42 protein-coding genes and 2 pseudogenes (2 of these 44 cut by a window edge) are annotated in these 57,671 nt (G+C 62.4%); 23 read left to right on the forward strand and 21 right to left on the reverse strand.

Annotated elements, in window-relative coordinates; all coding sequences use genetic code 11:
- The 6 genes from ACOZJV_RS03630 to ACOZJV_RS03655 form a co-directional block, all read right to left on the reverse strand.
- Positions 1 to 918, reverse strand: the 5' portion of a protein-coding gene (locus tag ACOZJV_RS03630) for an acyl-CoA dehydrogenase family protein (RefSeq protein WP_421546863.1). The gene continues 732 nt to the left of window position 1, outside the view; the window shows 918 of its 1,650 coding nt (coding positions 1-918); its start codon is at positions 916 to 918; its stop codon lies beyond the left edge, outside the window.
- Positions 919 to 970: 52 nt separating this feature from the next.
- Entirely contained in the window at positions 971 to 2,197 is a 1,227-nt protein-coding gene (locus ACOZJV_RS03635; protein ID WP_421546864.1) for a CoA transferase, read from the reverse strand.
- Positions 2,198 to 2,252: 55 nt separating this feature from the next.
- Complete coding sequence (locus ACOZJV_RS03640) at positions 2,253 to 3,464, reverse strand: acetyl-CoA C-acetyltransferase (RefSeq protein WP_421546865.1); 1,212 nt, start codon at positions 3,462 to 3,464, stop codon at positions 2,253 to 2,255.
- 135 nt (positions 3,465 to 3,599) lie between these two features.
- Positions 3,600 to 4,430 carry an HpcH/HpaI aldolase/citrate lyase family protein gene (locus tag ACOZJV_RS03645; protein ID WP_421546866.1) on the reverse strand — a complete coding sequence of 277 codons (831 nt, stop codon included), beginning with the start codon at positions 4,428 to 4,430 and terminating at the stop codon, positions 3,600 to 3,602.
- Entirely contained in the window at positions 4,424 to 5,272 is an 849-nt protein-coding gene (locus ACOZJV_RS03650; RefSeq protein ID WP_421546867.1) for an FAS1-like dehydratase domain-containing protein, read from the reverse strand. Before ACOZJV_RS03650 ends, ACOZJV_RS03645 begins: the two co-directional genes overlap by 7 nt.
- A 94-nt stretch (positions 5,273 to 5,366) precedes the next feature.
- Positions 5,367 to 6,278 (reverse strand): SDR family NAD(P)-dependent oxidoreductase, encoded by a 912-nt coding sequence (locus ACOZJV_RS03655; RefSeq protein ID WP_421547577.1) that lies wholly within the window; start codon positions 6,276 to 6,278, stop codon positions 5,367 to 5,369.
- Between the two features lie 330 nt (positions 6,279 to 6,608).
- Between ACOZJV_RS03655 and ACOZJV_RS03660 the strand changes: the two genes are divergently transcribed.
- Complete coding sequence (locus ACOZJV_RS03660) at positions 6,609 to 7,868, forward strand: CaiB/BaiF CoA transferase family protein (RefSeq protein ID WP_421546868.1); 1,260 nt, start codon at positions 6,609 to 6,611, stop codon at positions 7,866 to 7,868.
- Between the two features lie 320 nt (positions 7,869 to 8,188).
- Positions 8,189 to 9,463, forward strand: coding sequence for an MFS transporter (locus tag ACOZJV_RS03665; RefSeq protein ID WP_421546869.1), 1,275 nt, complete (start codon positions 8,189 to 8,191; stop codon positions 9,461 to 9,463).
- 162 nt (positions 9,464 to 9,625) lie between these two features.
- On the opposite strand, the gene ACOZJV_RS03670 is transcribed toward ACOZJV_RS03665, so the two are convergent.
- Together ACOZJV_RS03670 and ACOZJV_RS03675 are read right to left on the reverse strand one after the other, a co-directional pair.
- Positions 9,626 to 13,252: a transporter substrate-binding domain-containing protein gene (locus ACOZJV_RS03670; protein ID WP_421546870.1), complete on the reverse strand. Its 3,627-nt coding sequence runs from the start codon at positions 13,250 to 13,252 to the stop codon at positions 9,626 to 9,628.
- 102 nt (positions 13,253 to 13,354) lie between these two features.
- Positions 13,355 to 14,566: an EAL domain-containing response regulator gene (locus ACOZJV_RS03675; RefSeq protein ID WP_078473476.1), complete on the reverse strand. Its 1,212-nt coding sequence runs from the start codon at positions 14,564 to 14,566 to the stop codon at positions 13,355 to 13,357.
- Between the two features lie 207 nt (positions 14,567 to 14,773).
- Here ACOZJV_RS03675 and ACOZJV_RS03680 point away from each other — a divergent pair, with 207 nt between their 5' ends.
- The 8 genes from ACOZJV_RS03680 to ACOZJV_RS03715 all read left to right on the forward strand — a co-directional run bounded on the left by ACOZJV_RS03680 (position 14,774) and on the right by ACOZJV_RS03715 (position 27,239).
- Entirely contained in the window at positions 14,774 to 15,400 is a 627-nt protein-coding gene (locus ACOZJV_RS03680; RefSeq protein ID WP_020297990.1) for a response regulator transcription factor, read from the forward strand.
- Between the two features lie 238 nt (positions 15,401 to 15,638).
- Entirely contained in the window at positions 15,639 to 16,895 is a 1,257-nt protein-coding gene (gene mexE, locus ACOZJV_RS03685; RefSeq protein WP_421546871.1) for a multidrug efflux RND transporter periplasmic adaptor subunit MexE, read from the forward strand.
- A gap of 15 nt (positions 16,896 to 16,910) precedes the next feature.
- On the forward strand, positions 16,911 to 20,090 hold the full coding sequence (locus ACOZJV_RS03690) for an efflux RND transporter permease subunit (RefSeq protein ID WP_078473478.1): 3,180 nt from the start codon (positions 16,911 to 16,913) through the stop codon (positions 20,088 to 20,090).
- A complete protein-coding gene (locus tag ACOZJV_RS03695) occupies positions 20,087 to 21,508 on the forward strand; it encodes an efflux transporter outer membrane subunit (protein WP_078473479.1) in 1,422 nt (473 codons plus the stop codon). Before ACOZJV_RS03690 ends, ACOZJV_RS03695 begins: the two co-directional genes overlap by 4 nt.
- A gap of 248 nt (positions 21,509 to 21,756) precedes the next feature.
- Positions 21,757 to 22,656, forward strand: coding sequence for a bestrophin family protein (locus tag ACOZJV_RS03700; protein ID WP_421546872.1), 900 nt, complete (start codon positions 21,757 to 21,759; stop codon positions 22,654 to 22,656).
- Positions 22,657 to 22,732: 76 nt separating this feature from the next.
- On the forward strand, positions 22,733 to 23,788 hold the full coding sequence (locus ACOZJV_RS03705) for a tetratricopeptide repeat protein (protein WP_201130899.1): 1,056 nt from the start codon (positions 22,733 to 22,735) through the stop codon (positions 23,786 to 23,788).
- Positions 23,789 to 24,072: 284 nt separating this feature from the next.
- Entirely contained in the window at positions 24,073 to 25,575 is a 1,503-nt protein-coding gene (locus tag ACOZJV_RS03710; RefSeq protein ID WP_078472280.1) for an ATPase domain-containing protein, read from the forward strand.
- Entirely contained in the window at positions 25,572 to 27,239 is a 1,668-nt protein-coding gene (locus ACOZJV_RS03715) for an ATP-binding protein (RefSeq protein ID WP_421546873.1), read from the forward strand. The genes ACOZJV_RS03710 and ACOZJV_RS03715 overlap by 4 nt, the downstream gene beginning before the upstream one ends.
- Positions 27,240 to 27,263: 24 nt before the next feature.
- Here ACOZJV_RS03715 and ACOZJV_RS03720 read toward each other — a convergent pair whose 3' ends face one another.
- From ACOZJV_RS03720 to ACOZJV_RS03745, 6 genes and pseudogenes are all read right to left on the reverse strand, one after another.
- Positions 27,264 to 27,641 (reverse strand): response regulator, encoded by a 378-nt coding sequence (locus tag ACOZJV_RS03720; RefSeq protein ID WP_020297998.1) that lies wholly within the window; start codon positions 27,639 to 27,641, stop codon positions 27,264 to 27,266.
- A 66-nt stretch (positions 27,642 to 27,707) separates the two neighbouring features.
- A complete protein-coding gene (locus tag ACOZJV_RS03725; protein ID WP_421546874.1) occupies positions 27,708 to 28,901 on the reverse strand; it encodes a hybrid sensor histidine kinase/response regulator in 1,194 nt (397 codons plus the stop codon).
- Positions 28,895 to 29,500 carry a chemotaxis protein CheB gene (locus ACOZJV_RS03730; protein ID WP_201130897.1) on the reverse strand — a complete coding sequence of 202 codons (606 nt, stop codon included), beginning with the start codon at positions 29,498 to 29,500 and terminating at the stop codon, positions 28,895 to 28,897. The genes ACOZJV_RS03725 and ACOZJV_RS03730 overlap by 7 nt, the downstream gene beginning before the upstream one ends.
- Positions 29,497 to 30,312: a CheR family methyltransferase gene (locus tag ACOZJV_RS03735; RefSeq protein WP_020298001.1), complete on the reverse strand. Its 816-nt coding sequence runs from the start codon at positions 30,310 to 30,312 to the stop codon at positions 29,497 to 29,499. Before ACOZJV_RS03735 ends, ACOZJV_RS03730 begins: the two co-directional genes overlap by 4 nt.
- Positions 30,312 to 31,532 (reverse strand): annotated as a pseudogene (locus tag ACOZJV_RS03740) (response regulator); the annotation flags it as partial. The gene ACOZJV_RS03735 and the pseudogene ACOZJV_RS03740, both read right to left, overlap by 1 nt.
- A 113-nt stretch (positions 31,533 to 31,645) precedes the next feature.
- Positions 31,646 to 33,812 (reverse strand): annotated as a pseudogene (locus ACOZJV_RS03745) (CHASE3 domain-containing protein); the annotation flags it as partial.
- 264 nt (positions 33,813 to 34,076) lie between these two features.
- Between ACOZJV_RS03745 and ACOZJV_RS03750 the strand changes: the two are divergent.
- From ACOZJV_RS03750 to ACOZJV_RS03785, 8 genes are all read left to right on the forward strand, one after another.
- A complete protein-coding gene (locus ACOZJV_RS03750) occupies positions 34,077 to 34,436 on the forward strand; it encodes a response regulator (protein ID WP_078472275.1) in 360 nt (119 codons plus the stop codon).
- A gap of 142 nt (positions 34,437 to 34,578) precedes the next feature.
- Positions 34,579 to 35,877 (forward strand): glycosyltransferase, encoded by a 1,299-nt coding sequence (locus ACOZJV_RS03755; protein WP_421546875.1) that lies wholly within the window; start codon positions 34,579 to 34,581, stop codon positions 35,875 to 35,877.
- Between the two features lie 78 nt (positions 35,878 to 35,955).
- Positions 35,956 to 36,861, forward strand: coding sequence for an AraC family transcriptional regulator (locus ACOZJV_RS03760; RefSeq protein WP_078472273.1), 906 nt, complete (start codon positions 35,956 to 35,958; stop codon positions 36,859 to 36,861).
- Between the two features lie 267 nt (positions 36,862 to 37,128).
- Positions 37,129 to 37,977, forward strand: a complete 849-nt coding sequence (gene efeU / locus ACOZJV_RS03765) for an iron uptake transporter permease EfeU (protein ID WP_078472272.1) — start codon at positions 37,129 to 37,131, stop codon at positions 37,975 to 37,977.
- Between the two features lie 8 nt (positions 37,978 to 37,985).
- Entirely contained in the window at positions 37,986 to 39,191 is a 1,206-nt protein-coding gene (gene efeO, locus ACOZJV_RS03770; RefSeq protein WP_421546876.1) for an iron uptake system protein EfeO, read from the forward strand.
- Positions 39,192 to 39,208: 17 nt separating this feature from the next.
- Positions 39,209 to 40,522 (forward strand): iron uptake transporter deferrochelatase/peroxidase subunit, encoded by a 1,314-nt coding sequence (gene efeB, locus ACOZJV_RS03775; protein WP_078472270.1) that lies wholly within the window; start codon positions 39,209 to 39,211, stop codon positions 40,520 to 40,522.
- Positions 40,523 to 40,550: 28 nt separating this feature from the next.
- Entirely contained in the window at positions 40,551 to 41,375 is an 825-nt protein-coding gene (gene efeO / locus ACOZJV_RS03780; protein WP_078472269.1) for an iron uptake system protein EfeO, read from the forward strand.
- Between the two features lie 230 nt (positions 41,376 to 41,605).
- Positions 41,606 to 42,820 (forward strand): MFS transporter, encoded by a 1,215-nt coding sequence (locus tag ACOZJV_RS03785; RefSeq protein WP_201130891.1) that lies wholly within the window; start codon positions 41,606 to 41,608, stop codon positions 42,818 to 42,820.
- Between the two features lie 54 nt (positions 42,821 to 42,874).
- On the opposite strand, the gene pssA is transcribed toward ACOZJV_RS03785, so the two are convergent.
- Positions 42,875 to 44,218, reverse strand: a complete 1,344-nt coding sequence (gene pssA, locus ACOZJV_RS03790) for a CDP-diacylglycerol--serine O-phosphatidyltransferase (RefSeq protein WP_078472267.1) — start codon at positions 44,216 to 44,218, stop codon at positions 42,875 to 42,877.
- A 186-nt stretch (positions 44,219 to 44,404) separates the two neighbouring features.
- Here pssA and ACOZJV_RS03795 point away from each other — a divergent pair, with 186 nt between their 5' ends.
- Positions 44,405 to 44,884, forward strand: coding sequence for a DUF1348 family protein (locus ACOZJV_RS03795; RefSeq protein WP_421546877.1), 480 nt, complete (start codon positions 44,405 to 44,407; stop codon positions 44,882 to 44,884).
- A 40-nt stretch (positions 44,885 to 44,924) separates the two neighbouring features.
- Here the strand turns inward: ACOZJV_RS03795 and sfnG are convergent, their stop codons facing one another.
- The gene (sfnG, locus tag ACOZJV_RS03800; RefSeq protein WP_078472265.1) at positions 44,925 to 46,016 is read right to left on the reverse strand and encodes a dimethylsulfone monooxygenase SfnG; all 1,092 of its coding nucleotides are present in this window, start codon (positions 46,014 to 46,016) and stop codon (positions 44,925 to 44,927) included.
- Between the two features lie 345 nt (positions 46,017 to 46,361).
- Here sfnG and ACOZJV_RS03805 point away from each other — a divergent pair, with 345 nt between their 5' ends.
- Both ACOZJV_RS03805 and ACOZJV_RS03810 read left to right on the forward strand, forming a co-directional pair.
- Positions 46,362 to 47,600: an acyl-CoA dehydrogenase family protein gene (locus ACOZJV_RS03805; protein WP_421546878.1), complete on the forward strand. Its 1,239-nt coding sequence runs from the start codon at positions 46,362 to 46,364 to the stop codon at positions 47,598 to 47,600.
- A gap of 153 nt (positions 47,601 to 47,753) precedes the next feature.
- Positions 47,754 to 48,533, forward strand: coding sequence for a TSUP family transporter (locus tag ACOZJV_RS03810; RefSeq protein WP_078472263.1), 780 nt, complete (start codon positions 47,754 to 47,756; stop codon positions 48,531 to 48,533).
- Positions 48,534 to 48,702: 169 nt separating this feature from the next.
- On the opposite strand, the gene nudC is transcribed toward ACOZJV_RS03810, so the two are convergent.
- The 5 genes from nudC to ACOZJV_RS03835 all read right to left on the reverse strand — a co-directional run bounded on the left by nudC (position 48,703) and on the right by ACOZJV_RS03835 (position 53,390).
- Positions 48,703 to 49,533, reverse strand: a complete 831-nt coding sequence (gene nudC / locus ACOZJV_RS03815) for an NAD(+) diphosphatase (protein ID WP_201130888.1) — start codon at positions 49,531 to 49,533, stop codon at positions 48,703 to 48,705.
- Between the two features lie 6 nt (positions 49,534 to 49,539).
- Positions 49,540 to 50,352 (reverse strand): crotonase/enoyl-CoA hydratase family protein, encoded by an 813-nt coding sequence (locus ACOZJV_RS03820; RefSeq protein ID WP_201130887.1) that lies wholly within the window; start codon positions 50,350 to 50,352, stop codon positions 49,540 to 49,542.
- 141 nt (positions 50,353 to 50,493) lie between these two features.
- A complete protein-coding gene (locus ACOZJV_RS03825) occupies positions 50,494 to 51,273 on the reverse strand; it encodes a class I SAM-dependent methyltransferase (protein WP_078472260.1) in 780 nt (259 codons plus the stop codon).
- A 112-nt stretch (positions 51,274 to 51,385) separates the two neighbouring features.
- A complete protein-coding gene (locus ACOZJV_RS03830) occupies positions 51,386 to 52,684 on the reverse strand; it encodes an ATP-binding protein (RefSeq protein ID WP_421546879.1) in 1,299 nt (432 codons plus the stop codon).
- 4 nt (positions 52,685 to 52,688) lie between these two features.
- A complete protein-coding gene (locus tag ACOZJV_RS03835; RefSeq protein ID WP_020298020.1) occupies positions 52,689 to 53,390 on the reverse strand; it encodes a response regulator transcription factor in 702 nt (233 codons plus the stop codon).
- Positions 53,391 to 53,570: 180 nt separating this feature from the next.
- Between ACOZJV_RS03835 and ACOZJV_RS03840 the strand changes: the two genes are divergently transcribed.
- Together ACOZJV_RS03840 and ACOZJV_RS03845 are read left to right on the forward strand one after the other, a co-directional pair.
- Complete coding sequence (locus ACOZJV_RS03840; protein ID WP_201130885.1) at positions 53,571 to 54,725, forward strand: efflux RND transporter periplasmic adaptor subunit; 1,155 nt, start codon at positions 53,571 to 53,573, stop codon at positions 54,723 to 54,725.
- Positions 54,726 to 54,737: 12 nt separating this feature from the next.
- Positions 54,738 to 57,671: the 5' portion of a multidrug efflux RND transporter permease subunit gene (locus tag ACOZJV_RS03845; protein ID WP_421546880.1), read on the forward strand. It continues 165 nt past the right edge of the window; the window shows 2,934 of its 3,099 coding nt (coding positions 1-2,934); the start codon lies at positions 54,738 to 54,740; its stop codon lies off the right edge, out of view.

The following is a 57,671-nucleotide window of genomic DNA, read 5'->3' on the forward strand; positions in this document are numbered from 1 at the left end:
GCGCCATCCGCCATCGACCGTGCGACTGGCGCGGGTACGCAGCGAGGCGAGGTCGGAGCCACTGTTGGGCTCGGTGAACACCGCCGTTGGCAAGATGTCTCCCGAGGCAATCCCCGGCAGCCAACGGGCCTTTTGTTCAGCAGTGCCGACCGAGTCGATAAGGTCCCCGGCGATTTCCGAGCGTGTGCCCAGCGAGCCGGCCGCGATCCAGCCGCGACTGAGCTCCTCGGTGACGATGCACATCGCTCGCTTGCCCAGCCCCATGCCGCCGTATTCAGTGGGGATGCAGATGCCAAACACCCCAAGCTCCGCCAACTGGGCAATCAACGCATCGGGGATCAACTCATCGTTGAGGTGCCACTGATGGGCATAGGGGGTGATTTCGTTGGCGGTAAAGCGCCGAAACTGATCGCGAATCAGGTCCAGATCCTGATCGAACAGGGTTTCGCTGACCCTGTCGCCCTCACGCCAGGCCTGCACCAGGGCCAAGCGCCCCGCCGCCCCACCGGCGGCTTGCAGAGCGCGAACATCCGGGTGTTCGGCAAGCCGCCGGGCGGCAGGCTCCAGATCCAGCTCCCCAGGGCGAAATATCTCGTTCTGCCCCATCGGGATGCCGCCAGAGAGCTGAGCCAAGTATTCGGCGATGCCTACGGCCAGGGCCATTTCATCCACCTTGCCCAGGTGCCCCTTGGCCGCCAATTGCCGGCCCCACTCGGCAGATCGAACAATCGCCTCCACCGTTGTCGCCACCCAGGCCAAACCATGGAGCAGGCGCTGATGCTGCTTGAGCGCAGCCGAAGCTGGCGGGCCGTCACTGCAGAAAAACTCACGGGCCGCCCCGTGAAGGGTGTGTCCATAGTGTTGCGCCGCCTGCGCAGCGCCCTGCAAATGAGCGGTAAAAGAAGTTGTTGTTGTCATAACCGTCTCAATCAATGAATGCATTCATGAAGTTGCCAACCAGGCGCCGCCATTACCCATGCCGGCTGCTCGCCACCAACCCGCTGTCATGCAGTTGGGCGATCTGCGCCGAGGTCAGTGACAGCACCTGCTCCAGGACCTGATCGGTGTTTTCCCCGAGATAAGGCGCCCGCACACCGGCATCGCGCGAGGTGCCGACAAAGGTCGCGGCCGCCCCGGGGGCTGGATACGTCAGCCCGCTGGGGTGGGTCAGTTGCGTATAGAGCGGCGAAGAAAGCGCCAGGCGCGGGTCGACCTGCATTGCCTCGCCCAAGGTGCGATAAGGGCTCCAGCACAGGTCATTGGCAGCAAAGCGGGCCGTCACCTGTTCCAGGGTGAGCTCGGCAATGCAGCGCTCGAAGATCGGGAACAAGGCATCGCGATGGATAAAGCGCTGCCCTTCATCACGCTCAAAAGAAACGCCAAGCACGCCTTCCAGTTGCTCGATCCGCTGTTTGAGCTGCAAAGCGTTCAGCAGCCCTTTCCACTGCTTGGCGGTAATGGCAACCACCATCAGGTATTGGTCATCAGCCGTAACGAAGTCCCGCCCAAAAGCGCCAAACAGCGCATTCCCCTGACGAGCACGATCTCCACTGTGCAGGGCTTCGGCGATCTGCCCGGTATTGCCCAATGCCGCCATGGCCACGTCAGACAGCGGGATTCGAACCTCCTGCCCTTGCCCGGTCAGGTTCCGCTGACGCTCTGCCGCCAGCGTCGCAAAAGCCGCGTAGGCTCCGGTCAGCAGATCCCAAGCCGGCAGCACATGGTTCACCGGGCGCTCTGCATTGACCTCATCGCCCGTCATGTAGGGCACGCCAATCGCAGCATTGACGGTGTAGTCGACCGCCGACGTACCGTCCCCCCAGCCCATGACCCGCACCGTAATCAAATCCGCGCGCTGCTTGCACAAGACTTCATGGGCAAGAAAACCGCCCACCGGGAAGTTGGTGACGAAAATTCCCGCATTCGCCCCGGGCGCGGTGATCAGGTCGATGGCCAACTGCCGACCTTCGGCGCGTGACAGGTCTAACGCCACGGATTGCTTGCCTTTATTCAAGCCCTCCCAATACAAGCTCGCGCCTGAACTGGATACCGGCCAACGCTTAAAGTCGGGGCCGCCGCCGATGGGGTCGATGCGAATCACTTCGGCGCCCAACTGTTGCAAATGCAGGGCACAGGAAGGCGCGGCGATAAAAGACGCACATTCGATGACACGTAAACCTTTCAAGAACGGGTACATGGGACCTGGCTCCTGCCGCTGAATCTATCGAGGGGTTGGCTCTTGCGTACAGCGCTCAACTCACCCGCTCAAAGATCGCCGCCAGCCCTTGGCCGCCACCGATACACATAGTCTCCAGGCCGTAGCGGCCATTACGCCGCCCCAGTTCGCGCAGCATGGTCGCCAGAATCCGGGTCCCTGTAGCCCCAACCGGATGGCCCAGGGAAATCCCCGAACCATTGACGTTCAGGCGCTCATAATCGCCCGCGCTGAAAGACAAGGCGCTGGTGCATGCCAGGACTTGCGCGGCGAACGCTTCGTTGATTTCAATCAGGTCCATGTCCTTGAGCGTCAGCCCGGCACGGCGCAGTACCAACTCGGTGGCCGGCACCGGACCGATGCCCATGCGCTCAGGCTCAACTCCCGTCACCGCCCAGTTGACCAGCCGGCCAAAAGGCCGCAATCCAAGCGCCTCAGCCTTTTCACGGGTTGTGACAATGCACACGGCGGCGCCGTCGTTCTGGCCGCTGGCGTTGCCCGCAGTCACCGTGGCTTCGGGGTCGGCGCCCAGGCGCACGGCCTTGAGTGCAGCCAGGCTTTCAATCGACACATCGGCCCGTGGATGCTCGTCGACGCTGACCTGCATCACCCCGTTGCGAGTCTTGACTGCGACCGGAACGATCTCCTCCTCAAAACTGCCATTAGCCTGCGCGGCAATCGCCCGCTGGTGAGAGCGCAGCGCCATTTCATCCTGCGCATGCCGACTGATGGCGTATTCACGACGAAGGTTTTCTGCGGTCTCCAGCATGCCGCCCGCCACCGGGTAGTGCTTGCCACCCGAAGTAATACGCCCCCGTGCAATGCGGTCCCACAATGGGCTGCAATCCCCCCGCAAGCCCCAGCGATTGCCCAGCACGTAGTGTTCAGCCTGGCTCATGCTTTCCGCACCGCCAGCAATGACCAGATCACAAGCCCCGGTCTGCACTCGCATTGCGGCATCGATCACCGCTTGCAGGCCGGAACCACAGCGCCGATCCAGTTGCAAACCAGGGACTTGAACCCCCAGCCCGGCGTCCAGCGCCGCGACCCGCCCAATAGCAGGGGCTTCGCCGTTGGGGTAGCACTGGCCAAGGATAACGTCGTCAATCACCTCGGGAGGTAGTCCGGTGCGCTTGACCAACTCACCGATCAGTTGTGCTGCCAGCTCGACAGCGGGAACGTCACGAAAGATGCCGCCATAGCGACCTACCGCAGTACGCATCGGCTCACAAATAACTGCTTCACGCATAGTGTTCACTCACTTTGTAGAGAAATGATTTCGAGGGGCCGCACAGCAGGAGATGCCCCCCGTTCAGGACGCTTGAACAGGCGCACTCGACCGTGGGCTTGGAAGCGGCTTTCCGGGCAGCGCCGAACCAGGCGTTCATACTGCGCAGTCCCCGGTGTTGATCGCTCTGGCAAGAATGCGTCGTGCGCGCTCGATCAGCGGCCGGTCGATCATCTCGCCATCAAGCTGCACCGCGGCGCCGCTGTCACAGGCCTTCAGCGCAGCGCGCGCCCAGGCAATCGCTTGGTCATCCGGCACGAACGCCTGCTTGATCGGCAACACCTGGCGCGGGTGAATCGCCAGCTTGCCGCCAAAGCCAAGGCCGGCGGCCATCAATGCCTCGTGGTGCACCGCCTCCGGGTCGTCAAAACGTGTGGCAATACCGTCCAACGGCGGCGGCAAGCCTGCCAGCCGCGACTGCAATACCAGCACCCCGCGGCAGTAAGCCAGCGCCCCCCAGCTCGGCTGGCAGCCCAGGTCCAGGGCAAGATCCAGCGCACCCAGGGCGGCTTGAACCACACCCGGGGCCTGAAGCAGGCCGGCGAGGTCAATAAAGGCGTTGGCGGTTTCCACGAGTGCAATCACCGGCACCTGGTACCCCAGCAGATCGTGCACGCGCTGGATATCGGCGGCCGTTTCGGCCTTGGCCAGCATCAGCCCATCAAAACGCGCAGCGCGCAGCGCGATGAGATCGCCTTCGAAGGCCTCGCTGGCGGCGGCATTGATCCGAATAATGACCGGCACCGATTGAATCCCATGCAGAACCACGGAGCGCCGAGCTACGTCGCGTGCTGCCGGCGCCACGCCGTCTTCCAGATCCAGAACGACGGTATCGGCCCCACTGGCGGCAGCCTTGGCAAAACGCTCGGGGCGATCGCCCGGCACAAACAAGGCCGCAATCGGCGCCCGAAAAGAGCTGCTTAACATGTCGCACTGGCCTCCATGTTCACCTGGTTATCCGCATCCTGGGTCCACCCCTCAAGGCTGGCTCCCTGCTGCTGCCAATTCACCGCAGCACGAAATGCCCGTCCGCCAATCAAGGGGGCTAGACCACGGTAGGCAAAGCGTTGCGGCACCCGCCCGGCATGGCTGGCCATCAGGTTGAAGAGCACGCTGGCCTGCAGCGGCCCATGGACCACCAGCCCGGGGTAACCCTCTTCACCGGTGGCGTAGGGCAAGTCGTAGTGGATGCGGTGGGCATTGAAGGTCAGTGCGCTGTAACGCAGCAGCAGCGTTGGCGGAGTCTGTACCCAGCATTGCCGCTGGCCCCGTCGCGGCGGTGCTGCCTCGGCTGGGCCCGCAGTGCAGGTCGCGGCGCCTCGATAGACGATGTCCTGGCGCTCGCGAATGGCCAACCTTCCAGCGCAGGACAACTCATGTTCGACCGTGACGAAACACAACTGGCCGCTGCGCCCGGTCTTGAAGCGGATATCGGCAATGGTCGACACCCGCTGGATACGCTGGCCAAGTGGCAGCGGTGCCAGAGTGTGCACTTCACCCCCCGCCCACATTCGCCGAGGCAGAGGCACCGGCGGTAAAAAACCGCCACGTTGCGGATGCCCATCAATCCCCAGCTCATCCATGCCGGCCTGTGCCGTGGACGGAGCAAGGCACCAGTGCAAACCCGGCGGCGCATGACTTTCGGTTTGCCAAAGATGCGGACCCAGGGTGGCACGATAGGCCTCGAGCATCTGCTCGGTGAGCAGCGCCTCGCACACTTCGCGGCGCCCCAGCCAGGCCTGGATTGCCTCAGGTTGCTGAGTGCTCATCGCCAAGCCTCCGGTAAGCGGGCAAGGCAGCGTTGTTGCGGACCCTTGAAGCTCATGGCTCTATCTCCTTATTGAGTGGCTGCTGACTGAGCGGTCAGACCGGATCCCAACAGAACACATCGGCGCTCACCTGCAAGGGCGTGAAGCCATCGGCCAACGCCGGCATGGCATGTTCGGCGATGCTCAGCGGGCTCCAACCTTCACTCTGTTGCACCGAGCGCAGCGGGCGGCTCTGACTCATCAGCATCACTTCGTTGCGACGTACGGTGAACACCTGCCCGTTCACATCCTTGGCCCGATCGGACAGCAAGTACGCGGCGAGTGGCGTGTTCTTTTCCGGGGTCATCTGCTTGAGGCGCCCAACCCGCGCCGTCTCCTGCGGGCTCGTTTGCGCAATAGCGCTGGTCATGCGGCTCCAGGCAAATGGGGCGATGCAGTTGGAACGCACGTTGAAGCGCTGCATGTCGAGGGCGATGGATTTGGAGAGCGCGACAATGCCCAGCTTGGCCGCCGAATAGTTGGCCTGGCCGACGTTGCCGATTAGCCCGGAGGCGCTGACCATGTGCACGAAGGCGCCACTTTCCTGCTGGCGAAAGTGCTCGGCCGCCGCACGGCTGACGAAGAAACTGCCGTTGAGGTGAACCTGGATCACCGACAACCAGTCTTGCGGGCTCATTTTGTGAAAAATCACGTCACGAATAATCCCCGCGTTGTTCACCACGCCGTCGATCCGACCGAAGCTGTCCAGCGCGCAAGCGATGATGTGTTGCGCGCCACTCCACTCGGCAACGCTGTCGGTATTGATGACTGCGCGCCCGCCTTCGGCCTCGATCAGTTTCAGGGTTTCCTCAGCCGGCGAGGAGGAACCGCCCTCGCCTCCCAGTGACACGCCGACGTCGTTTATGACCACCGCCGCACCGGCGCGCGCCATCTCCAGCGCCATGGCCCGCCCGATACCGCCACCGGCGCCCGTCACCACAATCACTTTGCTTTCTAAAATCACTATTCTGAACCTCAATCAGCAATCGGAAATTTAGCAAAACGAGAAACCTTCTATCCCTGGCCATCTTGCTCTGCACGACGAAGCTTAAAAGCAACGAAAAATCCTACAAACAATAAGGATAAGTCGACATTCAGCCTTAACAGTCCACGGAAATCACGGCCTACTCCTGATTATCCATAGAACTGAAACACCTTGTTTTAATCATCATGCTGAATAGCATTCTCCATATTGAAAACAAAATCAACTTGAAGTAGCTTCGACATCCACAACACGACTCACACCGCCGACAACGACGGAGGCCTGTTTTTTCTAGAGATGAGGAATGACTGACAAATGAACACGAACACCAGCAAGCGCCCCTTGGAGGGCGTGCGTGTACTGGACCTCTCCCGCGTACTGGCAGGCCCGTGGTGCACGCAGATATTGGGAGATTTCGGCGCCGACGTGGCCAAGATCGAAATGGTCGGGGTGGGTGATGACACCCGCAGATGGGGACCTCCATTCCTTCCCGAGGACAGCGAGGGCGGGCCAGGTGAAAGCGCCTATTACCTTGGCTGCAACAGGAACAAGCGCTCCGCGGCGATCGATATCGCTGACCCGGCAGGCGCCGACCTGATCCGGCGCCTTGCGGCACAGGCCGATATCCTGGTTGAAAATTTCCGGGTCGGCGGGCTGAAAAAATACCAGCTCGACTACGAGAGCCTGCGAGCCATCAACCCTAAATTGGTCTATTGCTCCATCACCGGCTTCGGCCAGGACGGCCCGTACGCAGACCGCGGCGGTTATGACTTCATCGCCCAGGGCATGGGCGGCCTCATGAGTATCACCGGCGATCGGGATGCCGCTCCCACCAAGGTCGGGGTCGCCATCACCGACCTGACTACCGGTATCTACGCCAACGTCTCGGTGCTGATCGCCCTGCGTCACGCAGAGAAAACCGGCATCGGCCAGCACATCGACTGTTCGCTGCTCGATACCCAGATTGCCATGCTCGCCAATCAGGCCATGAGCTGGCTGGTGGGCGCCACAGTGCCGGGGCGCATGGGTAATGCGCACCCGACAGTGGTTCCGTATCGCACGTTCGAAAGCCTGGATGGCGACCTGATCATCGCAGTGGGCAACGACCACCAGTTCAAAGCACTGGTCCATGTGCTGGGGCGCCCCGACCTCGCGCTTGACGAGCGATTCATGGAGAACTCAGGACGCGTCATTCACCGTGATGCACTGGAAGCCGAACTTGAAGAGATCGTAGGAACATGGCGCAGTCACCAACTGATAGCGCAACTGGTCGCTGCCAAGGTTCCGGCAGGCCCCGTCAACACCATCGACCAGGTCTTTGCCGACCCGTTTATCGAAGCAAGAAAATCGGTCCACCATTTCGTGCGAGACGATAACGTAGACATCCCCACCCTGGCCTATCCTGGCAAGCTCTCCGAGACACCTGCCGACTATCGTCGCGAGCCGCCAAGGCTTGGACAGCACACCGAAGAAATTCTTAGCCAGTGGATCAACCTCTCGACTGATGAGTTACGACACTTGGCAGCTGCCGGCGTGATCTGGAATCGCCCAGGGCAACAAAGCCCTACATCGTGAGCGCTGCAAATCCACTGGAGACCTACACGCCTCAGCATGAGAGCAAGGTTAAAAGTGCAGATTTGAAGGTCACGACCACCATTTCAAATCGCTCTTTTAAACCAAAAACCGTGGATCCAGGCGAAATACAAATAACACGCAACACAAACGGGCCTGACAAACCTCCTTAATTACAAACCGCATAAAGCGATCCTGAGCAACGCCAACAGAACGACTAACGATAGCCGCGTGATGGCGAGTCACAACCTCGCACTGTACCGATATATTTTTACCCTACAAAAAGTCAAACCCTTATAAAAATAATAAACACAGGCATACACATGAACAATATTGCTCAGACACAAGCACTGACACTTAATAAAGATCGAACTTGGATTGTAGTTTTCTTTTTTTGCTTTATCTGCCTAGTCGCTGACGGCACCGACCTGATGCTCCTTTCCTATAGTTTAAGCAGCCTGAAATCGGAGTTTGGGCTGACCAGCCTTGAGGCGGGGACTTTAGGCAGTTTGACATTGGCCGGCATGGCCATAGGTGGCATTTACGGTGGATGGTTGTGTGACCGCTTCGGCAGGGTCAAGACCATCATCTGGAGCATTGTGTTATTCAGTCTGGCCAGCGGTGCCCTAGGGCTGGCGAATAGCTACAGCCAATTTGCAGTTATACGTTTTATCGCATCCCTGGGCTTGGGCGCGGTTTATGTGGCCTGTACGACCCTTATGGCGGAATACGTGCCCACACGGTACAGAACCACGGTCCTTGGCACCCTGCAGGCGGGCTACTCGGTAGGCTATATAGTCGCGACCTTGCTTGCGGGGTGGATCTTGCCCGAGCACGGTTGGCGCTGGTTATTTTATGTTTCCGCGATTCCCGTGGTGCTCGCGGTATTCATGCAGATCTTTGTTCCTGAATCAGACATTTGGTTAAAAGCACGCGCCGATCGCTTGAAAACCAAAGGAACTCAACCGCGAACATGGACCCGCAGCAAAGGCGCTGGCACCTTCAGACAGATCTGGAATGACCCGGCCGCCAACCGCATGTTTATATTCTGGGCGCTCACTGCCTGCTTCCTGCAGTTTGGTTACTTTGGCGTGAACAACTGGATGCCTTCATATCTCGAAGGTGAACTGGGGATCAAGTTCAAGTCCATGACCACCTATATGGTTGGAACTTACACCGCCATGATAGTAGGCAAAATATTAGCCGGCATCGCCGCGGATAAATTCGGCCGCCGAGCCACCTTTGCATTTGGGACACTATCAACTGCCGCTTTCCTGCCCATCATCGTGTTGTTTCAAACACCGGAAACCATCTTGCCGCTGATGGTGACCTTTGGTTTTCTGTATGGAATACCCTATGCCGTCAACGCCACCTACATGACAGAAAGCTTTGAGGCAAAGTTTCGAGGAACGGCCGTGGGCGGTGCTTATAATATCGGGCGTATTGGCGCAGCCATTGCTCCGGCAACCATAGGTTTTCTGGCCACGTATGCGTCCATTGGTACCGGCTTCTTGATTATGGGGGCGGCCTATTTCATTTGCGGAGTTATTCCCGCGCTGTTTATCAAAGAAAAGCAATTCGACCCCATCAAGCAATAAACCTCTAAACATTGACCCGTTATAAATCCCCCCTTGTTTAACTGAAGAACACACACGGTCCTTGAGCTCTGTACCCTGGACAAAGGCGCCGGCTTTGGCACTGATGCCGAGACACTACGGTCTTGGGATGAGTAGGTGCATAGCGCCATCTGATACAGCCCCTCAGCGCTGCTGGAGATTCAGCAGCGCCCGCTCCAGCGCATTGATAGCCGTTTCGACCTCCTCCACCGCCGGCCTGAGCTGCGCCGATGTCACTTGCGAGTCTTCGCATGCCGCTTCGAGGCGCCGACAGCACTCCACCAACTGCTCGCCTGTCACCACCCGCGCAGCACCTTTGATGCGATGCGCCAGCTCCGAAAGTTTGTCGATCTCGCCTTCTTGCAACAACGTGAACATCCGTTGGCAGTCCTTGCGATTGCTGTTGATCAGTTCATCCAGGATCTGGCGGAATTTCACCGGTTCGCTGCTGATCAACAACTCCAGCGGGCCAAGATCGACCAGTTGCGCCACCCCGTGTGTCGCGTCCAGTGGCTGCAAGGAGGAATGTTCGAGCTGATCGGCCTGGTGCAGCGCCAGCAGGCGAGCGTCCAGGTCATCAATCCCGATGGGCTTGATCAGGCAATCGTTCATGCCCGCCAGGATGCACAGTTCAAGCTCTTCGGGTTGGGCGTCTGCGGTAAGGCCGAGAATCACGGTGGGCTCCAACGCCCGCTCCTGCTCCATACGGCGGATTGCACGAGTCAGCTCGACACCGTTCATGACCGGCATGTGGCAGTCGGTAATGACAATATCGAAAGGCTGTTCACTCCAGTATTCAAAGGCCTTCTGGCCGTTTTCCGCCTCGCCGACATCGTGGCCGAGGAACTCCAGTTGCTGGCACAGCACTTGGCGATTGACCTGATGATCATCCACCACCAGCACCTGCAGGCGATAACGCTGGGGGGACGTTGGTAGCGCCGAGAGCTGCGTGACGCTGATGGGCTCAAGCACTTGCACCCGCAGCTCAATCTCGACCTGCGTACCCCGACCCAAGGTGCTGCTGATGTTCAGCCGGCCCCCCATCATTTCGCACAGCGAGCGACAGATCACCAGGCCCAGGCCCGTACCTTCAGAGTGCTGCATCGTGCGCTGCACCTGGAAAAACGGTAGGAACAGGCGCTGCTGATCGACCGAGCTGATACCGATGCCGCTGTCTTCGACACGGATACTCACATTGAGCAGGCTGCTGTCGCTCAAGCTGCCCACGATACTGATCTTGACTATGCCCTCTTCAGTGAACTTGATCGCATTGCTGACCAGGTTGGAGAGAATCTGCTTGAACCGCAGGGCGTCGACCAGAACATCGCAATTGATGCACGAGTCGATCTCCAGCACCAGGTTCAGGCGTTTCTGTCGCGCCAGCCCCTCAAATACCCGCGCGACCGATTCAACCAGTTCGCGCAGGTTGGCGCGCTTGGGCGAAAGGCTCAGGCGGCCCGATTCGATACGGGCGATATCGAGGATATCGCCGATTAATTCCAGCAGGCTTCTGGCCGAAGTGTGGGCAATTTCGATGCTCGCACGGTCGATGGGCTCGCTGTCGGCGCGCTTGAGCGCCAGCTCCAGGATGCCGATGACCGCGTTCATGGGCGTGCGAATTTCATGACTCATGGTTGCCAGGAAGCTGGTCTTGGCCCGACTGGCGTCGTCCGCGTGGTTTTTCGCCTCCTGCAACTGCTGCACCAGGTGACGGTGTTCGGTGATGTCGACCCAACCGCAGATCACACCCTTAAGAACGCCCTGGGCGCTCTGAAACGGATGTGCCCAGTGGCTGATCCAGACTTCCCGGCCTTGCAGTTGAACGGCATGCACCGACTCGACCGTTTGCCCCTCGTCCAGGGCTCGTTGGTAGTCACGATGGAAATCAGGCGGGCCTTCGAAGTTTTCCGCAGGCAACTGCTGCACTGCTTTGTTCAGCACCTGTTCTCTGCCCAGACCGACGCTTTTCAGGTAGCTGCGGTTGCACGACAGCACGCGGCCCGCGGTGTCACAGACGTACAGCGGCGGCGGCATGCAGTCGGTCAAGGTTTCGACAAACCGCAACTGATCGTTGAGCATCCGCTCGGCGGTGCGCCGCGCCTTGATTTGTCGACGCAGGTAAATCACCCAAACCAGGGACAACAGCACCAGAAGCGCAGCACCGGCGATTACCTCGCTGATCACCCGCTGATAATCGACCCAAGTCTGCCCGCTCATGCCTGGCGGGGAGCGCCAGCGATTGGAGATCGCGTTCAATTCATCCGGCGCAATGTTCTGCAAAACCGTGTCGATGATCGACTGCAGCTCCGCATCGCTGCGGCGCAAGGCAAAGTTGATCGTACTCGGCCCGAGATCGATTACATGGTTGATGACCAACTTGTCGCGAAACAGTCGCTCGGTGTAATAGCGTGCTGCGGGCAGCGCGATAACGGCGGCATCGGCCTTGCCCTCGTAGAGCAGATTCATCGAATCCAGGGTGCTGCCGGCTTCGATCACTTGCGCTTGCGGATAGCTTTGACGCAGCCGCTGCAGAGCGACGTGACCGGAAGGAATGGCCACCCGCTTATTCACCAGATCGCCCAGCTTGCCTTGCTGCTCGATATCGCTGAGCAACACAAAAGGGCCGGCAATCAGCGGCCTGGAAAAGCGCAGGTAGTCTTCCCGCTCGGGGCTCGCCGTCATCAGCGCCAGATCGGCCTCGCCCTGTTGCAGGGCTTGGATGATCTGCGGGTAACCGCCGCTGCGCGAGACCACTTGAAAGTCCAGGCCGGTACTCAGGGTGATCACTTCCAGAAGATCGATCACACTGCCGGAAAAGACCCCATTGGCATCAAAATAGGCACCGGGGGCCAGGTCGTCATTGATCACTAGTCGCGCCACCGGGTGCCGCTCGATCCAGCGCAACTGTTCCGGGGTCAGGTGGATCGGCTCTTCGCCGGGAATAAAGCTGTTACCGACCCAGCGTTTGGCCAGAATGTTCAACTGATCATGACCAATGGTCTCGATGGCCACATCCACCAGGTGCTGCAAGCGAGTGTTGTCGCCCCGCAGCGCATATCTGTAGCCACCGAGGGGCAAATCGGCAAAACGCTCGAAGCGCACGTAGCCGTAGAACGAACGATTTATCTGGTAATAGGCGCTGTACAGGTCATCGAGGTAAGCATCGGCCTGGCCAAAGGCAGCGGCGGCAATCGCCTGCTCATGGCTGGCAAAAACCCTGAAATCGGCACCCGGATAGCGCTGCTGCAACTCCGTCAGGTGCTCACCCGTGACGGCCACGCGCACGCCGGCCAGTTCAAGGGGCGAATGCTGTGGCTCGGCGTTGCGTTTGAACAACGCGAGCCGGTCCCGAGCATAGGGCATGCTGAAAATAAGGTCTTGGCGTGGCAACGAACTGCCGTGGCGACTGACCATATCGATGCTGCCCGCTTGCAGGGCCTGCTCGGCATCCTGATCGTTGGCGAAGGCCACGATTTTCACCTGGACGCCGAGCAACTGCGCAACCAGGTGGGTGGCATCAGCGCTGATGCCCTCGTATTGGTTGTCCTGGGCATTGACCGAGAATGGCGGCGACTCGCTGGGCGACACACCGACCCTGAGTTCGGCCTTGTGCCGCAGCCAGCGCCAGTCGTCAGGCGAAATCGCCATATCGTGACGGTCGATGCGCAATTGACTGGAGAGCGCCTTGGGCACTAGACCCGGCGAAGCAGCGACCACTGAGGCGCTGATGGAAAGCAGGCACAAGCACAGCCAGAAAGAACGTAAATACATGGGAGTTCAGAGACCGAAAATGCCTGGGAATACGGGAGCCGGTTGTGGGTAAACGCAGCCGTCGCGGCTCGCGCAATAATAGATCAAAGCCGTTGGCCAGGCTTAATCATCGTTACCCGGCCCATTCTGGTTTGCCGCCCGGCCCAGGCAGTAGTCGATAAAGTGATTTTCCGGCATGGGGCGGGCGAACAGGAAGCCCTGGCCGATGCTGCAACCCAACTCGATCAGGCGAGCCTGTTGCTCGACGGTTTCCACACCTTCAATGACCAGCGAAATGTTCAGTGCCCGCGCCAGTGCCACCGAGCAACTGACGATCGCGGCACTCCGGGGCTGGCTTTGCATTTTGTGCACGAACGCCCGGTCGAGCTTGATCTGGCTGAATGGCAGCTCGCTGAGCCGATCCAGGGACGAATAGCCGGCGCCAAAATCATCCATGGCCAGGCCACAGCCAAGAATCCGCAGCCGTACCAGGTTCTCCAGGCTGCTGGCCGGAGCACCGATAAGCGCGGACTCGGTGATCTCGAACATCACGCTGGCCGGCGGCACCTTGGCACGCTTGAGCAGCATCGGAATGCGCTCGGTCAACACGGCGTTGGCCAACTGCGCCGGGTGCAGATTGAACGCCAGGTTGATCCCCCGGCCCTGGGCCGCCAGCCGCTGGTGCAGGGCCAGGCCCTGTTCGAACAGATGCCAGAACATCCTGTCGATCAGATTGTGCTGCTCCATCACCGGTAAAAAGTGCGCGGGGGCCAAGATCCCCAACTGCGGGTGCGCCCAGCGCGCGAGCACTTCGGCACCGACCAGGACCTGCCCATGCAGGGTGACTTTGGGTTGGTAATAGGCCTCGAATTGGTGGTCGTCCAGGCCCTGTCGCACGTCGCCCAGCGTTGGCATCTCGGCCGGCGACAGCAAAATGGGCGCAGCATTGCAACGCGCCTGGTAGCGTTTGACCAGCAGGCAGAAGCCCTCCATGTTGAAGGGCTTGCCCAAATCACCGAGGAACGGCAGGCCCAGGCAGTGGATCATCGACACCGTGGCCTGGCGCAGGATAGGTTCAAGCTCGCTGCACAGCACTACCCCCCGCACCTTGCCGCTGTTGCTGGCATGACGCAGAAAGGCCAGGCCATCCATCCCAGCCATTTTCAGATCACAGAGCACAATATCCACGTGGCTGCACTCGGCCAGGATAGCCACCGCTTTATCGCCGTCCGCTGCTTGCAGCACGCGGCCCGGCAGCAGCTTTTCCAGCGCGGTCACGGTGACCAGACGCTGGAAGGGTTCATCCTCGAGCACCAAAACAATCAAGTCTTGCATCGCAGGTCTACACACAAAAGGGGGGGATGATCAGTGTGCGAGGCTGCATCTGAGGCCTAAATGGGAAATTTCCTATGTCATCCAAGAATTTTCCGAAGCTAAACTAGGAGCAAGTACTCCGCTGTCCGACTCGGCTAATAATGGCGTCAGCATTTTCCCAATAAGACGTCCCATGACCGACGTGTTTTCGAGAGGTTAAACAACACCATGCATAGTGTTCTGATAGTTGACGATCATCCGGTGATTCGATTCGCCGTCAGGGCTCTGTTGGAAAAAAACGGTATGCGTGTGGTCGGTGAAGCCGACAACGGTATCGATGCAGTTCAGTTGGTACGTGAGCTGACACCGCAGGTGGTGATTCTCGATATCGGCATTCCAAAACTGGATGGTTTCAACGTTATTACCCGAATCAAGACACTCAACGTGCGCAGCGAAATATTGATATTGACCTCGCAACCTGCCGACTCGGTGTGCCGACGCTGTATCCAGCTCGGTGCCCGTGGCTTCGTCAATAAAGAAGAAGGCATGGACAATCTGATTACCGCGATCAAGGCGGTGGACAGCGGGTATACCTTCTTTCCTCCACTGGCCTCGGACACGGTCAATCCGGCGGAGCAACTCACCGAACTGATGCAGATTCAGTCCCTGACTGATCGCGAGTTGACGGTCTTGCAGCACTTAGCCCAGGGCTACTCGAACAAGCAGATCAGCGAAATGCTGTTCCTCAGCAACAAGACCATCAGTACCTACAAGACCCGTCTGCTGCAGAAACTGAATGCCACGTCCCTGGTGGACCTGGCCGAGTTCGCCAAACGTAATGCCTTGACGGCTTGAAATGACCAGCATCTGCATAGGGTTGGTGCCGCCCTGCCCTGCAGCATCGTTGCACGAATGGAAACACTGAATTGCGCAGCCTGTAATTGATAGCCCCCTAACGAAAGGCGCATGCTAGGGGGCTCGCATGGGGCTCTCTATCATTCCCGATGATAGTTACCTTCGCTTCATTCGATTCGTGCGATACCAGCCTGCCGCTCATCATCCGCCCATCTTAAATTACCTTGGCGGATGAACCATGGACCAGTCACTCAAACTCTTGCGCTATCCACTCGCGGCCCTGGCCGTGCTGGTGATGAGTGCTTGCGGTAAAGCCCCGGAAACCGCCGCCAGCATGCCCGCTGCCAAAGTCAGCGTGGCCAAGGTGCTGGAACAGCCGGTCAATGAATGGGACGAATTCACCGGGCGCCTCGAAGCCCCGGAAACCGTTGAAATCCGCCCACGGGTTTCCGGCCAGATCGATCAAGTGGCCTTCACCGAAGGCGCCCTGGTGAAAAAGGGCGATTTGTTGTTCCAGATCGATCCACGTCCATTCCAGGCTGAGGTACGCCGTCTGGAGGCCCTGGTCGCCCAAGGCCGTGCCAACGCCACCCGCAGTGAAAACGAAGCCCAGCGCGGCGAACGCCTGCGCGCCAGCAACGCCATCTCCGCCGAATTGGCCGACTCGCGCACCAGCGCCTCCCAGGAAGCCCGGGCTGCTGTCGGCGCGATCCAGGCGCAACTGGATCTGGCCAAGCTGAACCTGAGCTTCACCCGCGTGACCTCGCCTATCAGCGGTCGCGTCAGCCGCGCGGAAATCACCGCCGGCAACCTGGTCACCGCCGATACCACTGCGCTTACCAGCGTGGTCTCCACCGACAAGGTCTACGCCTATTTCGATGCCGATGAGCGCGTGTTCCTCAAGTACACCCAGCTCGCACGCCAGGGTCAGCGCGGTGCAACCACCCCGGTGTACCTGGGCCTGTCCAACGAAGACGGCAACCCGCACCTGGGCCAGATGAACTTCGTCGACAACCAGGTCAACCCGAAAACCGGCACCATCCGCGGCCGGGCCGTGTTCGACAACAGCGACGGCACCTACACCCCGGGCCTCTATGCACGCCTGAAACTGGTGGGCAGCGGCACCTACTCCGCCGTGCTGATCAACGACGAAGCGGTGGGTACCGACCTGGGCAAGAAGTTCGTTCTGGTGATGGATGGCGACAACAAGTCCGCCTACCGCGCCGTCGAGCTGGGGCCGAAGATCGAAGGCCTGCGCATCGTGCGCAGCGGCCTGAACAAGGACGACACCATCATCGTCAAGGGCTTGCAGCGGGTGCGTCCGGGTTCGCCGGTCACGCCTGAAGTGATCCCCATGGCCACCAAGGAAACCCTCGCCGCTCTGGCGCAACAACGACAAGCACTGGAAGCCAGCAACCTGCCCCCAGTCACGCCCGCCAAAAGCGCGCCTGGCTCGGCAGTGAAACTGGCCAGCGCTGCGACTCCACGCGGTTAAGGGACGACAACTCCGATGAATTTTTCCCAATTCTTCATTTCACGGCCGATCTTCGCTGCGGTGCTTTCGCTGCTGATCCTGATCGCCGGCGCGATCTCGCTGTTCCAGTTGCCGATCAGCGAATACCCGGAAGTGGTGCCGCCGACCGTGGTGGTACGCGCCAACTTCCCGGGGGCCAACCCCAAGGTCATCGGTGAAACCGTGGCCGCTCCCCTGGAGCAGGCCATCACCGGCGTCGAGAACATGCTCTACATGTCCTCGCAGTCGACCGCCGACGGCAAAATCACCCTGACCATCACCTTCGCCCTGGGCACCGACCTGGACAACGCGCAGGTGCAGGTGCAAAACCGCGTGACCCGCACCGAGCCCAAGCTGCCCGAAGAAGTGACGCGTATCGGTATCACCGTCGACAAGGCTTCGCCCGACCTGACCATGGTTGTGCACTTGACCTCGCCGGACAAACGCTACGACATGCTCTACCTGTCCAACTACGCCCTGCTCAATATCAAGGACGAGCTGGCGCGCCTGGGCGGTGTCGGTGACGTGCAACTGTTCGGCATGGGCGACTACTCACTGCGGGTCTGGCTCGATCCGAACAAGACCGCTTCACGCAACCTGACCGCGACCGACGTGGTAACCGCCATTCGCGAGCAGAACCGCCAGGTCGCCGCCGGTGCCCTGGGTGCGCCGCCCGCCCCCAACGCCACCAGCTTCCAGCTGTCGGTCAACACCCAGGGGCGTCTGGTTTCCGAGGAAGAGTTCGAGAACATCATCATCCGCTCCGGCGACAACGGTGAAATCACTCGACTCAAGGACATTGCACGGGTCGAGCTCGGCTCCAGCCAATATGCCCTGCGCTCCCTGCTGAACAATCAGCCGGCGGTGGCGATCCCGATCTTCCAGCGCCCAGGCTCGAACGCGATCCAGATCTCCAATGAAGTTCGGGACAAGATGGCCGAGCTGAAGAAGAACTTCCCCGAAGGCATGGACTTCAGCATCGTTTATGACCCGACGATCTTCGTTCGTGGCTCGATCGAGGCGGTGGTGCATACCCTGTTCGAAGCACTGATTCTTGTGGTGCTGGTGGTGATCCTGTTCCTGCAGACCTGGCGCGCCTCGATCATTCCCCTGGTGGCGGTACCGGTCTCGCTGATCGGCACCTTCGCCGTGATGCACCTGTTCGGTTTCTCGCTCAACGCCCTGTCACTGTTCGGCCTGGTACTGGCCATCGGGATCGTGGTGGACGACGCCATCGTGGTGGTGGAGAACGTCGAACGTAACATCGGACTCGGCTTGAACCCGGTGGACGCCACCAAGCGCGCCATGCGTGAAGTCACCGGCCCGATCATCGCCACGGCCCTGGTGCTGTGTGCGGTGTTTATCCCGGCGGCATTTATTTCCGGGCTGACCGGGCAGTTCTACAAACAGTTCGCCTTGACCATCGCCATCTCGACCGTGATCTCGGCCTTCAACTCCCTGACCCTGTCGCCGGCCCTGGCAGCGGTGTTGCTGAAAAGCCACGACGCGCCCAAGGACCGTTTCTCCAAGGTGCTGGACAAGATTTTCGGTGGCTGGCTGTTCCGTCCCTTCAACCGTTTCTTCGACCGCGCCAGTCATGGCTACGTCGGCACCGTGGGCCGGGTCATCCGCAGCAGCGGCATCGCCCTGTTGCTCTACGCCGGGTTGATGGTCCTGACCTTCTTCGGTTTCTCCAGCACCCCGACCGGCTTCGTACCCGGCCAGGACAAGCAATACCTGGTGGCCTTCGCGCAACTGCCGGATGCGGCGAGCCTGGACCGTACCGAGGAAGTGATCAAACGCATGTCCGACCTGGCGCTGAAACAGCCTGGGGTCGAGGCGGCCGTGGCCTTCCCTGGCCTGTCGATCAACGGTTTCACCAACAGCACCAACGCCGGCATCGTGTTCGTCACCCTCAAGCCGTTTGACGAGCGCAAGGACCCGAGCCAGTCGGCCGGCGCCATTGCCGGTGCCTTGAACGGCCAGTTCGCCGGGATCGAAGAAGCCTACATGGCGATCTTCCCGCCGCCGCCGGTACAGGGCCTGGGCACCATCGGTGGGTTCCGCCTGCAGATCGAGGACCGGGGCAACCTGGGCTATGACGAGCTGTACAAAGAAACCATGAACATCATCAACAAGAGCCACAACGTGCCGGAACTGGCCGGGTTGTTCACCAGCTACACGGTGAACGTGCCCCAGGTCGATGCCGCCATCGACCGGGAAAAAGCCAAGACCCACGGCGTCGCCGTCAGTGACATCTTCGACACCCTGCAGATCTACCTGGGTTCGCTGTATGCCAACGACTTCAACCGCTTTGGCCGCACCTACCAGGTCAACGTCCAGGCCGAGCAGCAGTTCCGCCTCGAACCGGACCAGATCGGCCAGCTCAAGGTGCGCAACAACAAAGGCGAGATGATCCCCCTGGCGACCTTTATCAAGGTCAGCGACACCTCGGGCCCGGACCGCGTGATGCACTACAACGGCTTTATCACCGCTGAAATCAACGGTGCGGCGGCCCCAGGCTACAGCTCCGGCCAGGCCGAGAAAGCCATCGAGAAACTGCTCAAGGAAGAACTGCCCAACGGCATGACCTACGAGTGGACTGACCTGACCTACCAGCAGATCCTCTCGGGCAACACCGCGCTGTTTGTGTTCCCGCTCTGTGTATTGCTGGCGTTCCTGGTGCTCGCCGCCCAGTACGAAAGCTGGAGCCTGCCACTGGCGGTGATCCTGATCGTGCCGATGACCCTGCTCTCGGCCATTACCGGGGTGATCCTGTCGGGGGGTGACAACAACATCTTCACCCAGATCGGCTTGATCGTACTGGTGGGCCTGGCGTGCAAGAACGCGATTCTGATCGTCGAGTTCGCCAAGGATAAGCAAGAGGAAGGCCTGGACCCGCTGGCTGCGGTGCTGGAAGCCTGCCGCCTGCGTCTGCGGCCGATCCTGATGACCTCGTTCGCCTTCATCATGGGTGTGGTGCCCCTGGTGTTCTCCAGCGGTGCCGGCGCGGAAATGCGTCACGCCATGGGTGTCGCGGTGTTCTCCGGGATGCTCGGGGTGACCTTCTTCGGCCTGCTGCTGACGCCGGTGTTCTACGTCCTGATCCGCAACTATGTGGAGCGCAGCGAGGCCCGCAAAGCCGCCCGCGCCCTGAAACTGGAGGCGCAACAATGAGCCTGAAAGTCTTCCTGCCAAGCCTCCTGGTACTGGCGCTGAGCGCCTGTGCCGTAGGTCCGGACTACAAGACCGAGAACCTGGAGGCGGCCCATATCACGGCCGCCACCGATGGCGCCGCCGGACAGAAGAATTTTGACCGTGCACGCTTCGAAGGTATCTGGTGGCAGCAGTTCGAGGACCCGATCCTCAACCAGCTGGTGACCCAGTCGTTGCAAGGCAACCGCGAACTGCGGGTAGCCTTTGCCCGGCTGCGTGCGGCCCGGGCGATTCGGGACGACGCCAGCAATGACGCCATGCCGACCATCACCAGCCGTGCCAGCAGTGACCTGGCCAAGGGGCAGATCCCTGGCCAGACCACCAAGCGCGTCAACAGCGAGCGCTACGACCTGGGCCTGGACATGGCCTGGGAGCTGGACCTGTTTGGCCGCATCCAGCGCAACCTGGAAGCCAGCGACGCTGACCAGCAGGCCGCCGAGGCTGACTTGTACCAGCTGCAAGTGACCATGATCGCCGAGCTGGTGGACGCCTACGGCCAACTGCGCGGCGCCCAGCTGCGGGAAAAAATCGCCCTGGCCAACCTGAACAACCAGCAGGAGTCGCGCAAGATCACCGAGAGCCTGCGCGATGCCGGGGTCGGCGATCAGCTCGACGTGGTGCGCGCCGATGCGCGCCTGGCGTCGGTCGAAGCCAGCGTGCCGCAACTGCAAGCGGAACAGGTACGCCAGCGCAATCGCATTGCCACCCTGCTCGGTGAGCGCCCGGACAAGCTCACCGTGGACCTGAGCCCGGCGCAATTGCCGGCAATCGCCAAGGCGCTGCCGATCGGCGACCCGGGTGAACTGCTGCAACGCCGTCCGGATATTCTCAGCGCCGAACGCAAACTGGCAGCGGCGACGGCACGGATCGGCGTGGCCAAGGCCGACCTGTTCCCACGGGTCAGCCTCAGCGGCTTCCTCGGCTTTACGGCCGGGCGCGGTTCGCAGATCGGTTCCTCGGCCGCCAATGCCTGGGCCCTGGGTCCTAGCATTACCTGGGCTGCGTTCGACCTGGGCAGTGTGCGGGCCCGCCTGCGCGGTGCCGACGCCAATGCCGATGGCGCCCTGGCGACCTATGAGCAGCAAGTCCTGCTGGCCCTGGAAGAGTCGGAAAACGCCTTCAGCGACTACGGCAAGCGCCAGCAACGGCTGATCTCGCTGATTCGCCAGAGTGAATCGAGTCGCGCGGCGGCCGACCTGGCGCAGATCCGCTATCGCGAGGGCACGGTGGACTTCCTGGTCCTGCTCGACGCCCAGCGTGAACGCCTGGCCGCCGAAGACTCCCAGGCCCAGGCCGAAGTCGACCTGTATCGCGGCATCGTTGCCATCTACAAGGCCCTGGGTGGCGGCTGGCAGCCCGAGACGGTGGCCAGCAAGTAACAGACAGAGCTCCTTTGGTTGGCCGCAACCAACCAATTTTTTGCCCCGCGCCCCATTCGGTCGCGGGGCTTTTTTTGGCCTCGCTTTTAACGCCGAGGACCTTTTGACTTATGAAGAGGCGATCATTGATAGATGGTATTGATCAACCTGTCAGCCATAGCAATTGGACAACCCACAGCTCGGGTTCTAGCCTTAACCCGCCGTGCAAGCCCTGCGGCACCGTGTCCGCCATTGGTCGTAGTCCCTCGATGATTGTCCGTCCCAAGCCGAACCTGATCGGCATCCTGTTCTCCCTCAAAGGGTCGATTGCCAAGCGGATCGCCCTGCGCAGCATCCTGGTGACCCTGCTGGCATCGGTGATTGTGCTGGTGGAAACCCTGCACCCGGCGTACTTCTCCAAGGTCAATGCCACGCCCTTCACCTTGCTCGGCCTGTCACTGTCGATTTTCATGAGTTTTCGTAACAACGCCTGCTATGACCGCTGGTGGGAAGGCCGCAAACAGTTGGGCCAGTTGATCATCGAGGTGCGCTCGCTGATCCGCGAAACCCTGATCATCCAATACAGCCCGCAGCGCGACAGTCTGCTGCGCGAGCTTTGCGGTTTCGCCCACAGCCTGATCGCCCGCCTGCGCCTGGAAGACGAAGTCAGCGCGGGCCAGCCCTGGGTCAGCGAACCCCTCGACCGCAGTCACCCGAATATCACCGACAACCTGCTGCAGAGCCTGGGGCGGCGCTGCTCGGCCCTGGCCGAACAGGGCCTGATCAGCGAGTGGCGTTATACCCAGCTGGAAACACGCCTGGTGAGCCTGAGCCAGGTCCAGGCCAGTTGCGAGCGGATCAAGAGCACGCCGCTGCCCTTTCCCTACACCCTGCTGCTGCATCGCACCATTTACCTGTTCTGCATCCTGCTGCCGTTTGCCATGGCCGAACCCTTGGGCTGGCTGACGCCGATCTTTACCGCGATCGTCAGCTACACCTTTTTCGGCCTCGACGAAATCGGTGACGATCTGGAGGATCCGTTCGGCTTTGACGAGAACGATCTGCCGTGCAACGCGATCCTGCGCACCCTCGAACGCGAAGTCCTGGCAGCATTGGGGCAAAGCCCGCTGCCGCCGCCGCTGGAGCCGGTGGAGTACGTGTTGACCTGAGTCCGGGTTTGACTCCAGCCGGTTCCTGACCGAAGCTTGCGCCTCTAGAAAAAGTCGCTCTGCTCCGGAATCCTGCATGTCCCCTCCCCGTCGCTATCTGCTGATCAGTCTGCTTATTGCCCTGGCCCTGAGCCTGGGCTGGTTCATGCTGCGCAGCAGCCCGCCGCAAGTGCCGGAGGCGATCAAGCATGGCTATGCCAAGGCTCTGGAGCAGGCACGCAACGGCCAGGGGGGCGCGGCTCGGGTGCTTTATCAGCAATTGGCGCGCCCTGACCTGACCGATGCCCGACGCATCCGGCTGTTGAATGAGCTGCCCAACTACCCCAGCCCGCAAGCCCTGAAACTGGCCGACGCCGACCTCTACCACCCCAGCGCCGAAGTGCGCCAGGCGGCCATTCAAAGTGTGCTGGGGCTGGTGCCCAACGGTCAGCGCAGCCTGCTGCTGGGTCCGCTGCTGGAAGACCGGGAGCAGGAGGTGCGGTTTGCCGCCGCCACCGCGTTGCTCGGGCTGTCGCCGGACGACCAGGGGCTGTATTTCGGCCCCCTGCAACAGGTGATCGACGAATACACCCAGGTCCTCAAGACCCGGGAGGACGATGTCGAAGCCCAGTACCAACTGGCGCGCCTGTACCTGCACAACGCCGACCTGGTCAAAGCCCAGCAGGCCCTTGAGCAGGCCCTGCGCCTGCAACCGGATAACCTGCAGGCCGTGGTGCTGCAAATAGAAGTGCTGGATAAACAGGGGCGCAGCGACGCCGCGCGCCAGCTGTTGGCCAAGCAGCTGCAGGCGCAGCAGGACTCGGCCTATCTGCAACACGCCCTGGGCCTGTGGCTGCTGCATCACCAACAGGGCGAATTTGCCTTGCTCGGCTTGTCGCGCGCGGTGGAGCTGGAGCCGAACAACGCGGACTACCGCTACGACCTCGCCACCACCCTGCACAGTGAGCAAGAGTTGGAAGCGGCACAGAAACAACTGGAAGAAATCGTCCAGCGCCAGCCGGCCAACCGCAAGGCACGGGTGTTGCTGATCAGCTACTGGAAAGAAAGCGGCCAGTTGCAAAACGTCCAGGTGCTGCTGGCCCAACTCGAACAACAAAACCCCGACGACCCGGCACTGCAGCAAGGCCTGTAGCCGCTGCCGCCAGGTTGCGCTGGCCAGTCGCCCCTGCGCATGTACACCTGACACACTTCAGCGCACTGAAGGGCCAGCGCAACCATCGGCAGCGGCTACAGAACTGGTCGGGCGCTGAACATCCGCACTACCTCATAAATCCCCGACAGCCCCCGCCCCCGGCCCCTACAGAACAATAAATGTTGAACCGCCATCATCGGCGACGGTCAAGTATTGAGGCAGTGCTTTGAAGGGCGTTCGCGCGCCACTGCCTATTACGATCAGTCGCCACGCGAGGGCATTTCTTGACGATATCCACCGAGTTGATCAGCGCCAAAGCCGCCACCGGCATCGAAGGTCTGGACGATATTCTTTCCGGCGGCTTATCCCGCGGGCATGTGTTTCTGCTTGAGGGCGAGCCTGGCACCGGCAAGACCACCGTGGCCTTGCATTTTCTATTGGCTGGCGCCCGCGCCGGCGAACGTTCGCTGTACATCACTCTCTCGGAAACCGAACGTGAACTGCGCCAGGGTGCGCTGTCCCACGGTTGGGAGCTGGACGAAAACATCCATATCTTCGAACTCACCCCGCCGGAAAGCCTGCTCAACGCCGAGCACCAGCAAAGCCTGCTGTACTCCTCGGACCTTGAGCTGGGCGAAGCCACCAAGCAGATTTTCGAAGTGGTCGAGCGGGTCAAGCCAACCCGCGTGGTGCTCGACAGCCTGTCGGAGATCCGCCTGCTGGCGCAAAGCTCATTGCGTTATCGCCGCCAGATCCTGGCCATCAAGCATTACTTCGTACGTTACGACGCCACCGTCCTGCTGCTGGACGACCTGACCACCGAATCCCTGGACAAGACCGTCCACAGCGTCGCCCACGGCGTGGTGCGGCTGGAAGAGCTGACCCCCAACTATGGCGCCGAACGGCGACGGATCCGCGTGGTGAAGTACCGCGGACAGAAATACCGCGGCGGTTTCCATGACTTCACCATCATGGGCGATGGCGTCCATGTGTTCCCACGGCTGGTGGCCGCCGAGCACCGTGGGCGTTACGTGCGTCAACAGTTGACCAGCGGCATCCGGGAAATGGACGCCCTGCTCGGCGGCGGTATCGAGACTGGCTCCAGCACCCTGATCCTCGGCCCGGCCGGTACCGGCAAATCCCTGATCTCCATGGTCTTCGCCGCCGCTGCTGTGGCCCGTGGCGAAAAAGCCGCGCTGTTTATCTTCGACGAAGAACTCGGCCTGCTGTTTGAACGCATGAAAAACATGGGCATCGATCTCGAGGCCCTGCAAGCCACCGGCAACCTGATGATCGAGCAGGTCGACGCCGCCGAATTGTCACCGGGCGAACTGTCGCACCGGGTCCGGCGCTGCGTCGACAAAGGCAATATCAAGACCGTGGTCATCGACAGTATCAACGGCTACCAGGCCGCCATGCCTGAAGAGAACGCCCTGGTGCTGCACATGCACGAGCTGCTGCTGTACCTCAACCGCCAGGGCGCCGCGACCTTCATGACCGTGGCCCAGCACGGCCTGGTCGGCGACATGCAGGCGCCGGTGGACATCACCTACCTGGCCGACACGGTGATCCTGCTGCGTTACTTCGAGGCCCTGGGCAAGGTGCGCCGGGCCATTTCCATTATCAAGAAGCGTACCGGCAGCCATGAATCGACCATCCGCGAATACCGTATCGGCAGCCAGGGCATGACCATCGGCGAGCCCCTGGCCGCATTCCAGGGCGTGTTGCGCGGCGTGCCCACCTACCTCGGCGAGAGCAATCCGCTGCTCGAGGATGAGCAGCCGTGACCGTTATCGAACCGCTCTCCGAACGCGCCCTGGTGCTCACGCCACTGGGGCGTGATAGCCAACTGGCGCAACTGATGCTCAAGGAAGCGGGCTTTCAGGGGGTGATTACCCCCCATCTGGCGGCGCTGTGCGAGGAACTGGAGCACGGCGCCGGCCTGCTGATTATTTCCGCCGAAGCCCTGCGCGGGGCCGATATCGAACCCTTGCTGCAGCACTTAGAGCAGCAACCTGCGTGGTCCGATCTGCCGATTGTGCTGCTGACTCACCATGGCGGGCCGGAGCAGAACCCGTCCTCGGGCCTGGGCAACCTGGGTAATGTGACCTTTCTCGAACGCCCATTTCACCCGGCCACCCTGATCAGCCTGGTCAGCACCGCCCTGCGCGGACGGCGGCGCCAGTATGAAGCGCGGGATCGGCTGATCGACCTCAGCCAGAGCGAACTGCGCCTGCAAAGCACCCTGGAAACCCTGGAGCAGCAGGTCGAGGAGCGCACCGCGCAGCTGCGGCACAACGAAGAGGCCCTGCGGCAATCCCAGAAAATGGAAGCGGTCGGGCAACTGACCGGGGGCATTGCCCATGACTTCAACAACATGCTGACCGGCATCATCGGCAGCCTGGAGCTGCTGCGACGGCGCCTGGCCCGGGGCCGCACCGAAGACCTGGACAGCCTGATCGACCTCGGCGTGACCTCCGCCAACCGCGCCGCGGGCCTGACTCACCGGCTGCTGGCCTTTTCGCGGCGCCAGTCCCTGGACTCCAAACCGGTGGAGATGAACACCCTGGTGACGTCCATGGGTGAGCTGCTGCACCGCAGCCTGAGTGAAAGCACGCAGTTGGAGATGCAGCTCAACCCCACGCTGTGGGTCGCCGAAGCCGACCCCAATCAACTGGAAAGCGCCCTGCTCAACCTGGTGCTCAACGCCCGCGATGCCATGCCCAATGGCGGGCGGCTCTTGGTCGAGACGTTCAACCAGCATCTGGACCACGACTTCACCCAGGCCCATGACAACCTGGAACCCGGCGACTACGTGGTCCTGCGCGTCAGCGACAACGGCTGCGGCATGCCGGAAAGCATCATCAACCGGGTGTTCGATCCATTTTTCACCACCAAGCCGATCGGCCAGGGCACTGGCCTGGGCCTGTCGATGATCTACGGCTTCAGCAAGCAGTCCCACGGCCATGTCAGCATCACCAGCGCCCTGGGCCGGGGCACCGAAGTCAGCCTGTTCCTGCCGCGTTTCAGTGGCGACGTGCAACAGGACGAACACCTGGCACCACAACTATTGCCCTATGCGCAGAACGGCGAGACGGTGCTGATTGTCGAAGACGACACGGCCGTCCGGGTGCTGGTCAGCGCGGTATTGAGCGAGTTGGGTTACAACTTTGTCGAAGCCGGCGATGCCGTCGGGGCGATGCCGATTCTCGACTCGGGCCAACGCATCGATCTGCTGATCAGTGACGTGGGCCTGCCCGGCATGAACGGCCGGCAACTGGCGGAGATCGGGCGGCAGATCCGCCCGGAGCTCAAGGTTCTGTTCATCACCGGTTATGCCGAACACGCGGCGGTGCGTGGCGGCTTCCTCGACCCGGGGATGCAGATGATCACCAAACCCTTCACTTTCGACCTGCTGACCGCCAAGGTCCGGGAAATGATCAAGGCCTGATGCCCAAAGGCATCAGGCCGGCGCTCAGGCGAGCAGTTCCTGGATCTGTTCCTGCAAGCTGTTGAGGTCGAACGGCTTGGCAAGGATCGGCGCGGTCTTGGCGATCGGGCTGCCGGATTCAAGAATCTCGGTCGGATAGCCGCTGATAAAAATCACCTTCAGGTCCGGGCGCAGCTTGACTGCCGGCTCGGCAATCATCACCCCGGTAATCCCGCCAGGCAGACGGTAATCCGTGATCATCACGTCCAGGTGCGGTTTGCTGGCAAGGATCTCGAACGCCTGTTCGCCGTTTTCTGCCTGCAGGACCCGGTAACCCAGGCCGGACAGGTAGTCAGCGAGCAACATCAAAATCACCGGTTCATCTTCGACGATCAATACGACGTCTTGTGCATCTTCACTCATGGGGCGCCTTTGTTCGGTCAATTGCTGCTGATACGACCACTGGGTCACGCAGAGGTTGCGTCGAGTTTAGTGGTTTTCCCCAAGCGGCAGGCTCACGCGAAACAGCGCGCCTTCGCCGATCTGGCTCTGGACGGTGATGGAGCCGCCGTGAGCGGCGACGATCTGCTCTGAAATGAACAATCCCAGGCCCAGGCCGGCGGCCACCGGGCTGCCGGAAACCCGCTCGAACTGCTGGAAAATCCGCTTCTGGTTGTCTTCGCTGATGCCAATCCCGTGATCACGCACCTCCACCCGCGCCTCGCCGTCCTGGCGGTAGACCCGCACTTCGATCGGGCTCTTGGCGCCGTAGCGCAGGGCATTGGTCAGCAGGTTGGAAATGACTTGCTCGATGCGGAACTCATCCCACTCGCCTTCAACGCTGTCCTCGGCGCTCAGGCTCACCGACGACTCGGCGGCATGGACCTGGGGCGCGAAGTTTTCCAGCAGGCCCCGGACCAATTGGCACAGATCAAAGCGGCTGGGGCGGATCGACAGCTTACCGGTGCGGATGCGCGAGATGTCGAGCATGTCTTCGATCAGGCGAATCAGGCTTTTGATCTGGCGCTCATCTCGGTCGACCATGGCGTGCATCTTGTCCAGGGTGAACGCGGCGGCGTTGTCCCGGGCCAGGTGCATCTTGCGCAGTTGGGTTTCGAGAATCAGGCCGTTGAGGGGCGTGCGCACTTCATGGGCCACGATCGACATGAAGTCATCGCGCATGCGCACCGCCTGCTCCAGTTCGTTCTGGGTCGCCTGCAACTTCTTGAGCAGCACTTCCTGCTCGCGCCGGCTCTGTTCCAGGGCCTCGACCTGCTGCTTCATGGCCTTGCTCTGGCGATACAGGTCGACGAACACATTGACCTTGCTCTTCACCGCATGGATATCCAGCGGCTTGTGCAGAAAGTCCACGGCCCCGCTCTCATAGCCCTTGAAGGCGTAATTGAGCTCGCGCCCAGCGGCGCTGACAAACACGATAGGGATGTTCTTGGTCTTTTCGGTGCCGCGCATCAATTCGGCCAGTTCAAATCCGTTCATCCCGGGCATCTGCACGTCGAGGATGGCCATGGCGAACTCATGCTGCAGCAGCAGCGACAGCGCTTCGTCAGCCGACAGCGCCTTGTACACGGTGCGGTCTTCGCGCTTGATCAGCGCTTCGAGGGCCAGCAGGTTCTCCGGCAGATCGTCGACGATCAGCAGCTTGGCTTGAAGGGTACTTAACATGCGATTCGTTCCAGCTCGACTAGCAGACGGCTGATGCCGCGCAAAGGGAGAATATAGTCCGGTTGGTGCAGGGCCAGCGCCGCGTCCGGCATGGTCGCGACCTGGGCTTCCTGCGGGTCCTGGACCACGGTCAGGCCGCCGCGCCGCTTGACCTGGGCCAGGCCCCGGGCGCCATCCTGATTGGCCCCGGTCAGGAGCATTGCCGCAAGCCTGGGCCCATAGGCATCGGCCGCGGACTCGAACAGATAATCGATGGCCGGGCGCGAGTAATGCAGGCGCGCCTCCAGGCTCAGGGACAGGCTGCGATCCTGCTCCACCGACAGGTGATAACCGGGCGCGGCGAAGTACAGGGTGCCGGGGGTCACCGACTCCTTGTCCTCGGCCTCCTTGACCGGCAGCGCGACGCGCTTGGCAAAGACCTCGGCCAACTGGCTGCGGCGCTCGTCCGGCAGGTGCAGCACGACAATGATCGGCAGCTCAAAGCCCCGTGGCAGCTCGCCAAAGATGCTCAACAGCGCCTCGACGCCGCCCGCCGAGGCGCCGACGACTACAGCCTCGACCCGAGGCAGGGTTTCAGGTTCGATAACACCGTGGCTCATAACTTGCGGTAGATCCGTTCTTGTTTGACCAGGGGTTCGAAATGCTTGCCGTAGGCGGAGAAATCCAGGGTTTCCTTGCTGCCCAGTACCAGGAAGCCACGATGGCACAGGGACTCATGAAACAACCCAAACGCCCGATCCTGCAACTTTTTATTGAAGTAAATCAATACGTTACGACAAGAAATCAATTGCGTTTCGGAGAACACGCTGTCCGTGGCCAGGCTGTGGTCGGCAAAGGTCACGTTCTCGCGCAGGGTCTTGTCGAAAATCGCGTAGTCGTAGGCCGCCGTGTAGTAATCGGCAAACGAGCGCTGGCCACCGGCCTGCTGATAGTTGTGGGTGTAGGCGCGGATATTCTCCAGGGAGAAAATCCCCTGCTTGGCCTTTTCCAGCGAGCTGGGGTTGATGTCCGTGGCGTAGATGATGGTGCGTTCCAGCAAGCCTTCCTCGCGCAGCAGGATGGCCATGGAATACACCTCTTCACCGGTGCTGCAGCCGGCGATCCAGATCTTGATCGAGGGGTAGGTCTTGAGCAGCGGCACCACTTCCTGGCGGATCGCCAGAAAATGCGACGGGTCGCGGAACATCTCGCTGACCGGAATCGTCAGGAACTGCAGCAGTTGCATGAACGCCGTCGGGTCGTGCAGCACCCGTTCCTGCAGGGCCGATATGGTCTTGCATTCGAACTGGCGCAAGGCATGGTTGACCCGGCGCTTGATCGAAGCGCCGGAGTAGTCGCGAAAGTCGTAGCTGTATTTGAGATAAATAGCTTCGATCAACAAACGCAGTTCGATTTCGGTATTGCGCTCCACTAGATTCTTTCCATCTTGGGTAACCAGACTCGAATGAGCGAGAACAAGCGATCCAGGTCGATCGGCTTGGCCAGGTAGTCGTTGGAACCGGCCTGCAGGCAACGTTCCTGGTCGTCCTTCATGGCCTTGGCGGTCACTGCGATGATCGGCAGCTTGCGCCAGCGCGGGTCTTTGCGGATCTCGATCGTGGCTTCATAGCCATCCATCTCCGGCATCATCACGTCCATCAGCACCAGGTCGATGTCCTCGACTTCATTCAATTTAGCGATCGCTTCATGGCCGTTACGGCCAATCACCACGACCGCGCCTTTCTGCTCCAGGGCACTGGTGAGGGCGAAGATGTTGCGCACGTCATCGTCCACCAGCAGGATCTTGCGCCCCTCGAAGACCCGATCGCGGCTGCGGGCGGTCTTGAGCATCTTCTGTCGTTCATGGGACAGCTGGGATTCGACTTTGTGCAGAAAAAGCGTCACTTCATCCAGCAGGCGCTCCGGCGAGCGGGCGCCCTTGATGATGATCGAGCGCGAGTACTTGCGCAGTTCGGCCTCTTCGTCCCGGGTCAGGTTGCGACCGGTGTAGACGATCACCGGCGGGAACGAGCAGATGTCTTCGGTGGACATGCGCTTGAGCAGATCGTTGCCCAGCATGTCCGGCAGTTTCAGGTCGATGATCATGCAGTCGTAGATGTTCTGGCGCAGCAGGTCCAGGGCTTCCTGGGCCAGGCCGACGGCGGTGATTTCGATGTCGTCGTCACCGATCAGGCGGGCGATGCTGTCGCGTTGCAGGTCGTCGTCTTCCACCAGCAGCACGCGCTTGACCTTCTGCGTCAGCTTGGCTTCCAGGCGCGCGAACACGTCCTTGAGCTCTTCACGGGTGGTGGGCTTGACTGCATAGCCAACGGCGCCCATGTGCATGGCGGCCTCGACTCGATCTTCCACCGAAATCACGTGCACCGGGATGTGCCGGGTCTCGGCGTGCTCCTTGAGGCGCTGCAGCACCGTCAGCCCGGAATGGTCTGGCAGGCGCATGTCAAGCAGGATCGCGTCGGGGATGAACTGCGCCGCCAGGCTGTAGCCTTCATCGGCGCCGTGGGCCACCAGGCAGTGATAGCCCAGCTCATGGGCCAGGTCATAGAGGATGTGCGCAAAATTGGGCTCGTCTTCCACCACCAGGATGCAGCGCGTGGCAAAAGGAGCCTTGTCGCGGTCATCGGCAAAACGCGCGATCGGCACTTCAACCACCTCCGGCAGCGGCGCCGGGGCCGGCCGTGGCGTGAACGGCGTGGTGCTGACCACCACCGTCGGCGTCTCGGGCAATGGGCTGCCTTCGGCCTGCTCGATGTACTGCTCAGGCAATTCCAGGGTGAAGATACTGCCCTGCCCTGGCTCGCTGCTGACCGTGATCGAGCCGCCGAGCAAGGCCGCCAGATCGCGGGAAATCGACAGGCCCAGGCCGGTGCCGCCGTAACGCCGGTTAGTGGTGCCGTCGGCCTGGCGGAAGGCTTCGAAAATGCTCTGCTGCTGATCCTGGGCGATGCCGATCCCGGAATCACGCACGGTAAAGGCAATCCCGACACCCGGCTGGCGCGAGACCGTGAGGCTGACCTGGCCTTTTTCGGTGAATTTCACCGCGTTCGACAGCAGGTTCTTGAGAATCTGTTCGACGCGCTGGCGGTCGGTGAACAGCATCTGCGGCGTGCCGGGCTGCACCTCGACCTCGAACGCCAGGCCCTTGTCCAAGGTCAGCGGCTGGAACATTCCGCGCAGGCCTTCGACCAGGCGCGGCACGCTGACGTGTTCCGGGCGCATCTCCAATTTGCCGGCTTCGACCTTGGAAATATCCAGGATGTCGTTGATCAGGTTCAGCAAGTCGTTACCGGCCGAATAGATCGACTCGGCGAACTTGACCTGCTCGGCGCTGAGGTTTTCCTGGGGGTTCTCCGCCAGCAGCTTGGCCAGGATCAGCGAACTGTTGAGCGGCGTGCGCAGCTCGTGGGACATGTTGGCGAGGAATTCGGACTTGTACTTGCTGGAGCGCTGCAACTCGTCGGCACGCTCTTCGAGCTGGATCTGCACCTGGTTCAGCTCGTTGTTCTTGCGGTCCATGGCATCGCGCTGCTCGGCCAGGGTCTGCGCCTGTTCGGCCAACTGCTCGTTCGTCTGCTCCAGCTCCACTTGCTGGGTTTCCAGGTGGACCTGGGACTCCTTGAGGATCCGCGACTGCTCTTCCAGTTCCTCGTTGGCGGTTTTCAACTCTTCCTGCTGCACCTGCAGCTCTTCGTTGAGCTGCTGGGTTTCGGCCAGGACTTCCTGCAGGCGCTGGCGATAGCGCGCAGCCTCGATGGAGGTGCCGATGTTGTCGGCGATCAACTCGAGCAATTCGATATCGCGATCGGTCAAGGCCCGCAAGAAGCCCAGCTCGATCACACCGTTGACCCGCTCGTCGTTGCTGGTCGGCACCACCAGCACGCTGCGTGGCGCGCCGTCGCCGAGGCCGGAGCTGACTTTGAAGTAGTCCACCGGCACTTCGTCCAGGCGGATCAGGCGGTTTTCCTGGGCGGCCTGGCCAACGATGCCCTCGCCGCTGTAGATCGACTGCTCCTGCTGTTCCTGCTCCCGGGAAAAGCCGTAGCTCGCCACCCGTTTCAGGCCGCCGTGCTCTTCACGCACATAAAGAGCCGCCACCGGCGAGCCCAGGTATTGCGCGCAGAACTGCAGGATATTGCGCCCCAGCAGGTTCAGGGTCAGTTGCCCCAGGACCTGCTCGGCCAGCTCGGTCTGGCCATTGCGCAGCCAGGCCTGCTGCTCAAGGCGCCGGGCGCTTCTTTGCTGGGACTCGAGGTTGTCGCTGTAGCTTTTCGACAGGGCCATCAAGTCACGCCGGCCGATGTAGGCCAGCAACCCGCTCAGGCCCAGGACAAACACCAGGTACAGGGTCACGCTGAGAATGGTGGTGCGCCGCACATCTTCATTGCGCGCCATCCGCAGTTGCTGCTCCATGGCCACGGCTTCGTCGTATTCCTTGCGGATTTCATCGGTCAGGCGCTTGCCCCGTCCGGCCTTCACCGCACCGCGATAGTCACCGCTCTGACGCTGCAGGTCGATCATGCCCTGGGCGTAATTATTCCACTCGACCTGCAAGGCTTCCAGGCGGCGGAAGCGGTCGACTTGCTGCGGGTTGTCCGCCACCAGTTGCTGCAGGCTTTGCAGCTCATCGATGATCCGCGGCTTGGCCACCTCGTAGGGGTCGAGGAAACGCTCGTCACCGGTGATCAGGAACCCGCGCATGCCGGTTTCCAGGTCAACGGTCAGCTTCGAGGCCTCGTTGACGTTATTGATCACCCGGTCGGTGTGCTCGACCCACTGGATCACCGACAACAGGTAGGTAATCAGGGACACGAAAAAAACCGCGCTCAACACCCCGACGCCCAATGGCAGGGAGATGTTGCGACTCAGGAGTTTGCGAAAACTCTGTTCATCAACCGAAGACGGACGGATCATGATTTGGCCTTGGTGAAGTGTAAAAAAACACGGAGTTTGCCCCACAAAGGGCCCCTGGAGCTATTTTTCTGCGAGTTTTGCCCGGCAATTTTTCGTTGCGCACTGCCCTGCCGGCGCAAGAGCAGTTATTCTGGGCGCCGGTTGTACAGCAAAGGTTTTTTGTACAGCTTCGGGAACTTGTGATCAGTCGCGACTTACTGATGCAAGAGGCCGCGATTTTCCGGCCCCGGCCTACCGATTTCAATTTTCCGAGAGTGTCCTTTTATGTCCAGCATCGCTTCCACCATCCTTGTAGTCGAAGACGACACCATCGTGCGCATGCTGATCGTCGACGTGCTCGAAGAGCTTGAGTTCAAGGTACTGGAAGCCGACGGCAGCGAGGCCGCTCTGGTGCTGCTCGAAGACACCAGCCTGACCATCGACCTGCTGATGACCGACGTCGGCCTGCCCGGCATGGACGGCAAGCAATTGGCCGCACGCGCCCGGGAACTGCGCCCGAGCCTGCCGATTCTGTTTGCCAGCGGTTATGCCGAAAACATCGAAGTGCCGCCCGGCATGTCGGTTATCGGCAAGCCGTTCTCCATCGACCAATTGCGTGACAAGGTGCGTTCCATCCTCGCCTGATGGCTGCGCCTGCCGACCCAGGCTGACCCTGCCCTTCCCGCCCGAGCCAAGCTGACGGCGCTGCGTTGATCGCGGCGCTGACGCCCAGCTGTGGTTTAATTGCGCCCCGATTTCCCCCCACGCCTGCCAGGAATACCCGCTCATGAGTCCGACCGCCGCAACCAAAGTCCTGATCATTGGTTACGTCTGGCCTGAGCCCCGTTCCTCCGCTGCGGGTGGACACATGATGCAGATCCTCCAGACCTTCCTCGAACAGGGCTGGGACATCACCTTCAGCAGCCCGGCCAATGAAGGTGAACACAAGGAAAACCTGGCGGCCCTGGGCATTCGCGAATGCCCGATCGAGCTCAACAACAGCAGCTTCGACCGTTTTGTCGCCGAGCTGGCGCCGGATATCGTGCTGTTCGATCAGTTCATGATGGAGGAGCAGTTCGGCTGGCGCGTTGAGCAGCATTGCCCGAACGCCTTGCGCGTACTGGAGACCTCCGACCTGCAGAGCCTGCGCCACGCGCGCCACGACCGGCTCAAACAGCGCCTGAAAGACAGCACTGACAGCGACGATTTCAGCGCCCTGTTCGCCCCGGCGCTGCGGGAAGAATTCGAGAACATGGCCGAGACCGACCTGGCCAAGCGCGAGATTGCCGCGATCTATCGCTGCGACCTGAACCTGATGATTTCCGAGTTTGAGATTCAGTTGCTGGTCGAGCACTTCAAGTTGCCGCCAGCCCTGCTGCACTGGTGCCCGCTGATGCTGGAGCAGATGCCTGAGCGCTTTGTGCCTTATGAGGAGCGCGCGCACTTTCTCAGCATCGGCAACTTTCGCCACGCGCCGAACTGGGATGCGGTGCTGTGGATGAAGAACAGCCTGTGGCCGCTGATCCGCCAGCAATTGCCCGGCGCCCAGCTGCATCTATATGGCGCCTACACCCCGCCCAAGGCGGCGGCACTGCATAACCCGGGGCAAGGCTTTCACATCATGAACTGGGCCGAGGACGCGTTGCAGGTGATGAGTGCCGCGCGCATCTGCCTGGCGCCCCTGCGGTTCGGGGCCGGGATCAAGGGCAAGCTGGTGGATGCGATGCTCTGCGGTACGCCGAGCATTACCACCCCGGTCGGCGCCGAAGCCATGCACGCCGACGAACCCTGGCCGGGAGTCATCGCGCAATCGGCCACGGCCCTGGCAGCGGCGGCAGTCAGCCTGTACCAAGACCCGGCAGCCTGGCACCAGGCCCAGCAACGGGGCCAGCAACTGCTCGCCGCCCGCTACCGCCAGCCAGTGCACGGCCCGGCCCTGATCCAGCGCCTGGCCGAATGCCGGGCCAACCTGGCCCAACTGCGCCGCGACAACTTTACCGGCGCCATGCTGCGCCACCATCACCATAAAAGTACCCAGTACATGGCCCAGTGGATCGAAGCCAAAAATCGCATCCCGACTCAGTAGCCGCTGCCGCAGGCACTGGTGCCAGGAGATGGCAGAGGGCATTATCCGTCGAGCCAACAACAAGAAAAGCCCTGCGCCATGAGCCGATCCGCGAAAATCACCGACCCTTCCTACGAGTTGATGGACGACCACAACGGCCTGTCGGTCATCTATCGCCAGCACGGTTTTCCCTGCCCCCTGGTGCGCTGGCACTTTCACAAGGAATACGAGCTGCACCTGATCGTCGCCAGCTCGGGCAAGGTGTTCATCGGTGACTACATCGGCAACTTCTACCCCGAATCCCTGTTCCTTACCGGCCCCAACCTGCCCCATAACTGGATCAGCCAGGTGGCCGAGGATGAAGTGGTGCCCAAGCGCGACATGCTGGTGAACTTCACCGACGAGTTGTTCGAAAGCGGCTACCAGGTTTTCGCCGAGCTGAAAAACCTCGCACCGCTGCTGGAGCGCGCGCAATACGGCATCGAGTTCCGCTGCAAGCGCACCATTGCCCAGGCCATGAACCTGATGCAGCGCATCGCCGACTCCAGCGGTGTCACGCGCCTGGGGCACTTTTTCATTCTGCTGGAGCTGCTGGCGGCCAGTGACGACTTTCAGTTGCTGTCCGGCGCAACCAACGTGCAACTGGCCGACGAACACAATGTGGATCGCACCAACCGTGCGGTGGACTACATCTTTACTCACTACGCCCGGGAACTGCCGCTGGAAGAAGTCGCCGACTACCTGGGCATGAAACCCACCTATTTCTCCCGGGTGTTCAAGCAGGCCACCGGGCGTTGCTTCGTCGAGTTCGTCAATCGCCTGCGGATCAGCAAATCCTGCGAGTTGCTGGCCGACGGCGACAAGCCGGTGACCGATGTGTGTTTCGAATCCGGCTTCAACAACATCTCCAACTTCAATCGGCGTTTCCAGCAGCTCAAGGGCATGACCCCGTCCCACTACCGCCGCCTGGCGGTGCAACGCCTGACCGAGCAGAACCTCGGCTAGACCATTCCTGGCGCTCTAAACCGGCCTTCTGCATCCTCCCCCGCGATCAATCCACGCCTCGCCTGCCGCGCCCGGAACCCGGGCGCGTTGTGGGCGACGAACGGCAATTTCATTCAGATTCAACGCCACGCCGTCATAGGCAGGGCCTGGCTGTTTGTAAACGAGTCCCGTTCAGCCCATGTTCAGGAGATGGCAATAATAGTCATTCAGCAATGAGTATCATTATGTTACAAATTGAACCCCTGACTCCTTCCCCGCCGGTGCTGAATGCTCGTTCCCTTTTTGATCATGCTGCGCGAAGGCATTGAAGCCGCGCTTATCGTTGGCATCATCGCCAGCTACCTGAAGCAGACCGGCCGTGGCCAGTGGATGCCCGCAGTGTGGATCGGCGTCTTCCTCGCCGCGGCCCTGGCCCTGCTGGTCGGCGGCGGCCTGGAGTTGATGAGCGCGGAATTCCCGCAAAAGCAGCAGGAACTGTTCGAAGGCGTGGTCGGGCTGGTTGCGGTAGGCATCCTCAGTTCCATGGTGTTCTGGATGCGCAAGGTGGCGCGCTCCATCAAGCATTCGCTGCATGTGTCCCTGGACCACGCTCTGGCGGGCTCCAAGCACCAGGTCACCGCGCTGATCGCCATGGTGTTTTTCGCCGTGGCCCGCGAAGGCCTGGAGACTGTGTTCTTCCTGCTCGCAGTGTTCCAGCAGAGCGAAGGCCCTGCCGCCCCCATAGGCGCCCTGCTCGGCCTGATCCTGGCGATTATCGTCGGCTTCCTGATCTACACCGGCAGCATGCGCCTGAACCTCGGCGCGTTCTTCCGCTGGACCGGGCTGTTTATCCTGGTGGTCGCCGCCGGGATCCTCGCCAACTCGGTGCAGGCCCTGCATGAAGCAGGCGTCTGGAACCACCTGCAAACCGTGCTCTTCGACTTCAGCGCCAGCCTGCCGATGGATGGCCCGCTGGGCTCGGTCCTGGCCGGCATGTTCGGCTACCAGGATGCACCGACCATCAGCACCCTGGGCGCCTACCTGCTGTACCTGGTGGTGACCCTGGTGCTGTTCTTCCTGCCCAGCGCCCCGCCCGCCAAACCGGCCAGTTCCTCGTCTTCCGTTTCCAGTCAGTAAGGCTCTCCATGACCCAGCAAGCATCCCCACAGGTCTCGCCCCCCCGCGCTCTGCGTTGGGCGGTAGCCGGTTCGGTAATCGTGATGATCGCCGCCGGCGGGTTGTTCTACTACGCCTCGCAGCTCGCGGCCAGCAAGCGCCAGAGCAACCAGAACCAGGGTGAAATCACTGTCTCCATCCACCCCCACAGCTGCGAGCCCAACGCCCTGAGCGTGCCGGCCGGGCGAGCGAGCTTCCGGATCGTCAACCGCTCCGAACGTGCCGTGGAATGGGAAATCCTCGACGGCGTGCTGGTGGTCGAAGAGCGCGAGAACATCGCCCCGGGCCTGAGCCAGGTGATCAACGCCAACCTGCTGCCCGGCGACTACGCCATCACCTGCGGCCTGCTGAGCAACCCGCGCGGCACCCTGCACGTGACGCCGACGGCGGAGTCCGACGCCAATGCCAAGGCGCGCCCGTCGATGGTGGCCTTTATCGGCCCGCTCTCGGAGTTCCGGGTCTACCTCAGCAGCCAGAGCAGCGCCCTGATCAAGGCGGTCGCCGCCCTGCAGCAAGCCGTGGCCGCAGGCGACCTGCAACAGGCCCAGGCCTTGTACCTGCCGGCCCGTGCGGCCTACCAGCGCCTGGCCCCGGCTGCGCAACGCCTGGCCGAGTTGGACAACGCGATCAATGCCCGCGCCGACTACTTTGAAAAGCGCGAGCAGGACCCGCAATTCCAGGGCTTCCACCGCCTCGAATACGCCCTGTTCCAGCAACGCGGCCTGAGCGGCATGGCACCCGTGGCCCAGCGCCTGCTCGACGATGTCAGCAGCCTCAAGCAGCAACTGCTGGCCCAGTCATTGCCACCTGAGCAACTGGTCAGCGTGGTCGCCCGCAACGTGCGCAGCCTGGCTGAAGTGCGCGCGGTCAGCGGTGAAGAGGAACGCTACAGCCACAGCGACCTCAATGGCTTTGCCAGCAACCTGCAAACCACGCGCAAGGTCATCGACCTGTTGCGGCCCTTGTTGAGCAAGGCCGCCGCCGAGCTGTTGCCGCCAATCGACACCGCCATCAGCGGCCTGGAGGCTCAGTTCGCCGCCTTGCGCGCAGGCGACGGCTACCGCACCTACGACAGCGTCAATGCCACTCAGCGCCAGCAGATTGCCGACCAGGCCAAGCAACTGGCCGACGCACTGGATGCCATCGATCCCGCCCTTGGCCTGTCCGGCCTGTAAGCAGAAGACTTTGTGAAATGAACGATTCAGATCAGCAGCAACCGTCATTTTCCGCTCAGCGTCGCCGCGTGCTGCTGGGCATGGGCGCCGCCGGCGTCGCCCTGGCCGGCTCGGCCCTGAGCTGCCCGGCGATGGCCGCCAGCACACCGGCCCAGGTCACCGAGGCGCCGAGCAGCGACAAGACCCAGGACCGCCACGACTTCCACGGTCAGCACCAGAGCGGCATCGTCACCCCGCGCCCGGCAGCCGGCATGCTGGTGTCGTTCGACGTCCTGGCCAGCGACCGCGAAGACCTGGAGCGCCTGTTCCGTACTCTCAACGAACGCATCAGCTTCCTGATGCGTGGCGGCCCGGTGGCCGAGATCGACCCGAAACTGCCACCGCCCGACTCCGGCATCCTGGGCCCGGTGGTGACCCCGGACAACCTGACTATCACCGTCTCGGTCGGCGAGTCGTTGTTCGATGAGCGCTTCGGCCTGGGCGACGCCAAGCCCAAGCGCCTGATCCGCATGGTCGGCTTTCCCAACGACGCCCTGGAAGCCGACTGCTGCCATGGCGACTTGAGCCTGCAGTTCTGCTCCAACACCACCGACACCAACATTCACGCCCTGCGCGACATCGTGAAAAACCTGCCGGACCTGTTGCTGGTGCGCTGGAAACAGGAAGGCAGCGTGCCGCCCCAGGCCCCGGTCCGTGCCGGCGAACCGGCGCAGAGCGCCCGCAATTTCCTGGGCTTTCGCGACGGTTCGGCCAACCCCGATTCCAACGACCAGAGCGCCATGACGCGGCTGGTGTGGGTCCAGCCGGGCAGCGACGAGCCGGCCTGGGCCGCCCACGGCAGCTATCAGGCGGTGCGCATCATCCGCAACTTTGTCGAGCGCTGGGACCGCACGCCGCTGCAGGAGCAGGAAAGCATCATCGGCCGGATCAAGACCACCGGCGCGCCCATGGGCGGCCAGCACGAAACCCAGGTCCCCGACTACCAGCAGGACCCCCACGGCAAGTTGACCAAGCTCGATGCACACATTCGCCTGGCCAATCCGCGCACCGCGCAAACCGAAAAAAACCTGATCCTGCGCCGCCCGTTCAACTACTCCAACGGCGTCAACAAGAACGGTCAGCTGGATATGGGGCTGCTGTTCATCTGCTACCAGGCTGACCTGGAGCAAGGCTTCATTGCGGTCCAGACCCGGCTCAACGGCGAGCCCCTGGAGGAATACCTCAAGCCGGTCGGCGGCGGTTATTTCTTCACCCTGCCGGGTGTGACCGGCGACCAGGACTTTATCGGTCGCACATTGCTCAACGCCACCCAACCCAAAACCTCTGCTTGAAACAACCCACCCCCCACGGAAACGTCCCATGAAAAAGTCGCCTCTTGCTGTGTTGCTGACCCTTGGCTTGCTCCATGTTCCGCTTTCGGCTTTTGCCGCCACGTCGCCGCTGGAACTGGTGGGGCCGATTTCCGACTACAAGATCTACGTCACCGAGCAGCTCGACGAGCTCGCCAGCCACACCCAGCAATTCACCGACGCGGTGAAAAAAGGCGACCTGGCCACCGCCAAGAAGCTCTATGCCCCGACCCGCGTGTACTACGAGTCGATCGAGCCGATTGCCGAGCTGTTCAGTGACCTCGATGCGTCCATCGACTCCCGGGTCGACGACCACGAGAAAGGCGTCAAGGCCGAGGACTTCACCGGGTTCCACCGCCTGGAGTACTCACTGTTCTCGGAAAACAGCACCCAGGGCCTGGATGAGCTGGCCGACGGCCTGAACAAGGACGTCAAGGACCTGCAGACCCGCGTCGCCGGCCTGACCTTCCCTCCGGAAAAAGTCGTGGGTGGCGCCGCCGCCCTGCTTGAAGAAGTGGCCGCGACCAAGATCTCGGGTGAAGAAGACCGCTACAGCCACACCGACCTGTATGACTTCCAGGGCAACATCGACGGCGCGAAAAAAATCGTCGACCTGTTCCGTCCGCAGATAGAGAAGCAGGACAAGGCCTTCGTGGCCAAGGTCGACAAGAACTTCGCCACGGTGAACAAGATCCTGGCCAAGTACAAAACCGCCGACGGTGGCTTCCAGACCTATGACAAGGTCAAGGAAAACGATCGCAAGGCGCTGGTCGGCCCGGTCAACACCCTGGCTGAAGACCTGTCGACCCTGCGCGGCAAACTGGGCCTGAACTGACCCCGGCTGTCGCTGCCGCAGGCCCTGCCCCGGGCTCTGCGGCCCCTGTCGCGCAGGCAGCCCATGCCTGCGGCGGCAGCTTTGCCCGCGCCATTGCCAAGCATCTGCACACACTCGCCTGTACCCGCCCGCGCCCTGTCGGGCTACCATCAGCCGCGCCAATAACCCTGAGCCTTCGCCCGCTGCTTGTATAAGGCCGCGAAACGCCCGCCCCTCATGGATGATTTTTTATGCCCAGTTCAACGGCCACCACCACTCAGCCGCTGACCGCCACCCCGTTCAAACTGTTCCCACTGATGATCGCGTACATGGCCTGCACCATGTCGATGATGGCGTTCGTTTCCCTGATTGGCCCGCTGTCGCGCGAGCTGGCACTGGCCACCTGGCAGGCCGGCGCCGCCGTGACCGTGTCCGGGGTGATCTGGGTGCTTCTGGCCCGGCCCTGGGGCGCGGCCAGCGATCGCTTTGGCCGGCGTCGGGTGCTGTTGGTCGGCACGGCCGGCTTCACCCTCGCCTACTGGGCCTTGTGCCTGTTTATCGACGTCTCCCTGCGGGTGCTGCCAAGCATGTGGCTGGCCTTTCTCGGGCTGATGCTCGGGCGTGGCCTGGTCGGGGTGTTTTATGCCGCGGTGCCGGTGGGCGGTTTCGCCCTGATCGCCGATAACGTCGAACCCGAGCACCGTGCCCGCGCCATGGCCACCCTGGGTGCCGCCAATGCCGTGGGCCTGGTCCTGGGGCCGGCGTTTGCCGCGATGCTGGCCAGGGTCAGCCTGAGCCTGCCGCTGTATGCCATGGCCCTGTTGCCGCTGATTGCCTTCCTGGTGCTGCTGTTCAAGCTGCCGCGCCAGGAGCTGCACCTCAAGCAGCCGCCACGTTCGGTGCGCCTGTCCGATCCACGCCTGCGCCAGCCAATGGCGGTGGCGTTCGTGGCGATGCTGTGTGTGTCGGTGTCGCAGATCACCGTCAGCTTTTATGCCCTTGACCGTCTCGGCCTGAACCCGGCCGACGCCGCGCAAGCCGCCGGCATCGCCCTGGCCATGGTCGGCGTGGCGCTGATTTGCGCGCAATTGGTGGTGCGCAAGCTGGAATGGCCGCCGTTACGGATGATCCGAGTCGGCGCCCTGATCGCCGCCTGCGGTTATGCCGGGAGCATGCTGGTGGACAGCGCCTGGGGCCTGTGGCTGGCGTATTTTGTAGCGGCGGCGGGCATGGGCGGCATCTTCCCCTCGTTCTCGGCCCTCGCCGCCAATGCCGTGGAGGCGTCGGAGCAAGGGGCTACTGCCGGCTCGATTGGCGCGGCGCAAGGTTTCGGGGCGGTGATCGGACCGCTGACGGGCGCCCTGATCTATGCCGTCGAGCCACGGCTGCCGTACCTGATGGCAGCGCTGCTGTTGATCCTGGTGGCCCTGTGGCCGGACAGCAAGACCCCGCCCCGGCCCGCTTGACCGGGCAGCGCCCATGACCGCAGCCCAAGGCTGTGGTCACGGGCGCCGGCCGGATCAGAGGATGCGATAGAGCAGGCGTTCGATCCGTACCCGGCTGACCCGGCGCAGGAACTTGCCCACCGCCGCCGGGTAGTCGACCAGGCTTTCCAGGTTCTGGAAGTGCTCGATGCGCCGGGTGTGACGGAAGATTTCCTCCAGTTCGACTCGGCGCGGTTCCAGCAGCTCGCCTTTGGGGTCGTCCAGCAGCAAGGCGTTTTCCAGGTCAAGACGGAAGGCCCGCGGATTGAGGTTGTTGCCAGTCAGCAAGGTGTAGCGCTGGTCGATCCACATGCCCTTGAGGTGGTAGGTGTTATCGCCGTCGCGCCACAGGTGCAGGTTGAGCTGGCCGCTGTCGATCGCGCGCTGATGACGCTTGGCAAAGCGGCGCAGGCTGATCTCGTAGAGGTACGGCAGCGCGGCGATGACCTTGAACGGCTCGCTCGGCGGGATGTAGAAGTCGTTGGCGGTCTTGTCGCCGACGATGATGTCTATCTTCACCCCACGGGCCAGGGCCCGGTTGATCTCGCGGGTGACCGCCAACGGCAGGTTGAAATACGGGGTGCAGATGGTCAGCTGCTGCTGGGCGCTGGCAATCAGTTCGCAGATCACCCGGCTCAGCGGGTTGTTTTTGCCCACGCCGAGCAACGGGCTGACCGACAATTCACCCTTGGTCACGCTCCCGGCGCTGGTGTCATAGGCCGCGTGCTTGAGGCGGCTGCGCAGGTCGCCGATGTCGTTGCGCAGGCTGCGGGTGGTCGGCAGGCCGGGCAGGTCCAGGCGATGCACCGCACGCGAGGCCACCAGGCCGTGCTGCACCAGGTGCTGCATGGAGTCGGCCAGGGCCTGGTTGCGCAACAGGTGGTAACGGTCGAAACGGTATTTGTCGAATTTGTGCAGGTAGACGTTGTTCAGGCTCGCGCCGCTGTAGATCACGCAGTCGTCGATCACAAAGCCCTTGAGGTGCAACACGCCGAACAGCTCTCGGGTTTGCACCGGCACCCCGTACACCGGCACTTCGCTGGCGTGGGTACGGGTCATGTCCTGATACCAGGCCGAGTTGCCCGGCTGCTTGCCGGCGCCGATCAGGCCGCGCTGGGCCCTGAGCCAATCAACCACCACCACCACGTCCAGCTCGGGGCGGGCAGCCTTGGCGGCGTGCAGGGCATCCATGATTTCCTGCCCGGCTTCGTCCTGTTGCAGGTACAGCGCGACGATATAGATGCGCTGGGTAGCCTGGGCGATCTGTTCCAGCAAGCAGCGGCGGAACTCGGCGGCGCCGGAAAGAATGGTGACGGCATCGGCGGTCAACGGAAAGCTGCGCAGTTTGGGCAGCAGGGAGCGTTTGAAAAGCGACGGCATAGGGCTCGCAGTGGCTCGAAATCCAAAGAGCCGACGAGCTTACACCAAGCGACCGCTCGGGTCTTGTGGCGGTCGTCACGGCCGCTATCGATGCTGCCGACGACCCGTGGCGTCGGGCCGGCAGTTGGCGCCAGCGCGACAAGGGTGTAAACACTCCCTGCACGCAACCATGACTGGAGACGCCCGATGTCATCTGCCCCAGAAGTTCGTCCGCCCCTGCCCCCGTTCAGCCGCGAGTCGGCGCTGCACAAGGTTCGCCTGGCCGAAGACGGCTGGAACTCCCGCGACCCCGAGCGCGTGTCCCTGGCTTATACCCTGGACACCCAATGGCGCAACCGCGCCGAGTTCATCCATGACCGCGCACAGGCCAAGGCCTTCCTGACCCGCAAATGGGCCAAGGAGCTGGACTACCGATTGATCAAGGAACTCTGGGCCTTTGCCGATAACCGCATCGCCGTGCGTTATGCCTATGAATGGCATGACGACTCCGGCAACTGGTTCCGTTCCTACGGCAATGAAAACTGGGAGTTCGACGAGCACGGCCTGATGGCCAAGCGTTACGCCTGCATCAACGACCTGCCGATCAAGGCCGGCGAACGGCTGTTCCACTGGCCTTTGGGCCGGCGCCCGGACGATCATCCGGGCCTCAGCGAGCTGGGGTTGTAACCGAGGCCTGCGCGGGGCGCTGCCGGCCCCGCGCGGCGAATCAGGCGGCCTGTTCGCGTTGCGCCGCGGCCTTGGCTTCCAGCTCGCGCACCAGTGGCAACACCCGCTTGCCGAAGTATTCCACCTCTTCCTGGAAGTGCAGGAAGCCCGCCAGCACCAGGTCCACCCCCACCGACTTGAGTTCGACGATGCGCTCGGCGATCTGCTGCGGGGTACCGATCAGGTTGGTCTTGAAACCGTCGTTGTACTGCACCAGGTCTTCGAAGGTGGATTTGGCCCAGTTACCTTCGCCTTCCGGTGAGGCCTTGCCGGCCTGCTTTGCCGCATCGCCAAAGGCGTTGACGGCCTCGGGGTCGGCCTGGTCGATGATCTGCGCCAGTACTGCGCGGGCCTCTTCCTCGGTATCCCGGGCAATGACAAAGGCATTGACCCCGACTTTTACCGAATGGTTGTTCAGCGCGGCCTTGGCCCGAATGTCGTCGACCTGGGCCTTGATCCCCTGCGGCGTGTTGCCGTTGGTGAAGTACCAGTCCGACACCCGCGCCGCCATGTCGCGCGCCGCCCGTGAACTGCCGCCCTGAAAGACCTCCGGCTGGCCCAGGGGCTTGGGCTTGAGGCTGTAGTTGTCGAACCGGTAGAAGTCGCCCTTGAAGGTGAAGTTGTCTTGGGACCAGATGCCCTTCAGCGAGCGGATGAACTCTTCGGAACGGCGATAACGCTCATCGTGTTCCAGCCAGTGCTCGCCGATGGCCTGGAATTCACCCTTGAACCAGCCGCTGACGATGTTGACCGCGATGCGGCCATTGGTCAGTTGGTCGATAGTCGCCAATTGCTTGGCCGCCAGCGCCGGCTTCCATGGCCCGGGCAGGATCGCCGCGATCACTTTGAGCGTGCTGGTGGCGGCCAGCAGCGCATGGCTGAACGCCACGGATTCATGCTGGAACTCGGCACCGTAACCGGCAGTGAAGCGGATCTGGGTCAAGGCGTATTCAAAGCCGGCGGCTTCGGCCAGTTGCGCCAGCTTGCGGTTGTAGTCGATGCCCCAGTCGGTGCGTTGTTCGATCTTGCTGACCACCAGCCCACCGCTGACGTTGGGCACCCAGTAGGCAAATTTGACGGCTTGCTGACTCATTGGCTTGTCCTCGGGACTAGAGAAGGTATGGCTAGCAGAGCAGCAAGCGTGCCAGTTGCCAGCGCTGCGCCTGCAGGCCCGGGCTCCATGGCCTGCAGCGGGCGGAGTACAGCCATCGGGCGCTGTTTTGCGAGGGGCATTCGCGGCCCGACGGATGCCGCACCAAACCCCGGCCACTTCCCATGAAAGACAGCGATTTGTTGAAGCGCTGTTGGCCGAGCAACAGTTACCAGCCCGACAGCCAGCGCCAGCCCCAGAAAAACCGGGGCCTGCAACTGCGGCATGGAGTGTGCAAACGTCTGGGCAGACACCTGCTCTTCAACTGCCGATTCAAGGAACCGTCCCATGACTGAACACCAGGTAATCAACCCGCTGTCCATTGGCGTCGACTACGAGGCCCTGGCCGCGCGCTTTCGCCCGATCTTCAAGCAGATCGCCGACGGCGCGGTACAACGTGAGCAAAACCGCAGCCTGCCCCATGAACCGATCCAGTGGCTGAAGCAGGCCGGGTTCGGCGCAGTGCGGGTGCCGGTGGAGTACGGTGGCGGTGGCGCGTCCCTGCCGCAACTGTTCCAACTGCTGATCGAGCTGGCTGAAGCCGATTCCAATGTGCCGCAGGCCCTGCGCGGGCACTTCGCCTTTGCCGAGGACCGCCTCAACGCCGCCCCGGGTCCGGGACGGGACCTGTGGTTCAAGCGTTTCGTCGAGGGCGACATCGTCGGTTGCGCCTGGACCGAGATCGGCAACGTGGCGATTGGCGATGTGGTCACCAAAGTCTCGCCCGACGGCGACGCCTGGAAGCTCAATGGCGAGAAGTTCTACAGCACCGGCAGCATTTTCTCTGACTGGATCGACGTCTACGCCCAGCGCAGCGACACCGGCGGCGATGTAATCGCGGCCGTGCGTGCGCGCCAACCGGGCATCGAGCACAGCGATGACTGGGACGGCTTCGGCCAGCGCACCACGGGCAGCGGCACTTCGCGCTTTCGCGATGCCGCGGTCGACGCCGAGAACGTCATCGACTTCGCCACCCGCTTCAAGTACCAGACCGCCTTCTATCAACTGGTGCTGCTGGCCACCCTGGCCGGGATCGGGCGCGCCGCGCTGCGCGACGTGGCCCATGAAGTACGCAGCCGCAAGCGCATCTACAGCCACGGCAATGCGCCGCGGGTCAGCGAAGACCCCCAGGTGCAGCAGGTGGTCGGCGAAGTCGCCGCCTGGGTGTACGCCGCCGAAGCCAGTGCCGTGCGCGCCGCAGAGCCCGCGCAACGTGCCTACCTGGCACGCTTTGCCGGGGATGAGGCGCTGGAGCGTGAAGCCAATGTCGCCGCGGAAATCGAATCGGCCACCGCCCAGGTGGTGGTCAGCGAACTGATCCAGCGGGCCACCACCCAGTTGTTCAACGCTCTGGGGGCGTCGGACATCCGCCAGGGCAAGGCCCTCGACCGCCATTGGCGCAATGCCCGTACCGTGTCCTCGCACAACCCGGTGATCTACAAGGCGCGGATCATCGGCGACTGGGTGGTCAACGGCAACGAACCACCCTTTGTCTGGCAGATCGGCAACGGGCCGCAGAAGGCCTAGGCCACTGCAGCCGGGTCCCTTTGGCGAAGGGGCCCTGGCTGCGGCCAGTGTGCAATAGCGTCGGTCACGGTCGCGTGGCGACCTGGGTTGCAGGTAATATGTCGGTCTTTCGCGCAGCCCCCTTTGCGCTTCCCGCCGAAATAAGCCGAACCCATGCCTTTCGAACTCAGCGTAGACCTGACCACCCTCGCCATTCTCACCTTCGTAGCCTTTATCGCCGGCTTCATCGACGCCATTGCCGGCGGTGGCGGCCTGCTCACCACCCCGGCACTGCTCACCGCCGGATTGCCGCCCCACCTGGTGCTGGGCACCAACAAGCTCAGCTCGACCTTCGGCTCGGCCACCGCCAGCTTTACCTTCTATCGCCGCAAGCTGTTCCATCCACGGCAGTGGACCCACGCCATCGTCGGCACCCTGGTGGGCGGACTGGTGGGTGCGGTGGTCGCCCATTACCTGCCCGCCGAGTGGCTGAACAAGATGCTGCCGGTGATTGTTTTTGCCTGCGGCCTGTACCTGTTGTTTGGTGGCACGCCCAAGGCGCCGCTGGACAGCGATGCTCCGATCAAGAAGAAATGGCAATCGACCCAGGGCTTCAGCCTGGGCTTCTACGACGGCATTGCAGGTCCAGGCACCGGTGCCTTCTGGACCGTCAGCAGCCTGCTGCTCTACCCCATCGACCTGGTCAAGGCCAGCGGTGTGGCGCGCAGCATGAACTTCGTCAGCAACGCCGCGGCGTTGTCGGTGTTTGTGTTTTCCGGGCAGGTGGACTGGATCATCGGCCTGTGCATGGGCCTCTCGGTGATGGTCGGCGCCTTCTTCGGTGCTCGCACCGCCATCAGTGGCGGCGCCAAATTCATTCGCCCGGTGTTCATCACCGTGGTCCTGGGCCTGACCGTACGCCTGGCCTGGCAACACTGGTTCAGCGTCGCCTGACAGCCCTTTGTCGCCGCTGAGCGAGCTCGCGTGATTCCTGAAGCGATGCGTTGTTGCGGATGGCCAGCGCAAGGCTGCGCTGGCCGATGTAGGCGCCAGCGTTAGTCCTGAAGTGTTGTGTGTTGCGGGTAGCCAGCACAGCCTGCGGCAGCGGCTACAGGCGCTCTGCTCAGGTGGGGAGGATGGGCTCGGGTTGGCCCAGGCGCTGGGCGACATAGAGGTCGATCAGGTAACGGGCGATCGAGCGCGAGGCGGGCAATGGCGGCAGGTTGCGGATGTTGAACCACTGCGCGTCTTCGATCTCATCGGCCTGGGGCACGATCTCGCCACCGGCGTACTCGGCGTGAAAGCCCAGCATCATCGAATGCGGAAACGGCCAGCATTGGCTGCCGACGTACTGGATGTTCTGCACCTCGACCTGCACTTCTTCGCGCACTTCGCGAATCAGGCATTCCTCCGCCGACTCCCCCGGCTCGGCGAAACCGGCCAGGGTGCTGTAGACCCCCGTCACAAAACGCGGCGAGCGCGCCAGCAGCACGTCGTCACCACGGGTGATCAGCACGATCATGCTCGGCGAAATCCGCGGGTAGCTGCGCAAGTCGCAGGGCTCGCAGTACATCGCCCGCTCCCGGGGTACTTGATGCGTCGGCTGCCCGCAGTTGCCGCAGAAGCGGTGCTCGCGGGCCCAGGTGCCGATCTGCGCGGCATAACCCAGGACCTTGTACAGGGTGTGGTCGCCTTCGAGCATGAATGCCCGCAAGCCTTTCCAGCTGCAGCCCGGTACTTCACTGGAATGGCTCAGCTCCAGCAGGTACACCGGCTCGCCATCCAGATGCCCGATGCCGTGCTCGGTGAGAATCGACAGGTCCTGGCGCTTGAGCCATTCCCGGGGAAACAGCGCGCCATTGTCGTCGAACAGAAAACCATCCCGGCTGCGGGCCACGGCCCAGCCGCCGGGAAGGTCGATATCCAGTACTGCTGTGGTCCAGCGTGAAGTCATAGTCACTCAATCCAGAAATTCGGGTTTCTGTTTGCTCATATGGGCGGCCATGGCCACGCGCAAGTCAGTGGATTGCAGCATGGCGGCGTTCCAGGTGGCGATGTATTCCAGGCCATCGTCGATGCGATGGTCACGCATGTAGCTGATCATTTCCTTGGTGCCGGTGATGGCGATCGGCGACTTGCCGGCGATCTCGCGGGCAATGCCCATCACCCCGTCAAGCAGGCTGGCGGCGTCGCTGTAGGTGCGATTGACCAGGCCCATGCCGCGCGCTTCCTCGGCACCGAAGGTGCGGCCAGTGTAAGCCAGTTCACGCAACATGCCGTCGCCGATGATACGCGGCAAACGTTGCAAAGTGCCGACATCGGCGGCCATGCCGATGTCGATTTCCTTGATCGAGAACTGCGCATCCTCGGCGGCATAGCGCATGTCGCAGGCGGCGATCAGGTCGATGGCACCGCCCAGGCAATAACCCTGGATCGCCGCCAGCACCGGCTTGCGGCAATTGTCCACGGCATTGAACGAGGCTTGCAGATTGAGGATCTTGCGCCGCAGCAGACGGGCATTACGCCCAACGTCCTTGCCCAGCTCGTTGGCCACCCCGGCCAGCATCATCAGGTCGATGCCCGAGGAAAAATGCTTGCCGGCGCCACTGAGCACCACCACGCGCACGGCGTCGGTGTCGTCGATCCAGCGGAAGATGTCGACGATCTCGCTCCAGAACGCGGCGTTCATGGCGTTGATCTTTTCCGGGCGGTTGATCTGCACATGGGCGATGTTGTCGGCAAGTTCGACGCGAAAGGCTTGATATTCGGACATGGCAGTGATCCTTTACTGGGCAGAAAATGAGGGCCGAACTATAGCAAGCACGGCCGCCACGCAGTAAGGCAGCGCATCGGCCAAAAGCGGGACTGGCAGCGCCCTGGCGGCCCGGTCCCGGCCGCTATGCCCCCTGCCGAATCAACGTTTTATCGCGCAAAAGGCCGCGGTTTCGTAGGGCACCGTGAGCTGCGACTTGCCTCGCAACTCAGGCTCGCTGTCGATCAGGACCTGGATCTGGCGATCGATCAGCGCCCGCTCCGTCTCACCCAGGGCTGCGATAAAACTGGTGGAGCGCACCCGATTGAACAACACGTCCTGCACCGCGCCGCTGTGGCCGTGACTGAAGTGCTGTTCCTGCAAGGGCGTAAAGCCAGGATGGGGAAAGGCGGCGCGCCAGGCCCCGGTGTAGTAGCGCGGGGTATCGCCCTGCAGGGCGTTGACGATCCTGTCCAGGCGCTCGACCCACGGCACCCGGGCATCGCGCAGGTTCCACACCAGGCCCAGCCGGCCGCCAGGCTTGAGCACGCGCTGCATTTCGTTCAATGCCTCGCGGCTGGCAAACCAGTGGAAGGCCTGGGCGCAGACCAGCGCGTCCAGTGACTGATCAGCCAGCGGGATTGCCAGGGCGCTGCCTTCCAGCGCCTCGGCCGCAGGATGGGCCGCCGCCAGCTTGGCGCGCATCTGCGCCACCGGTTCCACCGCGATCACCTTCGCACCGGTGGCCAGCAGCCGGCCAGTAAACTTGCCGGTGCCCGCGCCCAGGTCCAGCACCACTTGGCCAGGGCCCAGGCCCAGGGTGTGACGCAGCCATTGCTCGAGTTGCGGCGGGTAATCCGGCCGGCCGCGCACATAGGTGTCCGCCGCACCTTTGTAGCCGTCGGCTGCCGAATGGTGAATGGCTGGCTTTGATTCGCTCATGGTCCGCTGCTCCTGATGGATCGCCGATGGCGCTCAGCTTAGCCCTGCCCGCCCCTGGCGGCCCATGAAGAAAATGTCAGTTTCAGCCCGATGCCAGCACCGGGAACCCCGCCTAGGGGTTGGGCAGCCACAGGCGAAAACGCGCTCCGCCCAACGGCGAGGCCTCGACGGTGAGCGTGCCGTCCTGGGCTTGCAGGGCCCGCCGGCTGATGGCCAGGCCCAGGCCGAAACCACCGGTGGCACGGTCGCGACTGCGATCGAGGCGGTAGAAAGGTTCGAACACCCGTTCGCGCTCGGCCTCGGGGATTCCGATGCCATCGTCATCGACCCAGATCTCGCAGCCCTCGGTACTGACCTGGACCCCGATCTGGATGCGCTTCTCGCAATAGCGCGTGGCGTTGCGCAGGAGGTTCTGGATCGCCCGCGCAGTCAGGCGCGGGTCGAGGGTGAACCGCTCCAGGGAGCCGTTGAGCAGTACATCGATGACGATGTCCGGTGATTCCAGCTCATCGTCGACACTGCCCAGGATGCTGTCGATGAACTCGTCCAGTGCCACCTCGACCTGCTCCGGCAGGCGCGCCGGGTTTTGCAGGCGGCTGTAGGACAGCAGTTCCAGCACCAGTTCATCCAGTTCCCGGATATAGGCCACCAGGCCCTGCAGGCGCTCGCGGCTCGGCGCCGGCAGGTCGTCGGACAGCGCGAGGGCCAGGCCGAAGTCGAGCCGGGTCAGGGGCGTGCGCAGCTCGTGGGACACCGCATTGAGCAAGTCCCGTTGCTGGTTGAGGAGGTTTTCGATATCCCCGGCCATGGTGTCGAAGACATGGGCCAGGCTGCCGATGTTGGAACTGGCGGCGATGTGCGTGCGTTCGCCCAGGTGGCCTTTGCCGAAGCGTTCGGCCGTGCGCTTGAGCCGCTCCAGGTCACGCCAGTGCGGGCGCAGCCAGAACAGCAGGCACGCCAGCAACGCCGCGCCGATCAGCACGTTGATGCTCCAGTACAGCAGGTTGACGTCCAGCGGGTCCGGCGGCACTACCAGCTTTACCGCCTGCTGGCCATCCAGCGGCGCCACCGCCAGGGTCCGCCAGCCCCAGTCGCCGACACGCACGACATTTTCCCCGCGCTCCAGGCGCTCGCGCTCATACAGGCTGAAGTCGGGGTCATCGATACGCACCAGGGCCACGTGCAGCGGTTGGAACTCCTGGTCCATCTGCGCCGCCAGGCTCAGCCACTGCTCGGCCGGCACTGCGTGAAACTGCTTGATGATGAGGTTTTGCAGGCCCCGGGACTGGTCCAGGTTGTAATTCAGGAAACGATCGTGAAACACCCTGACCACCAGGTCGGGGATCAGGTAGATGGCGGCACTGAAGGTGACGATGGTGATCAGGTACAGCCGGATCAGGATCCGCAGCATGGACTCAGTATTCCCACTCGGAGCGGCTGAACAGGTAGCCCTTGCCCCATACGGTCTTGATCTTGCGCGCCTCGCCGGCGTGGTCGTCGAATTTGCGCCGCAGCTTGGAAATCGCCACGTCCACCGAGCGGTCGGTGCCGTTGAACTCGATGCCGCGCAAGCGTTGCAGGATCTGGTCGCGGCTCAGGACTTCGCCGGCATGCCGCGCCAGCACCACCAGCAGGTTGTATTCACCGCTGGACAGCTCCACCGGCTGCTCGCGCCAGGTCACGCTGCGCTCCGAAAGGTCGATGCACAGGTTGCCCATCAGGATCCGGTCGCTGGCGCTCTGAGGTTCGCTGAGGCTGCTGCGGCGCAACAGGGTACGTACCCGGGCCAGCAGGACCCGGGGTTCGCAGGGTTTGGTCACGTAGTCGTCGGCGCCCATTTCCAGGCCCAGCACCTGGTCGTGGCTGTCGTCACGGGCGGTGAGCATCAGGATCGGCAGGGTCGCCGAGTCGGAGCGCAACAGGCGACACACCTGCAAGCCGTCAAGCCCGGGCAGCATCAGGTCGAGAATCACCAGGTCCGGCGGGCTGACCCGCGCCCGTTCGCGCACCTGGTCACCGCGGCTGATCACGTTGACCTGGTAGCCGTTGCGCTCCAGGTAGCTGGCGATCAACTCCGACAGCGCGGTGTCGTCTTCGACCAGAAGGATATTGGGCATGGGGACGTCCAGAAATTGCCGACGAGCATGCGGCGAAAGTTCACGAGGGGCACAAAGGATATACAACCTCGGGCCCCAGCGCGTGCCCGCTTCACACTTTTTCACACAGCACCTACAGAGCTTCACAGCGCCCCTTGACCCTTGCCCTTAGCATGCCGGGGTCATTATTGGGGTATCAGCATGTCGAAAAACCTGTTTGCGCAACTTGGCCTGGTCGCCCTGGCCGTGACCCTGAGCGCCTGTGGCCCTTCCGCCGACAGTGAACAACAACCGCCAGCGGCCAAAGTCCGGGTTGAAACCATCGAGGCCCGGCCGCTGTCGATCAGCAGTGAGCTGAGCGGGCGGATTGCCGCGCCGCGCATCGCCGAGGTCCGCGCCCGGGTGGCCGGCGTGGTGCTGCAACGCACCTTCCGCGAGGGCAGTGACGTCAAGCAGGGCCAGGTGCTGTTCCGCATCGACCCGGCGCCGTTCAAGGCCGACCTCGACAGCGCCCTGGCCAGCCTGCGCAAGGCTGAAGCCAATGCGTTCCAGGCACGCTTGCAGGAACAGCGCTACGCCCAACTGGTCGACGACCAGGCCATCAGCGGCCAGGAGTACGACAATGCCCGGGCCAATGCCCGCCAGACCGCCGCTGAGGTCGCAGCCAATCAGGCGGCGGTGCAGCGGGCCCGGCTCAACCTGGGCTACGCCACCGTCACTGCGCCGATTTCCGGCCGCGTCGGCCGCGCCCTGGTGACTGAAGGCGCACTGGTCGGGCAGAACGAAACCACGCCCCTGGCGCTGATCCAGCAGCTGGACCCGATCCATGCCGACCTGACCCAGTCGACCCGCGAACTCAATGACCTGCGCCGGGCCTTCCGTGCCGGGCAGCTGCAGCAGGTCGGCCAGGACCAGGCCAAGGCCACCCTGATCCAGGACGACGGCAGCCTCTACCCGCTGCCGGGCAAGCTGTTGTTCGCCGATATCAGCGTCGACCCCAGCACCGGGCAGATCATCCTGCGCAGTGAATTCCCCAACCCTGACCTTGACCTGCTGCCCGGCAGCTTCGTCCGGGTGCGCCTGGAACAGGCGGTGAACCAGCAAGGCATCAGCGTGCCGCAGCGGGCCATCCTGCGCGACAGCGCTGGCATCGCCCAGGTGCTGCTGCTGGACAGCGACCTGCGCGTCAGCCAGCACCCGGTGCAACTGGGCCAGGTGCAGCAGGACCGCTGGATCGTCACCCAGGGCTTGAAACCCGGTGACCGCATTGTGGTTGAAGGCCTGCAACACGCCCGCCCCGGCGAGCAGGTACAGATCGACGACAGCCCTCTCCCCCTCGCCCAGGCTGCTCAGTAGGTAGGAACCCCCATGCCGCAATTCTTTATCGACCGTCCGGTATTCGCCTGGGTGGTCGCGATGTTCATCCTGCTGGCCGGTGCCCTGGCCATTCCGCAATTGCCGGTGGCGCAATACCCCAACGTCGCCCCGCCACAAGTGGAAATTTACGCCACCTACCCCGGCGCCTCGGCCCAGACCCTGGACGAAAGCGTGGTCAGCCTGATCGAACAGGAACTCAACGGCGCCGATCACCTGCTGTATTTCGAATCCCAGAGCAGCCTCGGCAGCGCCACCATCACCGCCACCTTCCAGCCCGGGACCAACCCGGAGATGGCCCAGGTCGACGTGCAGAACCGGCTCAAGGCGGTCGAGCCGCGCCTGCCCCAGGCCGTGACCCAACAAGGCTTACAGGTGGAAAAGGTTTCGGCGGGCTTTCTGCTGCTGATCACCCTGACCTCCAGCGACGGACGCCTGGATGACGTGGCCCTGAGCGACTATCTGGCGCGCAACGTGATGAACGAGATCCGCCGCCTGGATGGCGTCGGCAAGGCGCAGCTTTATGGGTCCGAACGGGCGATGCGCATCTGGGTCGACCCGCAGAAACTGATCGGCTTCAACCTGACCCCGGCCGATGTCAGCGCCGCCATCGCCGCGCAGAATGCCCAGGTCTCGGCCGGCAGCATTGGTGACCTGCCGACCCGCTCGACCCAGGAAATCACCGCCTCGATCCTGGTCAAGGGCCAGCTGTCGACGCCCCAGGAGTTCGCCGACATCGTGCTGCGGGCCAATCAGGACGGTTCTACCGTGCGCATCGGCGATGTGGCACGGGTCGAGATCGGCAGCCAGGAGTATCAGTTTTCCACGCGCCTGAACGGCAAGCCGTCGACTGCGGTCAGCGTGCAGCTGTCTCCCGGGGCCAATGCCCTGAGCACCGCGACCCGGGTGCGGGCGAAAATGGACGAGCTGGCGCGCTACTTCCCGGCCGGCGTGGAATACAAGATCCCCTATGACACCTCGCCCTTCGTCAAGGTCTCGATCACCAAAGTGGTCTACACCCTGGTCGAAGCCATGGTGCTGGTGTTCGCGGTGATGTTCCTGTTCCTGCAGAACATCCGCTACACCCTGATCCCGACCCTGGTAGTGCCCGTGGCGCTGATGGGCACCTTTGCCACCATGTTGCTGCTGGGTTTCTCGATCAACGTGCTGACCATGTTCGGCATGGTGCTGGCCATCGGCATCCTGGTGGATGACGCCATTGTGGTGGTGGAGAACGTCGAACGGATCATGGCCAACGAGGGCCTGTCGCCCAAGGAGGCCACGCGCAAGGCCATGCAGCAGATCACCGGGGCCATTGTCGGCATCACCCTGGTGCTGGTGGCGGTGTTTATCCCCATGGCGTTCATGCCGGGTTCGGTGGGGGTGATCTATCAGCAGTTCTCGCTGTCGATGGCGACCTCGATCCTGTTCTCGGCCTTTCTCGCCCTGACCCTGACCCCGGCGCTGTGCGCGACCCTGCTCAAGCCCCTGGCCAAGGGCGAGCACCACGAAAAACGTGGTTTCTTCGGCTGGTTCAACCGCCGCTTTGAACGCCTGAGCGAGGGTTACCAGAGCTGGGTGGTGCACGCGCTGAAACGCAGCGGACGCTACCTGCTGGTGTATGGCGTGCTACTGGTGGGCCTGGGGCTGCTGTTCAGCCGCCTGCCCTCCTCGTTCCTGCCGGTGGAAGACCAGGGCTACACCATCACCGATATCCAGTTGCCACCCGGCGCCAGCAAGAACCGCACGGTGCAGGTGGTGGAACAGATCGAAGCGCACAACGCCGGTGAACCCGGGGTTGGCGACAGCACGGTGATCCTCGGCTTCAGCTTCTCCGGCAGCGGGCAGAACGCGGCGCTGGCCTTTACCACCCTCAAGGACTGGTCGTCCCGGGGCAGCGACGATTCGGCGATGTCGATTGCCGATCGGGCCAACGCGGCCCTCAGCGAGATCAAGGACGCGGTGGCCTACGCCGTGTTGCCGCCGCCCATCGACGGCCTGGGCACCTCCAGCGGCTTCGAGTTCCGCTTGCAGGACCGCGGCGGCCTGGGGCATGCGGCGTTGATGGCAGCGCGCAGCGAGTTGCTGGCGGCGGCGGAAAAAAGCCCGATCCTGACCAACGTCCGCGAAAGCGCACTGGCCGAAGCGCCTCAGGTGCAATTGGAGGTGGACCGCAAGCAGGCCAACGCCCTGGGCATTTCCTTTGCCGATATCGGCAACGTGCTGTCCACGGCCATTGGTTCGGCCTATATCAATGACTTCCCCAACCAGGGCCGCATGCAGCGGGTGGTGGTCCAGGCCGAAGGCGATCAGCGCAGCCAGGTTGCCGACCTGATGAAGATCCAAGTGCGCAACAACGCCGGGAAGATGGTGCCGCTGTCGGCGTTCGTCCGCGCGCACTGGGTCCAGGGCCCGGCGCAGTTGACCCGCTACAACGGCTACCCGGCGATCAGCATTTCCGGCGAACCGGCCCCGGGCCACAGCACCGGCGAAGCCATGGCCGAAATACAGCGCCTGGTGGAGCAACTGCCGACCGGGTTGGGCCAGGAGTGGACCGGGCTGTCGCTGCAGGAACGCCTGTCGGGCAGCCAGGCGCCGATGCTCCTGGGGCTGTCGCTGTTGATCGTGTTCCTGTGCCTGGCGGCGCTGTATGAAAGCTGGTCGATCCCGACGTCGGTGCTGCTGGTGGTGCCACTGGGGGTGCTGGGCGCGGTGTTGGCGGTGTCCTTGCGCGGCATGCCCAACGATGTGTTCTTCAAGGTCGGGCTGATCACCATCATTGGCCTGTCGGCGAAGAACGCGATCCTGATCATCGAGTTCGCCAAGAGCCTGTACGACGAAGGCCATGACCTGGTGGATGCCACGGTGCAAGCCGCGCGCCTGCGGCTGCGGCCGATTGTCATGACCTCCCTGGCGTTTATCCTCGGC

Origin of the sequence: Pseudomonas sp. QD4 (assembly GCF_049199125.1) — a bacterium.
Taxonomy (GTDB): domain Bacteria; phylum Pseudomonadota; class Gammaproteobacteria; order Pseudomonadales; family Pseudomonadaceae; genus Aquipseudomonas.

Excerpts from the sequence above, each read along its gene's own strand:
- ACOZJV_RS03645 (WP_421546866.1), bottom strand. The coding sequence starts at position 4,430 with ATGTTAAGCAGCTCTTTTCGGGCGCCGATTGCGGCCTTGTTTGTGCCG.
- ACOZJV_RS03830 (WP_421546879.1), bottom strand. The coding sequence starts at position 52,684 with ATGCTGCGGATCCTGATCCGGCTGTACCTGATCACCATCGTCACCTTC.
- ACOZJV_RS03825 (WP_078472260.1), bottom strand. The coding sequence starts at position 51,273 with ATGAGCGAATCAAAGCCAGCCATTCACCATTCGGCAGCCGACGGCTAC.
- ACOZJV_RS03670 (WP_421546870.1), bottom strand. The coding sequence starts at position 13,252 with ATGTATTTACGTTCTTTCTGGCTGTGCTTGTGCCTGCTTTCCATCAGC.
- ACOZJV_RS03690 (WP_078473478.1), top strand. The coding sequence starts at position 16,911 with ATGAATTTTTCCCAATTCTTCATTTCACGGCCGATCTTCGCTGCGGTG.
- mexE (WP_421546871.1), top strand. The coding sequence starts at position 15,639 with ATGGACCAGTCACTCAAACTCTTGCGCTATCCACTCGCGGCCCTGGCC.
- ACOZJV_RS03695 (WP_078473479.1), top strand. The coding sequence starts at position 20,087 with ATGAGCCTGAAAGTCTTCCTGCCAAGCCTCCTGGTACTGGCGCTGAGC.
- ACOZJV_RS03805 (WP_421546878.1), top strand. The coding sequence starts at position 46,362 with ATGACTGAACACCAGGTAATCAACCCGCTGTCCATTGGCGTCGACTAC.
- ACOZJV_RS03680 (WP_020297990.1), top strand. The coding sequence starts at position 14,774 with ATGCATAGTGTTCTGATAGTTGACGATCATCCGGTGATTCGATTCGCC.
- ACOZJV_RS03640 (WP_421546865.1), bottom strand. The coding sequence starts at position 3,464 with ATGCGTGAAGCAGTTATTTGTGAGCCGATGCGTACTGCGGTAGGTCGC.
- efeU (WP_078472272.1), top strand. The coding sequence starts at position 37,129 with ATGCTCGTTCCCTTTTTGATCATGCTGCGCGAAGGCATTGAAGCCGCG.
- sfnG (WP_078472265.1), bottom strand. The coding sequence starts at position 46,016 with ATGAGTCAGCAAGCCGTCAAATTTGCCTACTGGGTGCCCAACGTCAGC.
- ACOZJV_RS03700 (WP_421546872.1), top strand. The coding sequence starts at position 21,757 with ATGATTGTCCGTCCCAAGCCGAACCTGATCGGCATCCTGTTCTCCCTC.
- ACOZJV_RS03755 (WP_421546875.1), top strand. The coding sequence starts at position 34,579 with ATGAGTCCGACCGCCGCAACCAAAGTCCTGATCATTGGTTACGTCTGG.
- efeB (WP_078472270.1), top strand. The coding sequence starts at position 39,209 with ATGAACGATTCAGATCAGCAGCAACCGTCATTTTCCGCTCAGCGTCGC.
- ACOZJV_RS03635 (WP_421546864.1), bottom strand. The coding sequence starts at position 2,197 with ATGTACCCGTTCTTGAAAGGTTTACGTGTCATCGAATGTGCGTCTTTT.
- efeO (WP_078472269.1), top strand. The coding sequence starts at position 40,551 with ATGAAAAAGTCGCCTCTTGCTGTGTTGCTGACCCTTGGCTTGCTCCAT.
- ACOZJV_RS03785 (WP_201130891.1), top strand. The coding sequence starts at position 41,606 with ATGCCCAGTTCAACGGCCACCACCACTCAGCCGCTGACCGCCACCCCG.
- ACOZJV_RS03660 (WP_421546868.1), top strand. The coding sequence starts at position 6,609 with ATGAACACGAACACCAGCAAGCGCCCCTTGGAGGGCGTGCGTGTACTG.
- ACOZJV_RS03835 (WP_020298020.1), bottom strand. The coding sequence starts at position 53,390 with ATGCCCAATATCCTTCTGGTCGAAGACGACACCGCGCTGTCGGAGTTG.
- ACOZJV_RS03665 (WP_421546869.1), top strand. The coding sequence starts at position 8,189 with ATGAACAATATTGCTCAGACACAAGCACTGACACTTAATAAAGATCGA.
- ACOZJV_RS03760 (WP_078472273.1), top strand. The coding sequence starts at position 35,956 with ATGAGCCGATCCGCGAAAATCACCGACCCTTCCTACGAGTTGATGGAC.
- ACOZJV_RS03730 (WP_201130897.1), bottom strand. The coding sequence starts at position 29,500 with ATGAGCCACGGTGTTATCGAACCTGAAACCCTGCCTCGGGTCGAGGCT.
- ACOZJV_RS03795 (WP_421546877.1), top strand. The coding sequence starts at position 44,405 with ATGTCATCTGCCCCAGAAGTTCGTCCGCCCCTGCCCCCGTTCAGCCGC.
- ACOZJV_RS03720 (WP_020297998.1), bottom strand. The coding sequence starts at position 27,641 with ATGAGTGAAGATGCACAAGACGTCGTATTGATCGTCGAAGATGAACCG.
- ACOZJV_RS03840 (WP_201130885.1), top strand. The coding sequence starts at position 53,571 with ATGTCGAAAAACCTGTTTGCGCAACTTGGCCTGGTCGCCCTGGCCGTG.
- pssA (WP_078472267.1), bottom strand. The coding sequence starts at position 44,218 with ATGCCGTCGCTTTTCAAACGCTCCCTGCTGCCCAAACTGCGCAGCTTT.
- ACOZJV_RS03675 (WP_078473476.1), bottom strand. The coding sequence starts at position 14,566 with ATGCAAGACTTGATTGTTTTGGTGCTCGAGGATGAACCCTTCCAGCGT.
- ACOZJV_RS03810 (WP_078472263.1), top strand. The coding sequence starts at position 47,754 with ATGCCTTTCGAACTCAGCGTAGACCTGACCACCCTCGCCATTCTCACC.
- ACOZJV_RS03725 (WP_421546874.1), bottom strand. The coding sequence starts at position 28,901 with ATGTTAAGTACCCTTCAAGCCAAGCTGCTGATCGTCGACGATCTGCCG.
- efeO (WP_421546876.1), top strand. The coding sequence starts at position 37,986 with ATGACCCAGCAAGCATCCCCACAGGTCTCGCCCCCCCGCGCTCTGCGT.
- ACOZJV_RS03705 (WP_201130899.1), top strand. The coding sequence starts at position 22,733 with ATGTCCCCTCCCCGTCGCTATCTGCTGATCAGTCTGCTTATTGCCCTG.
- ACOZJV_RS03650 (WP_421546867.1), bottom strand. The coding sequence starts at position 5,272 with ATGAGCACTCAGCAACCTGAGGCAATCCAGGCCTGGCTGGGGCGCCGC.
- ACOZJV_RS03750 (WP_078472275.1), top strand. The coding sequence starts at position 34,077 with ATGTCCAGCATCGCTTCCACCATCCTTGTAGTCGAAGACGACACCATC.
- nudC (WP_201130888.1), bottom strand. The coding sequence starts at position 49,533 with ATGACTTCACGCTGGACCACAGCAGTACTGGATATCGACCTTCCCGGC.
- ACOZJV_RS03820 (WP_201130887.1), bottom strand. The coding sequence starts at position 50,352 with ATGTCCGAATATCAAGCCTTTCGCGTCGAACTTGCCGACAACATCGCC.